We start from the raw sequence: 57,671 nt of genomic DNA, 5'->3' as shown, positions 1-57,671 counted from the left end.
GGCTTTGCAAATCTACGACCGATTGATTGGATTTGAAACGACCTATATCCAGACTGTCATGAAAGATTTGACTTCCTCTGAACTCTTTCAATTAGAAGCCATCCTCAATAAAATAGAAAATTCTCAATGAAATCAGTATAACATACATTAGTTGCATTTGCAACTTTAAAATTAAAATCTGACGAGGCTGGGACAAAAGTCCTTAACCTCGTCAGATTTTTATGAGTTTCTTGCAAGTCGCAGTGATTGAGTGGGTTCTATGTGGTTGATGAATCACCCTTTACAGCCCTACTCAACTGTGCGGGGGTGGGACGACAAAATCAAATTTCTCCGAAATTACCGATTTTTGTCCCACTCCCTTTTGATTATTTCGTTTCAAATCCTTCTGCAACTGCTTGCGCAAAATGTTCTTCAACGATTTCTGCACAGTGGTCACAAACAATTGCATGATAGCTACGTTCTTTGACTGTTTCATCTACCCGACGGCAGCGTTCACAAACTTGTCCCTCTGCATGCTCAACTGTAAAAGCTACATCCTCGAAAGCAACAGCATGCTCAGGAGCTGTTTCATCTGCGATTGTTAATTTAGAGACAATGAAAAGTTGCGCAACGTCGCTATTAACCGCTTCAAGTAGCATTCTCACGACTTCATTTGGATAAACAGTCAAGTGAGCTTCCAAGGATTTTCCAATCACTTTTTCGTTACGTGCTTCTTCCAAAGCTTTTTGAGCTTGACTGCGGAAGTTCATAAAGGCTGTCCAAGTATCTAACAGTTCTTCCTCATTAGGGAAAGTCAACGCATCTGGCAATTCTGCTAATTGAACAAATTCTTCTGGCTCATGATCTAAGTAAGACCAGATTTCCTCTGCTGTATGTGGAAGAATTGGGGTCAACAATTTTGTAATTTTTACTAAAATATCATAAAAGACGGTCTGCATTTGGCGACGTTCCAATGATTTAGCTGCTTCAATATAGACAACATCTTTTGCAAAATCAAGATAGAAAGCTGATAAATCAACTGTCACAAAGTTTACAAGCGCTTTGTAAATATCCAAAAATTCAAAATCTGCATATGCTTCACGAATCGTCTTGACAAGTTGGTTAAAGCGAACAGTCATGTACTTATCAACAGTGCGAAGGTCATCATAGGCAACAGCGTCTTCTTTTGGATTAAAATCAGAAGTATTAGCAATCAAGAAGCGCAAGGTGTTACGGATTTTTCGGTAGGTTTCAGACACTTGACCAAGAATATCCATAGAGATACGCACATCGTTGCTAGAATCCACACTCGTCACCCAAAGGCGCAAGATTTCAGCTCCAAATTGTCTTTCAACATCACTTGGAGCAATGGTGTTGCCGAGAGATTTCGACATCTTTTCCCCTTTGCCGTCCAAAGCAAAGCCTTGTGAAAGGATTTGTTTATAAGGAGCCACTCCATGATTTGCAACAGATGTGATGAGAGAGGAGTTAAACCAGCCACGATATTGGTCAGAACCTTCAAGATACAGGTCGGCAGGATAAGTCAATTCAGGACGATTGACCACTACACCATTCCAAGAAGAACCTGAATCAAACCATACGTCCATGATGTCTGTTTCTTTAGTGAACGTACCATTTGGTGACCCTGGATGAGTAAATCCTTCTGGCAACAAATCTTTCGCTTCTCGTTGCCACCAAATGATAGAGCCATGTTCCGCAAAGAGCTCAGCCACATGCTCAATTGTTTGCTCTGTCATAATCGGTGTGCCGTCCTCCGCATAGAAGATTGGAAGTGGCACTCCCCAAGCCCGCTGACGCGAAATGACCCAATCTCCACGGTCACGGATCATATTGTAAAGACGAACTTTACCCCATTCAGAGTGGAACTTCACTTTTTCAATCTCATCAAGAATTTCCTGACGGAATTTTGAAACTGAAGCAAACCATTGCGGTACTGCACGCCAAATAATTGGCTTTTTCGTCCGCCAGTCAAATGGATAAGAGTGAGAGATTTCTTCTTGCGCAAGGAGAAGTTGACCTAACTTTTCAATTACTGTAGGAACTACCTTGTCATAAAATTGCCCTGCAAAATCTGGACCAGCATTTTCCATCATGATACCACGTTCATTGACTGTAACGGCTACTTCTAAGCCATTTGCAATCCCAACATTGTAGTCGTCCTCACCAAAACCAGGAGCAGTATGGACAATTCCTGTACCGGAATCTAGTGTAACGTGGTCACCAAGAATCACCAATTCATCTACTTCCTCATCCCACGGGTGCTCTGTCACGATATGATTCAATTCAACACCGCGATGAGTTGCTAAGACCTCTACATCTTCCCAGCCGAATTTTTCAGACAAGCTATTGAGCAGATCAGAAGCAACGACAAATTTACGACTTTCCCCAGCTGGCTTTACCACAACATAATCAAAGTCCGCACCTACTGTCAAACCGCGAGAAGCCGTAATAGTAAATGGCGTTGTCGTCCAAACTACAATATAAGTATCTGTATCCAGCACATTTTTGCCGTCTTTCACCTTATTTGCATAGTAAAGAGAGGTTGAAATCAAATCATGATACTCAATTTCTGCCTCTGCAAGAGCTGATTCAGATGACCATGACCAATAAACTGGCTTCGCACCGCGGTAGATATAGCCTTTTTTCGCCATTTCTCCAAATACGCGAATCTGAGCAGCTTCATAATCCGGAGTCAACGTCACATATGGATGCTCCCAATCACCAGAAACACCTAAACGTTTGAAATCTTCTCGTTGTTTGTCTACTTGGCTGAGTGCGTAATCTCGACAAAGTTTTAAATACTCTGCCAAATCCATTTCTTTTCGCTTCACACCTTGCTTTGCCAGAACTTGCTCAATCGGAAGACCATGAGTATCCCAGCCTGGAATGTAAGGCGCATAATAGCCAGACATCGATTTTGAACGAACGATAATATCTTTAGAAATCTTGTTCATGGCATGCCCAACGTGAATATTTCCATTAGCATAAGGAGGGCCATCATGAAGTGTAAAGTGTGGTTTACCTTCATTCAATTCTTGACGGCGATGATACAACTTTGCATCTTCCCACTCTTTTTGCCAAAGAGGTTCTTTATTCGGCAAACCAGCACGCATTGGAAAAGCTGTTTTTCCAAGATTAAGTGTTTCTTTTAATTTCATAAGTTCTCCTTTTTCATATTAGTAACAAATTAAAATAAAAAAACCACAAATTCATCCAAAGGACGAAAATTCGTGGTACCACCTTCATTTAGATAAGAATAAGATTCCTATCCCTCTTACTCGTAACGTGAGTTAAGCGTTAAATCTTACTATTTTCAGATCTAAGTTTGCAAAATGATAATCCTAACAAAAGGGATTACAGGTCTCTCACCATCACCTGCTCGCTGCGAATATTTTGTTAGCATCTTGTTTTTACATTCTCTTATAAAATATCTACAGATTCTGTTGAAGTAGCTTCTGAATCATCTGTTGAAATCTCAGCATTTGTCAGATTTAATCCTAAGACAGACTCATCTAATGTTTCAAACGCTTGTGTTTCGGCTAATTCACGATTTGCTTCTTCAATGCGTCTTTGTAATTCTTCCATTTCTTCTGGAGAGAACTGACGCGTCACATCCACTTCATCTTCTTCTGGAGTCGTTACGACTTCACCCAAAGCAGACTGAACAACTTCTTTAAAGGCTTCATCACTAGTCTGCAAGTAAGTAGCTGTTGGGCGAAGAATATCTTCCCATTCTGAAGAATTCACAATGCTTAATTGACTTTCAATGGTTGATTTTAAACGTTGGTGGAAAACACGCGTTTTATTTTTCAACTCTTCTGTTTCAACAGCCACTTTCTTAGCATTATCAGTCGCTTGACGAAGAATTTCATTAGCCTTGTATTTTGCCTCATCCAACAAATGTTGGGCCTCTTGCTCAGCCTTATGAACAATGTTTTCAGAACGGTCATTTGCTGCTTGTTTTACACGTTCTGCCGTATCTTGTGCAATCAATACAGACTGGCTAAGGGAATCCTTCATCTCGTCAAAATAGGTCAAACGTTCTTCCAGATTTTTAATTTTTGACTCTTGTTCATGATTGACACGAACTAAATCTTCGTAATCTTGGACAATGATATCAAGAAATTCATCTACTTCATCAACATCATATCCTCTAAATTTGTGAGCAAAAGCTTTATCTTTAATTTCTAACGATGTAATAGCCATATTTTCTCCTTACTTACTAGACAATAATTCAACAGTTAACTTGTACTTCCCATTTTTTGAAAAGCCATTTTCTCTTAAAACTTTTACTCTCCCATATCCTCGTACACTAATTAAGTCATTCAATAACAAATGATGACTGGGATTATCCAGCATGGAATAGTTTACCTTAACTTGCTTTGTTGCTATCAGCCGAGCGGCAATGCTTCGTGACAAATGAAATGAGGCAGCTACCACTTTATCCAAACGCATACTAGAGACAAGCACATCTCTTAGCTTTGAATCAGTTTGAGCGATAATTTGTTGTGAAAAATCTACTTGCTTTAATTTCACAGGTGTCTTTGCTATCCTTGAGATATGATCGATGAAAAATTGAGTGAATTTCTTATCTACCATAATTTGTGCTCTACCTGAAGCTACAAGAATATCACCAAAAACTTTACGTTCAATCCCTAATTGATTCAATAACGTTCCCATTATTTGCGAATGAGTTAAATGGTGAAATTTATTCGCATAGCTAATTTCTAACAACTCCATTTCAAAATCACTTAATTGCAACTCATAGTAGAGAGGAGCAATAATGACTTTAGCAAATTCACTCGTATAATAATCCGAACTTGAAAATATTTGCAATTGTAAATGATTTCCAAGATTGCGTAAAACTTCAACTTGATATGGATTTACAAACGAAGTTACTTCAAAAGAATAAGAATCCTCAACTCGCTGCATCTTTTCTAAGCTTTTATCAACAAATTCACGATCTTCTTCTGTAAAATGTTGGTATAAATGTTTAATATTCTTCATGAATTTAAGCTAAAAGCAAAAGAGCATTCAAAATGATGCCAGAAACCAAATTCAAAAGAAAGATAACGATAAGAATCGTCCAATCAAGACCAGCAAATTGTAAATTGAAACGTTGAAATGGTTTCAAAACAGGCTCTACTATCCGTAAAATCAACTGACCAAGTGATGTTTGATAGGCACCCGGAAACCAAGATAAGAGAGCATACACCACTAAAATAAATGAATACACTCTTACCAAATTATAAAGTATGTTTACAATCCAAACCATGTTTTTATCTACGTTTCATATCAAAATCAAATTCGCCACTTTGCAAATCATCAGGCAATTTTAAATCCTCAATATTTACAATAACATTGATTGGTGTTAAAAGGTACATTGTACTCGCAACTTTTTTTATGTTCCCAGCAAGCACATAACGCGCACCATCCAAATAATCCAAACAACGACGAGCTTGCACTTCTGTCATATATTGAAAATCAATCAAAATGCTTTCATTAACAATTAACAAATCAACAATTTCAGTTGTTTCTTCATATTTTCTTGGATAACGAACATTGATTGTCACTTTGTCATCTGAAATTGTCCGATGTTGTGCCAATTCTTGCTGGCGCGCATGAAGACGAGTGATATTCTCATTTGCTCCTGACCTTGTAGAAGATTGTACAGAACTACTTGCTGTATGTACTGTTCTTTCTTTAGTAGGTGTTACAGATTGACTACTCGCACGTGGTGGTAGCTCAGGCGTTTGAACGCCAGCATCTTCACCATCTTCCGTAAAGTAATCAATGAATTTATCAAATCTATCTTTAAGAGACATAATACTTTCCTATTTAAAAAATGCGGTACCAATTCTGACAAAAGTCGAACCATTTGCAATAGCTATTGTATAATCACGGCTCATTCCCATACTTAAATCAGTAAAAGGCATATTAGGTAACTGTTTACGTTGTAATCTTTGCTGTAATTGATAGGCTTGTTGGAACATGACATTTAATTCCGCTTCATCTGCTTCAATTGGTGCCATTGTCATCAAACCTACAATCTGAATGTTTTCAAGTTTTTCTAGCTCAGGTAAAATCGTATCTATTTCCTCTACAGCAAAACCATGTTTACTAGCTTCTTTGGAAATATTTACTTGTAAAAAGCATTTAATGATATGTTCAGCTCTTTTGTTGATTTCTTGAGCTAATTTTACTGAATCTAAGGCATGGAAATAATCAACATAATTGATGACGTCTTTCACTTTCCGCCTTTGAAGTGTACCAATTAAGTGCCAAATTACACGTTCATCTTTCAGAGCCTGATATTTCTCTAGAAATTTATCAACTCGATTTTCACCGATATGATGAATTCCTGCTTTAACCAGCTCTTTAGCAGTAGAGCTGTCAACATATTTGGTGACAGCTATTACTTCTACTGAATTTTTTGAGCGATTAGCTTTTTGAGTAGCTTGTGCTACATTTTCTAAAACTTGATATGTATTCTTTGCTAAATCCATTTTATCGGTTTTTAAAGAATGGTGGTGTTTCTAATTCATCGTCATCAGAACTGGTGTCTTCATAACGTTCCACAGCTGGTGCGGCACTCGCATCTGTTGAGCGAACAATATTCTCACGACGCAAATCCCAATCACCAAATGCTGAAGCCTGTGGCGCTTCTGTCCGTTGACGACTTGGCTTTGGAACTTCAAGATTTTCAGTCAAATCAAAGTTACGGTCATAACCTTGGCTTCCTCTAGAATTACGATTTTCACGAGTTCCAGCTGCATAAGAATTTTGTTGAGCAACTGGACGAACACCACTTACTCGATCAATTTTTTCTTGACGAACACCCGTTGCAACAACTGTCACACGAATTTCATCTTTCATGCTATCATCAATAGAAGTACCTAACCAGATATTAACACCATGACCAGCTGCTTGATTGACAATTTCTGATGCTTCTTCTGCTTCAATCAAGGTCATATCAAGACCACCTGTAACGTTGATAATGACATCTTCAGCTCCATCAATCGTTGTTTCAAGAAGCGGTGAATAGATAGCCTTACGTGCAGCTTCAATAACACGTTCTTCGCCACTACCAATACCGATTCCCATAAGAGCATCACCTTTATTTGCCATAACGGTTTTTACATCGGCAAAGTCAAGGTTAATAAGTCCTGGGCTTGTAATCAAGTCCGTAATTCCTTGTACACCTTGACGAAGGACATTGTCTGCTTCGCTCAATGCTTCAAGAAGAGGAGTTTTCTTATCAACAATTTCAAGTAAATTATTGTTTGAAATGATAAGAAGTGTATCTACATGCTCACGAAGTTCATTGATTCCTTCAATCGCAAAGTTACCACGCTTACTTCCTTCAAAGCCAAACGGACGAGTAACAACTGCAACAGTTAAGGCACCAAGACCTTTTGCAATACGAGCAATAACTGTTGCAGCACCTGTACCAGAGCCACCGCCCATACCAGCAGTAATAAAGACCATATCAGCTCCCGTAAGAGCTTCCGTCAACACTTCTTCGCTTTCTTCAGCCGCTTTACGACCGATTTCAGGCTGTCCTCCAGCACCTAGACCGCGCGTCAACTTTGGTCCAAGCTGAATAACTGTTTCTGCTTTTGAGCCACTCAGAGCTTGCACATCTGTATTGGCAGCGATAAATTCAACGCCTGATACTCCTTCATCAATCATGCGGTTAATGGCATTACCACCACCACCACCGATACCAATAACTTTAATTACTGCTCCTTGTGCCGCAGCTGTATCAAATGAAAATGTCATAATGTATTACCTTCTCCTTTAATCAAACATATTACCAAGTAGATTTCGAACACGATCTGTCAATTTTTCTTTTGGTTGTTGAGATTGTGTCGGAAGTGGTTCGGGACGTTCAACTTCTTCTGCTGGTTCAGCAATCGGAGTCACAGTTGTTTGTTGCGGCTGAGTAAAGCGCTGCAACGGATTGAACGACTGACTTTGTTGAGTCGGACGAGAAAATTCAACCGGTTGATGACGCAGAAGTTCATCACCGTGAACGGCAGCTTGTGCTAAAACATCCACTTCAGATAGATTTCCAGCATATTCTGATAAGCTAATGACATGAGCAAAAGCTGGATTACGAATACCGATTTGATTTGGTACATATAGTTTAACAGGAACACCGAAAACTTCTTGCGCCAATTCCACCACACCTGGTAAAATTGCACCACCACCAATAATAACAAGTCCACCTGGAAGTTCTAATAAGTGTCTTCTTTCTAAATCTTGCTTGATTTGTTCAAAGATATGCTTAACACGTGCTGAAATAATTTCTGCTAAATAGCGCTCTGTTACTTCAACTGGCTCCACTTCTCCAATCACTTCCACTTGGAATGACTCATTGCTAGCAGCCGGTACATAAGCCTCTCCGTAATTAAACTTCAAACTTTCGGCAAGTTTTTTAGAAGTTTTTAAAACTTTTGAGATGTCTTTTGTGACGTATTCGCCACCTTCTTGATAGATATTAGTGAATTGCAATTCTTGGTTGCGGACAGAAGCAACTGTTGTCTGTCCTCCACCCATATCAATAACAGTTGCACCAAATTCACGTTCGCCTTCATTTAGAACAGATTTGGTCATAGCAAGCGGAGAGATGATAATATTTTCAACTTGAACTCCTGCACGCTCAACTGTTTTTCGTAAATTGTGAAGAATGGTACGTGGTCCTGTGTAGAGAAGTCCACGCATTTCTAAACGAATGCCCATCATTCCACGAGGATCACGAATTCCTTGGAAGCCATCTACAATGAACTCTTCAGGAATAAAAGTAATAACTTCTCGGTCTGGAGTCATACTTTTTGTCAAAGCAGATCTCACAACATTTTCAACATCTGCATCTGTGATTTCTTTTGTTTCGCTTGTTACAGGAATCATACCTTGCGTTGGCTCAATCTGCAACAAGTTAGCAGGCAAGCCAACATTCACCAGCTTAATGGAAATACCTGCTTTTTCCTCTGCTTGTGAAATTGCAGATTTTATAGCACTTGCTGCTGCTTCGATATCTACAATGATACCATCTTTTACGCCAGCACTTTTGGCATTACTAACCCCAATTACATTTAATTCATTGTTTACGTGTTCTGCTACCAAGACCTTAATGGAGCTTGTTCCGATATCTAATCCTGTAAAAAAGCCATCTCTAGCCATTAGACCATTCCTCTCTATCTACCAAGTTTCTCACTTATCAATTTAACTATCAAAAAAGTATAGTTATTCAAAGCATATTATAACATAAAAAAATAAAAATTGGGTAGATTTTCTGCATTATTTTAGCTATTTCTATAACTAAATATTCCTGCTTCCATATCCACAACGCTTGTTTCCGTCAATTGTGGTTTAATTTTTTCATAATAAGGCAATTTTTTAGCTACTTCTGACAAAGGAACTAGAATTTTATTTCCATCTGTCATAGTGATTGTCAGCAAATCTTCAGTCGCTTTACTCGGTGTATGCTGAACCGTTTGAATTTCTGATTTGATTGTATTAGAAATACCTGATAATTGTTGCACAAATTTCTTAAGCATTGCTTTATCTGAAAAATCAAGTGTTATATAACTTTTTGGCAACTGGGATTTTTTAACCGGAGTAGCAATTTCTTCTCCACTAGATAATACTGGGAAATACTGCTCCCCAGAATAATCATAAGCAACAACCGTGTATTCTGTTACTTTTATTTTAAATGTAATTGGAAATTGGTAACTTATCTCTGCTTTTTTCACCCATAGACTTGACAATTTAATATTTCTAGCATGTGCCTTTTGACTTAAATATGTCGTCAAGGTGTAAGCCTCTTTTTGAATACTAGAAGCATCCAGCACCTCTGTTTTTGAAAGCTGTTTATTGCCCGTTACCTCTATATTCTTTAATTTTGAATAGGGGCTTATAAAATAAATAGCTAAAATTAACAAAATAGAACTTAGAATCAATATTGGCAAAGCACGGTAGATATGGCGAGGAGCGATTTTTTCTCTTGTCTCTTTTGCTTCCCGCTTAGCTTGTTTGCGTTCTGCTTTCTTCTTTTTTCGCAAGGCTGCTTTATCAAGAAGAGGTTCATCTTGTTCTTCCTCAGAAGTTTCTGTCTCGGTAGGCTTTTCCGCTTCCTCTGACTCGTTCTCTTGAGTATCCGCTGTCACTTCTTCTGTATTTTCATCATTCTTTTCGACATTCTCTTTTTCAGAACTTGGCAAATGCTGCTTTTTTTGCTCTGCTAGTTCTTTCTCTTTTTCAGCTTCTTCTTGAGCCTTTTTTTCAAGGTATTCCTTGTTTCTTTTTTGCCACTCAGAAAGTTTTTCTGTTTCTTGCTCTTTCTGATCCTCTTGCTTCTTTTTTGTCATTTTCTTCCTTTGTCCATGTCATTTTTTAAAAGGTTATAAAATTCATCTAACGATTTTATTTCGTGGGACTGTTTCATGTTTTCTTCATAAAATTCTTTCTGTTCAAGCAACTCTGTTATCATTTTTTGAAGATTTTCCAAATTCAATTGAGACTCGTCTAATTTTTTAGCATAGCCTTTTTTTACAAAATAATCTGCATTTTCAATCTGGTCACCGCGACTTGCTTCGCGTCCCAAAGGGACAATTACATGAAGCTTTGCCATAGCCAACAATTCAAAAATAGTATTAGATCCGCCACGTGTAACAACGACATCTGCCAAGTCCATCAACGGTTGATAGAGGTCAGTCACATAGGCAATTCGGTACAGATGATTTGATAATTCGTCTAAGCTAGCATCGCCTGATAAATTGATAATATTGTAATGCTGAGTTAATTCTATTTTATTTGCCGTTACAAAATCATTAAAAACCTTTGCTCCTGCTGATCCACCAACAAACAGGAGTGTCGGAAGGTTTTCATCAAAATACTGCTGAATGGCTTGAATCTGATCATTTGGAGCAGTTATTTTTTCTCCTACCTTTGTTACAGCTCCCACATGCTCAATTTTTGTCAACGCATGGGCTTGTTCAAAAGTAGAATACATTTTTGTCGCACATTTGTAAGCAATTTTATTTGCTAGACCAATAGAGAGGTCTGATTCATGTACATAAACTGGAATCCCAGCTAAGCGAGCTGCAATGACAGGAGGAACTGATACAAAACCACCTTTAGAAAAGAGAGCTTGCGGACGAACCTTTAACATAATTCCTAAAGATTGCAAAATGCCCCAAGCCACTTTGAATACATCTAACATATTTTGCCAAGAAAAATAACGGCGTAATTTCCCCGTTGCTATAGAATGAAAAGTGATATCCAAACCTGACTTCTGGATTTCTTGGTATTCAATCCCATGCTTGTCACCAATATAGTGGACTTGCCAACCTGCTTCTAGGAATTTTGGAATGAGCAAAAGGTTTAGAGTCACATGACCAACCGTTCCTCCACCTGTAAATACAATCTTTTTCATCTTAACCCTTTAATTCTTCAAATGTTGCAATAAATTCATCGCCACGAACTTCAAAATTTGGATACATATCCCAGCTAGCATTTGCAGGACTGAGAAGAACAATATCACCTGCTTGAGCTTCAGCAAAAGCTTTTTGCGTCGCATCTTTCACATCAGCAGCATCCATATAACTAACACCTGCTTTATCTGCTGCTCTCTTGACACGTGCTGCAGATTCTCCAAGAATAACCATTTTCTTCACCCCTTGAATATCTGGCACCAATTCGTCAAATTCATTGCCACGGTCCAGTCCACCAGCAATCAAGATAACCTTGCTATTGTCAAAACCAGACAAAGCCTTTTGCGTTGCAAGAATATTTGTTGATTTACTATCGTTATAAAATTTAACATGGTTGATTTCACCGACATATTGAAGGCGGTGCTTAACGCCACCGAAACCTGCCAATGTTTCTTTGATGACTTGATTTTCAATGCCACGCAGTTTCGCAACTGCAATAGTTGCAAGGGCATTTTCAACATTATGGCTACCCGGAACGCCAAGCTCATCTGCTGCCATAACAGGCTCTCCACGGAAGGTCAACATGTTTCCCTCTAAGTAAGCGCCGTCTACCTTTTCTGTCGTTGAAAATGGTACAACGGTCGCTTGCGTCTTTGCAGCCAGCTCTTTCGCTAATGTTTGATTGAAATTCAATATGAGGAAGTCAGATTTGCTCATATTTTTTTGAATGTTCCATTTAGCAGCGACATAATTTTCAAAAGAGCCATGATAATCAATGTGAGTTGGCATCAGATTAGTAATCACTGCAATCTCTGGGTGAAAGGTTTCAATGCCCATGAGTTGGAAAGAAGACAACTCCATGACCAATGTATCATTTTGGGTTGCGGTTGTTGCAACTTGACTGGCTGGAAAGCCAATATTCCCAGAAAGCAGACCATTTTGACCACCTGCAGTCAAGACTTCCGCAATCATCGTTGTCGTTGTTGTTTTTCCATTAGAGCCCGTAATCCCAATAATTGGAGCATCTGAAATCAAATAGGCTAACTCCACTTCAGTGATGACTGGGATTTTCTTTTCCAAAGCTCTCGCTACCATAGGATTGTCGTAACGAATACCGGGATTTTTGACCATCAGTTCAAACTCTTCGTCCAAGAGTTCCAAAGGATGACCACCTGTTACCACTTTGATACCTTCCTCAAGAAGAGACTGAGCAGCAGGATTTTCCTCAAATGGCTTTCCGTCATTCACTGTAACAATCGCTCCCAACTTATCTAGTAAACGAGCAGCGGCTTCACCAGATTTGGCCAAGCCTAAAACTAACACTTTTTTATTTGCAAAATTTGTAATGTGCTTCATAATACGCCTCTTTTTTTATTCTTCCTATCTATTTTACCTTTTTTTCAGAAAATAAAAAAGCCTTTACGGCTTTTTATTCTTGTCTGTTACGAAGTTTTGAGCAAAACGATACTTTTTTATCTTTTTGTGATAATTTTGAAATATCACGTAGGGAAAAATATGCTACGCCTATCATAAAAATTCCTATGAAAAACTCAGACGGTAATTGAAAAATCTGAAATACTGCCAATCCTAGTAAAATGATAAAAGCGACTAGGGCAATCACTAAAACTACTACATTTAAAGTTCCTTTAATGCTCTGTGGAGCAGCAAAAATGTAAAATAACAGAATGAGAATTCCAAAAATCAAATAAAACATTTCTGCTCCTTTCTAGCCCATCCGCTTCTTTAATATATTAACAACTAAGCAAACCGTTCTTTCATTATTCAGCTGATTTTTTCTTTTTAGCAGCTTTGGCACGTTGGTTTTTATCAAGAATTTGTTTCCGCAAACGGATTGATTCAGGCGTCACTTCCATGTATTCGTCATCGTTCAAGAATTCAAGTGATTCTTCCAATGTCAAAATACGAGGCGTCTTAATAACCGCTGTTTGGTCTTTCGTTGCAGAACGAACATTGGTCATTTGTTTGGCTTTTGTAATGTTGACCGTCAAGTCATTTTCACGTGAATTTTCACCAATAATCATCCCTTCGTATACTTCTGTACCTGGATTGACAAAAATCGTTCCACGTTCCTCAATAGACATGATAGAGTATGTCGTTGCCTTTCCTGTATCAATTGACACAAGAGCTCCACGACGGCGTCCTCCAATCTCACCTGGAATCAATGGTAGGTATTGATCAAAAGTATGGTTCATAATCCCATAACCACGCGTCATAGAAAGGAATTCAGTTGAGTACCCAATCAATCCACGCGCAGGCACAAGGAAAATCAGACGTGTTTGTCCGTTTCCGGTAGCCACCATGTCTAACATTTCACCCTTGCGCTCAGAAAGACTTTGGATAACCGAACCTTGGTATTCTTCTGGGGTGTCAATTTGCACACGCTCAAATGGCTCGCATTGTATACCGTCAATTTCCTTGACGATAACCTCTGGGCGCGACACTTGTAACTCATAACCTTCACGGCGCATGGTTTCAATTAAGATTGATAAGTGTAATTCTCCACGACCTGATACAATCCATTTATCTGGCGAGTCAGTCGGATCCACACGAAGCGAAACATCCGTTTGCAATTCAGCCTGCAAGCGTTCTTCAACTTTCCGAGATGTTACCCATTTCCCTTCACGACCAGCAAATGGTGAATTGTTCACTAAGAAAGTCATTTGAAGTGTTGGTTCATCAATATGGAGAATCGGCAATGGTTCTACTGCATCTGTCGGAGTAATCGTTTCACCAACGAAGATATCTTCCATACCAGATACGGCAATCAAATCGCCCGCTTTGGCTTCGTCAATTTCACGACGCTCTAGCCCAAAGAAACCAAATAACTTGGTGACACGGAAATTTTTCGTTGTACCGTCTAATTTAGAAAGCGTCACTTGGTCTCCAACTTTCACAGTCCCGCGGAAAACACGACCAATCCCGATACGCCCCACAAAGTCATTGTAGTCCAAAAGAGAAACTTGGAATTGAAGGGGCTCATCTGAGTTATCAACTGGTGCTGGGATATGATCAATAATTGTATCAAAAAGTGGTGCCATAGTGTGTTCTTGGTCAGCTGGATCATCTGACATAGAAGATGTCCCATTAATAGCTGAAGCATAAACAACTGGGAAATCTAATTGGTCATCGTCAGCACCGAGTTCAATGAAAAGTTCCAAAACCTCGTCCACTACTTCTGCAGGACGTGCAGACGGTTTGTCGATTTTATTAACGACAACAATCGGCACCAAATCTTGCTCAAGAGCTTTTTTTAACACAAAACGAGTTTGTGGCATGGTTCCTTCATAAGCATCAACAACCAGAACAACCCCATCCACCATTTTCATGATCCGCTCAACTTCTCCACCGAAGTCCGCGTGTCCTGGAGTGTCCATGATATTGATACGAACACCGTTGTAAGCAACAGCTGTATTCTTAGCAAGAATGGTAATTCCGCGTTCTTTTTCAAGATCGTTGGAGTCCATTGCGCGTTCTTGCAACTCTTTTCGATCGTCCAAGGTATGTGATTGCTTCAATAATTCATCTACTAGCGTTGTTTTCCCGTGGTCAACGTGAGCGATAATAGCGATATTGCGAATATCTTCTCTTAATTTTGTCATTTTATCCTCTAAATCTTAAGTTTTATTTCTAACTGAACAATTATACCACAGATTAAGGCAAAAAACACGGTTAAACTGGGTGTAAATGTTTTCATTAGAAAATCAATGTCCTACAAATTTATTTACATTCTTTATTGCAAAATTATGATATGATAAGAAAAAACAAAGGAAACTGTATGCGTTTAGATATTCTACTAGCTCAAGCTCACATTAGCCGTAAAAAAATGAAGCAAGCTCTACTAAAAAAGAAAATCTTAGTAGATGACTGTCCCGCTCGAAAACTCAGTCAAAATGTTGATACAGGTTTGCAGACGATTACGCTAGAAGAACAACCTGTCCTTGGCAAGCCTCATCAGTATTTTATGATGAATAAACCCCTTGGCGTTGTGACAGCTAACTCCGATGCCAAATTCCAAACAGTTCTAGATCTCATCAGGCCTGAAGATTTCAGTGAAGATCTATATTCTGTTGGACGGCTCGATCGAGATACTTCTGGACTGCTGTTAATCACTGACAACGGTCCGCTTGGTTTTCTACTACTTCATCCTCAATATCATGTCACAAAAACATACGAGGTTGAAGTTAATGGTCTCCTAGATGACCAAGCAGTACAATCCTTTCAAAAGGGCATCGTTTTTCTTGACGGAACAATTTGTAAACCAGCCACTCTTACAATTCGTTCTTCTAGCTCAAACAAGAGCCGTGCTACTGTCACTATTTCTGAAGGAAAATTTCACCAAATCAAAAAGATGTTTTTAACTGTTGGCGTCAAAGTTACTTCTCTGAAACGAATTCATTTCGGAGATTTTGAATTAGAACCAAACTTAGCCACAGGAGAATACCGAGTATTGAACCAAGCAGAACTCGAAATAGTGAGGCACTATCTAGAAAAAAGCTATTAAAAGTGAGCAACCCGCTTGGATTACTCACTTTTGATTTTTCCTTTCCATCCATCTAGTCCTGTAGAGAGGATGTAAATATCTTGATAACCTTGTTTTTTTAATAGAATAGCTGCATTCATCACACGTTGTCCACGACTATTTTCGTACAGTAAAACAGCCTTGTCCTTACGAATCGCTCCTAAGCTTGTTTTTAATTGCTGTGACGGAATATTTCGTGCCCCTAAAATATGTTTACGACGAAAATCGGCTGGATCTCGTAAATCAATTAACTGACCTTGACGAATCATATCACCAAATTCTGCATTGTCTACTACCTTAGCCGCACGACGAACACGAATATAGTTAAAGCCCATCCAGCCTAACGTTCCAACAATAATTGCAAATAAAATCCAGTTTAACATGTTTTCTCCTCATTCTTCTTCAAATATTGTAATTCCAACTGATGTTCCTTTCGCAAGACCCGCTCAGCTTCTAGATAGTCCATTCTTTCTATCAAGCCCGCATCATAAATCCTCTCTAACTCAATTTTCATCATTTCAATATCATACAAGCGCTTACCCATATAGATAATAATGCCAAAACTTTTGAGGTATTGCTGCACATCATAAAGTGTTTTCATGAGGCTTATTTTACCAGAATTTTAGGAGTATTTCAAGGTTGAAAAGAACTCATTTTGTAAGTAAAACATTCTTCAAGTGCTCAAAAACAACAAAAAAGCCGCCGATTGGGCGACTCTTATAGGGAGATTATTATGAAAAAGAAAAGTTTAGGATTTTTATCAAATAAAGTTAGGAGGTCTTCATCTGATGATGTTAGTATAACGCCACCTCCTTAAACTTATCTTAAATTCTAAAAGATTTTAAAAATTTATTTTCTACTCTCAAAAATTTACTTACAAACCCGGAGTTTGACCGATTTCTGCTGTTAACATCCAGATATTCTTTTCAAGTTCTGCTTTTGCACCGACAAAAATATCGTTGGTCACATCATCCCCTTCTTCATCTGTTACATCCAGAGCTTCTTGGTAGAGGCCTACCAAGTAACGGAAGATTTCGATGACACGTTCCAAACTTTCTGCAACATTCTTACTGAATTTTCCTTCTTTTTCTTCAATATTGCTGTGTTGGATAAATTCACTCAAAGTTGAATACGGCGTTCCACCTAAAGTAATCAAACGTTCACTTACTTCATCCAAAGTCGTATCCAAGGTTTCCATGTACTCGTCCATCTTAGGATGCCAAACCATAAAACCAGCTCCACGCATGTACCAATGTACTTGGTGAAGAGCAATACGAGCAGTGTATAAATCTGCTACTGCTTGGTTCAATACCACTTTTGTTTTGGGAAGAGACTTACTGAAAGACTCAACACTTGAGAAAGTTGCAACATCTTTTGCTGCTTCATTTTTTAGATTAACCATTATCCTACCTCGCTTTTATTTAGAATGATTCTAATCTTTTTGATTATAATTTAATTATAATGTTTCTAAATAAGAAAGTCAAATGATTGAACTCAGAAATTTCTTTTATTAGAAAAGTTGCAATTTTTTAGAATTATTTGCGAATAAAAAAGTATGATTCATTTTTATTTTTTCTTGGTTGGAAGCATTGTGGCTTCCTTTTTAGGGCTGGTCGTTGATCGTTTCCCTGAACAGTCTATTCTCGTTCCTTCCAGTCATTGTAATGCTTGTGGACAGAAATTAGCACCTCGCGATTTAGTCCCTGTCCTTTCTCAGCTTATCAATCGACTGCGTTGTCGGTTTTGTCAGTCAAAAATTCCCATTCGCTACTTGATATTAGAGTTGGTAGGTAGTTTACTCTTTCTCGCAACTTCCTTAAGCTACTTAACTATCAGCCAACTTGTCTTGCTCATAATGGGAATTACACTAGCTCTTTATGATCAAAGAGAACAGGAATATCCTATCCTCATTTGGTTGTTCTTTCATCTTCTTCTCCTATTTTTGGTAGGTTTTAATCTTCTAATGATTAGTTTTTTAGCCCTTGGAATAGTAGCTTTTTTCTTTGACTTACGAATTGGCGCAGGAGACTTTCTTTTTCTATCTTCTTGTTCAACTGTTTTCAAGTTGACAGAGATTCTTTGGCTGATTCAAATTGCCAGCTTAGTGGGCTTATGTCTCTTTTGCTTCAAAAAAAGAAAAGACAGGATAGCTTTCGTTCCCTGTCTTTTGATTGGAGTGATTGTTCTGCTTTTATGCGAACTGTTGCTTCAATAAAATTAGAATAATGTCCTATCATGAGTCTGGGATGAATGTCTCCAGATTCAGCGGAGCCTCGAAACAAGAAAGCGATGATTACAATTTTCAAATTTTAGTTTTTTTACGTCATCTTCCCAGATTTCATATTTCTGTAGGTATTTGTACTCATGGGCGTCTATTTCACTCTTGATTTTTCGTGTTTCTTTTTTCTAAGTGATCAGCAATAGCGGCTACATCTTTATCACCACGCCCAGATACATTGACGATAATAATATTGTCCTTACTTAGCTGTGGCGCGCGTTTAACTGCTTCTGCAATAGCGTGGGAACTTTCAATGGCAGGACAGCCGCAAGCTTAGCCATAAGCGTTTTTACAGACCAGCCTTCCGCGCTCATTTAACCAATCAAGAGATTCTCCATCAGCTACTCAGCTATTCGGACCAACTCCGACAGCACTATGAGCTTTACCAGCTTCTGCTCTTTCACTTTCAGGAAAAGCAAGCTGATTATTTCTTTGACCTGATGGAGGAGGTTATTTCGGATGTTCACCCGATTTTTCAAACCGTCTTTCGGACTTTCCTGAAGGACAGAGACAAGATTACCAACGCCTTGGAACTACCCTACTCCAACGCCAAGCTGGAAGCAACCAACAATCTCATCAAGGTCATCAAGCGAAACGCTTTTGGATTCAGGAACTTTGACAACTTTAAGAAACGCATTCTCATCGCTTTGAACATCAAAAGAGAGAGAACGAATCTCGTCCTCTCTAAAGCTTAGCTGACATCAACCCACTACAGTTGACAAAGAGCCGAATGTAAACAACAAAATACCCCCACACAAAAACTGTGTGAGGGCGTATGAGTGCGGTGTCACCTCAGTTATGGGAAAAGTAGACCTTATCCGCATATCTCTATCTTGTCTATCAACAAGTTACACTGTAAGGTGTGCACACCGAATTTTTATTGTTTCAAATTCATATCATTTACATCAGCTCATTTCATAAATATCTACTGCTTGTTTACACCTAACACAATCTCTCTGGAAGCATCAATTTACTACTTTTCTGATGTTTGAGCATTATTATAGAGTTTTTCTACCATTCTATCAATAAAATAGTGAAAAAACCATGGAAAAGCATCCTAAATCCGAACAATGACTCTTATTTTTATTTAGAAGTCAGAAACTTATCTTTCCAATGGCTGACACAAGTTTTATACAATAGAAAAGCCAGATATCCGCCTAATGTATTTGTCCATAAATCATCTATTTCAAAAACACGATTGGCATCAATTAAAATATCTAACAAAATCTGCGTGCATTCGATAAAAAGGCTTATCACAAAGCTGACAGAGAGTACACGTTTGGTATTTCGCAAGTTCGGAAACAACCAGAGAAGCTGAAAAATTAGTGGGCTAAGCAGAAAAATATTCATTATATTTTGCACAAAAACCTTAATTAATTGAAAGAAAGAAGTAATTTGCCCAAGATTGACCAAAGAATTAAAAGGAATGAGAAGCACTACAATACGACCAAACTGCTGAATTCCTGGTGTTTCCATCCCTTCTTCTGTCACCTGAGGGAGAAAACACATTAGACATAATAATAAAATGTAGAAAATGCTTCCCCAAGTCAGAATTTTACGTCCTTTAACTGTTAATTCTCCATTGGATTGCAGCCACACTTTTAACCTAGGCATGTTTCGCAAGTGCCTTCTCCTTGTCTTTCTTCATCGTATTGGAGCGCAATTGACCGCAAGCTGCATCAATATCTGTACCATGCTCTTGACGAACAACACAGTTAATGCCATTCTTTTTCAGAGTATCGTAGAAAGCCATTACACGTTCTTTGGGACTGCGACTATATTGATCGTGCTCACTAACCGGATTGTAAGGAATCAAATTGACATACGATAGCTTTTTGATGTTTTTGAGCAATTCAGCTAATTCCAATGCCTGCTCTACTCCGTCATTGACTTCATTTAGCATGATATACTCAAAAGTAACCCTGCGGTTGGTTGTTTCAATATAATATTCAATCGCCGCAAACAGCTTTTCAATTGGAAAGGCACGATTGATTTTCATAATGCTAGAACGCAATTCATTATTGGGTGCATGAAGAGAAACAGCTAAATTAACCTGCACTCCTTCATTTGCAAAATCACGAATTTTATGTGCTAGACCGGAAGTGGAAACCGTAATGTGACGAGCTCCGATAGCCAGCCCTTTGTCATCATTGACAGTTCGCACAAACTTGAGAACATTGTCATAGTTATCAAAAGGCTCGCCAATCCCCATAACCACAATATGGCTGACGCGCTCACCTTGTCCACGCTCATCAAAATATTTTTGCACCAGCATAATCTGAGACATAATTTCCCCATTATTCAAGTCACGCTGCTTTTTAATCAGCCCGCTAGCACAAAAGGTACAGCCAATATTGCAACCCACCTGAGTGGTTACACAGACCGACAGACCATAGTGCTGACGCATGAGAACTGTTTCAATCAACATACCGTCTGGCAGTTCAAAAAGATACTTTACTGTGCCGTCAGCCGATTCCTGCACCACTCTTTGCTTTAGCGGATTGACAACAAATTCATCTTCTAACTTTGCTAATAAACCCTTTGAAATGTTTGTCATTTCTGTAAAAGACTGAACCCGTTTGCGATAAAGCCACTCCCAAATCTGAGTAGCTCGAAATTTCTTTTCTCCTTGACTTTCTACCCAGTCTATCAAATCCTGACGGGTCAAACTATAAATTGATGGTTTCATTTTCTTCCTCTCTGTTCCCATTCTCAATTTCCACTATTTTTGACGAATGACAAAATGGCGCTGGCTGCTTGTTTGTTGTTGCTTCGTTGAATTTTGCTTTCTTGCTCTTTGCTTTTGATTTTGTCGCTTACTGCGCTGGCGATTTTCTCGCTTGGGTTGCTCTTCTTTATAGGAGTGAGCTTGTTTAGAACGACGTGGCTTGTTATCACTTTCTTTCTTGTGATGTGATTTTTTATCAAACGATGCGCGACGCGGCTGTAAATTTTCCAAGACAAAATAAGCACAACCATAATTGCAGTATTCTAACAAATAATCTTCTAAGCGACTGATTTTTTCCTCGCTTTCATTTGCCTTGTCATCTTTATAAAATCCACGCAAACGTAGCTGCTCGTTCCCCCAGTCACCAACAATATAATCAAATTTTGTTAAAATATCGGAAAAACGCTGATTAAAAGCCGTTATATCAAAACCTTCCTTGAAATTATCTACCAAGTCAAATTCAATTGTCTCAGTCAAAATTTTGGTTCCTATTTGCCGAAACTCCGGTCCAGGAAATTTATTGTAATTGTATAATTCAGGTGCAATTTCTTTTCGCATAGTCATCCTTTATCATCTTATTTCTTGTATTAAACTTATTTTACCATAAAAAGAAGTGTTTTTGATAGTTGAAATAGAGAAAGAAAAAAGGAGCAAAGTCAAACTTCTATCATTAACTTGCTCTTTTATTGAACTATTTTTATGACTTCTTTGTGTTCTTGAGGTAATCAATGGCATCTTGTAAAGTTTTCACGGGTACAATTTTCATATTGGTCTTAATTTTTTTAGCAGTTTCCAAAGCGGTCTCATAGTTAGTTTTCGCTTTAGAATTAGCTTTTTTAGCTTCCTTAGTAACTGGATTATTTGGTGCAAAGAAAATTTCTGCACTATTTTTTGCTGCTGAAACAACTTTTTTGTCAATCCCACCAATGTCGCCAACTTTTCCTTCGCGGTCAATTGAGCCCGTCCCAGCAATATTTCTGCCGTCTCTCAATGTTGGATCTGCAATTTGCGTATAAATTGCCAAACTAAACATCAAGCCCGCACTTGGTCCACCAATACCGGCTGTTGAAAATTCAATTGGTGTGTTGCTTGTGACTTCTGTTCGGTCGATCAAGCTAATACCAATCCCGTTTTTCCCATTTTCAAGTTTGATGATTTTACCTGTAGCAGATTTCTTCTGACCGTCTTCTACATAGTTCACCTTGACTTTGCTGCCAATCTTTTGCGCTCCAACATAGTCTATCAATTCTTTTGAACTATTGAAAGTCTTGTCATTCACACCTGTCACAGTATCTGCAATATTTAAAATGCCTTTAAAAGTAGAATTCTTTGTGACTTGCAAGACGTAAACCCCTAGATATTTCAGAGTAATATCTTTGCCAGCTTTTTTCAACCCTTGGTATTTAGCTAGGTTTTGCGATGTTTCCATATAAAACTGATTGATCCGCATGTATTCTTTATCAGAAGTTCCGCCAGTCAACTCCTTCGCCGAATAAATATCTGTAAAAGGTGTCAACCAAGCATAAACCAAATGAGCAAAGGTCGCATGCTGAATCCCAACCGTTACAAAGTTGTAAGAACCTTTTTCCTTATCTTCTTTGTTGTCCACGCGCAATACCTGACGGACATCTGCTGCACCACCTGGCACCTCAATATAATAAGGCAAGGGAACTACAAAAGATAAGAAAAGCAAAATCAGCCCTGCTATTGCAATTATCGGCCATTTTTTAAATTTATTTCTTGGTTTTTCCATACTGTTTCTTTAACTCCTTTACGACACTTTCAGGCACATACTTTAAAATATCCTGCTCAAAGGAAATCAATTCACGAATTCTTGATGAGCTGAGATGCTGATAAGCTGGTTTGCTAATCAAAAAGATGGTATCCAATTCAGGTGCCAATTCATGATTAAAAAAGTTGAGATTCCCCTCATAATCCAAATCTTGACTATTCCGTAGTCCCCGTACAAAAGTTGTCACTCCTAGCTTTCTAGCTACTTCCACTGCCAATTCGTCATGAGAAGTAACAATTTTTACATTCTCCAAATGAGCTAGAGCAGCTGTCACCATTTTTTCTTTTGCTTCAATACTAAAAAAACTCTTTTTCTCAAGATTATAAAAAATACCAACATATAGGCAATCAAAGAGCTTACTAGCTCGTTCAATCAAGTCAATATGCCCCTTTGTAATCGGGTCAAAAGAGCCTGCAAATAATCCAATTTTATCTGACATAAACCGTCACCTTTGAAATTCCATATATTTTTTGCTTCCAGATGCCTAGTCCTGCGATTTCTTCTGGTAAATCCACCGACTTGTCTGTCTCACAAACAACCAGTACATCATCGCTCAGAAGCTCTCGTTCAACCAATTTTTCAATATCTGCAGCAATCTGTTCTTTTGCATAAGGTGGATCCAATAACACTAAATCAAACTGTCCTGTGACCAATTCAAGCGCTCGATTGGACTCCATTTTCAGAAGTTCAAATCGTTCTTTTTCCTTAGTCATGATGATATTTTGGCTGATAATCGTTTGCGCCCTGCGGTCTTTTTCAACCAAAACAGCCGAAGCCATGCCTCGCGAAATAGCTTCAATCGCTAAACTGCCACTTCCGGCATACAAATCCAACACTCGTCCTCCATCAAAATAAGGACCAATCATATTAAAGATAGCTCCCTTAACCTTGTCTGTCGTCGGTCTAGTTGTTTTGCCTTCTAACGTTTTAAGAGGACGCCCCCCATATTTCCCTGCAACAACTCTCATAAAGAATATTATAACAAAATCTCGAAAGAATGTATCAGTTTTTCTTCTGTGATAACTGTAAGTCAATTGTTTTTTTTGCTGTCCAACTTTTGAAATGCCGTTCAAACATGATGATTTTTCAATACAGTTTTTTGCAATTATCTTGAGCTGATTGCAGAGCAAATAAAAATCCCCTGATATAAATCAGAGGACTGATTGATTATCTTACTTCAAGCAAGCCAACGTCACCATCTTCACGACGATACAAAACATTGGTTGTGTTGTCTTCTACATCAGTATAGATGAAGAAGTCATGTCCCAATAAATCCATTTGAAGAAGAGCTTCTTCTAAGTCCATTGGTTTTAAATCAATTTGTTTTGAACGAACGACTTTTGCAGGTGCAACTTCCACTTCTTCAACGACAGCATCTGTAAATAACTGGCTAGTCGATTTTTTATTACGGTTTTTACGTTCAATTTTTGTTTTATTTTTACGAATTTGACGTTCAATTTTGTCTGTCACCAAATCAATCGAACCATACATATCTTGAGAAACATCTTCTGCACGAAGAGTGATCGAACCAAGTGGAATAGTTACTTCAACTTTGGCTGTTTTTTCACGATAGACTTTCAAGTTTACACGCGCATCCAATTCTTGATCAGCTTGGAAATATTTTTCGATTTTTTCAAGTTTAGAAACTACATAATCACGAAGAGCTTCCGTCACTTCTAGGTTCTCACCACGGATACTATATTTAATCATATAAGTACCTTCTTTCTAAGCATTTTTTGTTTTTCTTTATTTTATTATAACGCTTTCATTCTCTTTTTGCAAATTTTTTGTTATCTTGCCAATGAAAATGTCATAATTTCTTTCACTCCCGCTTCCACTAACATTTCCTTGGCTAATTGTAGGGTTGAGCCAGTTGTATAAATGTCATCTATCAAAAGAACTTTTGTCGGAACTTGAACATTGTCTTTTACTTTAAAACACTGCTGACTTTGCAATCGTTCCTCTCTCGTCTTGCTTGATTGAGCAATTGTATCATGCTTTTCTAAAACTTCCTTAAATGGCAACTTTGCGCCCTCAAGGAAAGCTGTTACTTGATTAAATCCTCTTGTCTGATACTTTTCGGCACTTACAGGAATGGGAACAAGCGCATAATCACGGTAAACTTTTAATTCCTTTTGCAAAACTTCAGCAAATACAGAATAAAGAGCATAATCTCCTTGAAATTTATATTGGCTGAAAAAGTCTTTCATGGCTTCGTTATATACAAAACAACTTTTATGACAAACTTCTTTTCCTTTTTCTATCCACACTTGGCAATCCATGCAGACTTCACTTGCCCCGTCACGATAACACTTCGGGCAATGCTGCCCTGAAATGCGTTGAAATTTTTCAAAACAAGTATCACAGGCTCTTGCTTTTGGCTTCGTCAAAGTCAATAAATCACAAAATGTTAGTTTTTCATCCAGTAGACTATCACATAAAACACATGAATTCATAAACCGGCCTCCTGATTCATCTCCTGAATTTCTTTAATCGCTTTTTCTATCGCCATAGTCGCACCGTCATGAAAAAAGATTAACTCGCCTGTCGGTCGATCCATACTGCGACCGACGCGTCCAGCGATTTGTACCAGAGCGCTGCGACTAAACAAACGGTGGTTAGCCTCCACCACAAAAACATCTACACAAGGAAAAGTTACACCACGTTCTAGAATTGTCGTTGTTACCAAAATCGTGATTTCTTTTTGACGAAATTTCTCTACAATTTCCAGTCGATTTTCAGTCGTCGAGGCTACAAAGCCAACTTTTTCATTAGGAAAAGTGCTTTGAAGAATCTCTGCTAATTCCTGCCCCTTTTTAATCTCAGAAGCAAAAATAAGAAGTGGAAAGCTGGTTTTTCTCTGCTTTTGAATAAACTGTCTTAACTTAGGAACTAGCTTCTTTTGACCAAGATATTTTTGAAAATCTGCCAACCAAATTTTTTGAGGAACAATCAAAGGATTCCCATGAAAACGTCTAGGTAGACTCAAACGAGTTAATTCTCCTTTAGCCACTTTTTTATCCAACTCATCTGTGGAAGTTGCTGTTAAGAAAATCTTCGTTCCCTCTACTTTAACTGCCTGATGAACCGCATGATAAAGCATCGGATTGTCCACGTAAGGAAAGGCATCTACTTCATCAACGATAAGAAGATCAAAGGCTTGATAAAATTTGAGAAGCTGATGCGTTGTAGCAATCACGAGAGGACTGCGGGAATATGCTTCTGATTCACCGTGCAGGAGTGAAATATCGCAAGTAAAATCTACTTTCAGTCTGCGATAAAGTTCTAAGCAGACATCAATTCTGGGGCTAGCCAAGCAGACGGCTCCACCTTGATTGATGACTTGTGCCACCACCTGATAGATCATTTCCGTCTTTCCGGCTCCTGTGACTGCGTGAACCAAGCTATCTTTGCGTTTGGTAACCGCCTCTACAAGTCCTTGAGAAACCTTAGCTTGAAATTCTGTCAACTTTCCTTGCCATTTCAAAACATTCGCTTTGGGAAATTCTTCCTGTGGAAAATAGTATAGTTCTTCATCACTCCTAACCCTTCCTAAGATCAAGCAAGACCTACAATAATAAGCACCAATTGGTAGTTGCTGTTTTTCTTTGTCAATGGCTTGTCCACAGCGATTACAGCTTAACTTTCCTTTCTCTTCTACCATTCCAGCTAAGCTTTGTGCTTGCAATTGCAATTCTGGTGACAATTGACTTTTTGTAAAAATACGACCTAAGCAATCTTGTAATTCCGTCATATCTATTTATTCGGAAAAACTTTGGCAAAATAAAAGTTTTTTTGTAAAATGAAGATATGGAATTTAGAACAATCAAAGAGGACGGTCAAGTCCAAGAAGAAATCAAAAAATCGCGCTTTATCTGTCATATCAAGCGTGTGACAACAGAGGACGAAGCACGAAATTTTATTCAGGCTGTCAAAAAAGAACACTACAAAGCTACTCATAACTGCTCTGCCTTTATTTTAGGAGAGCGGAGCGAAATGAAGCGAAGTAGCGATGATGGAGAACCAAGTGGGACTGCTGGTGTACCTATGTTAGGCGTTTTAGAAAATCACCAACTAACCAATGTCTGTGCTGTCGTGACGCGCTATTTTGGGGGCATCAAGTTAGGAGCAGGTGGACTCATTCGGGCTTATGCTGGCAGCGTTGCCCTAGCTATCAAAGAAATCGGAAGTGTCCACATAAAAGAACAACTTGGACTAAGGCTTACTTTTTCCTACAGTCAATATCAAGAATTGCCAAATTTTCTTAAAGCCAAACAGTTGCAAGAACAAGATACAGCTTTTACAGATCAAGTACAAACGACTATTTTCGTTGACAAAGACGATAAGGACAGCGTTATAGAAAGTTTGATTGAACTGTTCAATGGAAAAATTGACATTGTTGAGCAGGGATTGCGGAAAGTTGAGGTTCCCATTTCTTCATCCTAAATATTAAAAAAAGCTATCGACTTGATAGTTTTTTTATATTTTACAAAGACTCTTTTTCGTTTTATACTGATTGTATCAACAGAATTGAGGTATTATTTTATGGCACAAATTTATCATAACATTACAGAACTCATTGGAAATACTCCTATTGTGAAATTGAATAAGCTGGTTCCAGAAGGCGCTGCTGATGTCTATGTCAAGCTAGAAGCTTTCAATCCGGGGTCGTCTGTCAAAGACCGCATTGCTCTCAGCATGATTGAGACCGCTGAGCAAGAGGGCTTGATTCAGCCGGGTGCAACCATTGTCGAAGCAACCAGCGGAAATACTGGAATCGGTTTGTCTTGGGTCGGTGCTGCTAAAGGTTATAAGGTCGTTATTGTTATGCCAGAAACCATGAGTGTGGAGCGCCGCAAAATTATCCAAGCTTATGGCGCCGAATTGGTGCTCACTCCCGGAAGTGAGGGAATGAAAGGTGCGATTGCCAAAGCTGAAGAAATCGCCAAAGAACGTAACGGATGGCTACCACTACAGTTCAACAATCCAGCTAATCCTGAAGTACACGAAAGAACAACAGGAGCAGAAATTATCTCTGCTTTCGGTGAAAAAGGATTGGATGCCTTTGTCGGTGGAGTTGGCACAGGTGGTACAATTTCTGGCGTTTCTCACGCTCTCAAAAAAGTCAATCCAAATATACAAGTTTACGCAGTTGAAGCCGATGAGTCCGCTATCCTGTCCGGTGAAAATCCTGGACCCCACAAGATTCAAGGAATTTCAGCTGGTTTTATCCCAGAAACACTGGACACTCAAGCTTATGACGGTATTGTCCGTGTTACCTCTGATCAAGCACTTGACCTTGGACGCCGTGTCGGTGGACAAGAAGGCTTTCTTGTAGGGATTTCTTCTGCCGCAGCTATCTATGCTGCACTTGAAGTAGCCAAAAAACTAGGAACAGGTAAAAAAGTCCTAGCTCTTGCTCCAGATAACGGCGAGCGCTACCTCTCAACCGCTCTCTATAATTTTGAGGTTTAGAAATCAAGGCATATACACGTACAAACTTTAAATTTGGATTTGACAACAGTTTAAAAAGAACAGCTCAATAATAGAGCTGTTCTTTTTTGATGGGTGGGGATGGATTGTATGTTGGAAAATATCGGTAACTTTCTTATTTCAGGTACTCCACCTAAAATATATACACTAAGTAAGAACCTTTCTGACCTCGGATGTTGATGTAAGTTTTTATTAAAATCAGTAAGAAAATAGTCCTTTTGTAAATTCTTTTAAAGCGATCAACTTTTAGTTACTATCCTAAAATGTCAGAATTAAAAGAACTAGTGTACAGAAAAACTCACTTGTACTGAAAAAGTTTTTAAATAGAATAAGCTAACCTTTAAAATTAGCCTTTGTAACTAGATATTTTATTTCCTTTATAAGTAATTACAACGTTTTAGAAAGTATTTGTTTAATATCTGTACGTATCTTCTCAAAAATTATTGCTATTTCAATATCTATCTTGTCACCAGCAATCTCAACATGTTCATTTAAATATACTTCTAAATTTCTAAGCAGGAAATCACTAAAGTAATCCTCTTTAGCAAGTAAAATTAGATCATCAATATAATTTGTCATAATATTAGCATCAACTGATTTATCAAAAAGAGTACTATATTTTTCAAGAAGCGGAGTATTAGGCAGATTTCCTTTGAAATAATATCTGCGTTCCTTACTAAGCTCTGTACATTTAGTATACCAATAATCATTGAGATATTTTTTTATTACTTCTAATAACTCAATAATAATTTCATTTGAAAAATCTTTATTGTGTTCTCTTAAGTAAGTAATCGAGCTACCTAAAATCTCTCCAATACTATCCTTTTCAATGACTCCAAGTATTCCTAAATTTTTATTCCCTGTAAAAATTCTATCTGCTGCAATTGATCCTAAAATCTGAAACCTATATTGAGAAAATCGCTTCTTCGCAACTTTTTCCCAAGCCACACTATAGATATTTTGCTTGTATATCTCCGTGATCTCATCTTTAGGTTCGTAATTTTCTTTCTTCTCAATTAAATAATCTGAAAGATATGACCGTCCTAAACTTTTACTATAATTTAGATCTTCATTACCCTCAACCATACGATAATGAACCGTTATATCACCTGTGTAATATTGAAAATAGATCTCTTCGTTAAAATATGTTGTGCATTTCACTACTATCATTTCTAAATCTTTTAAAGAAAATTCATAAAGGTAATCGCCTGAGTTTTTCGTCCCTAAAATTTTAGACGTAACCTTAGCCTCTTCATCAGATAGTTTTCGTTCACAGACTAAAATATTTTCTAACGGGACATTATCTTCCATAAAAATTTTAATTTTTGCTTTTGCTGCAACATTATCTTTTTCAATTATAAAATAGGGGCGTACTGAAGCAAAACGCTTTTCTCTATTTTCGAGATACTCTTTTTCTTCACGATTATTCCTTCTTTGCTCATCCTCAAAACGTAGATTTTTTTCTTTCTCATTTTGACTATTGAAAATCAAGAAAGTTATAAGAATTGCCAAAGCTGACAGAACAACTCCATAGTAGTCCTTATTTGCTACAGATATAAAGTTATATATACTTGTAGCCAGAGGATTGTGATTTCTAAATAATGGTAAAAGAATAGCTGCTGCAATGACAAATAAATACAATAAAACTTTGAAACTCTTTTTAAACAATATCTACCCTCCTCTATTAATTTAAGTTCATTATACCAAAAAACACGACCTTTAGATCGTGAATTTCTATTATGACATTATAAAAAGGGACTTAGAATGGTAATCATATTTGCTGCAAATCCAGCTAACTCTGAAGTTGATCTCGCAACATTTTTCAAAAATTTTAGATTTTCATCAGATGGATCTTTTTCTGCTTCTAATTCTTCAAGGATCTGATTCAACACATTAAGTAATTGAGTATTATTTAATTCATCTGCATACATAAATCGCTCAGCTTTAATTTGTGCAATCGAATCACTATAAATTGTCACTTGATTAGCAGAAACTGTTACCTCACCAGCCGATACCCTAACTTGAGTGGGTTCTTTTAAATATGCTCTGGCATAATGGACACTTAAAAAACTATCGATTACTCCGCCGTCATAAAATCCATATCTTCCATTGACTACTTTATATTCGATATCATTAAAAGTGACTGTCTTTCCATGCTGACCAAAAATTAAATTGAAAGCGTCTAAAAACTCCTTCCCCCTTCTTCCTATAGGAAAATATGTATATTCAACCACAAACTGCCCATCTTCTGAGTAATATTGATTTTGATGTTTGTTTAAAATTTGATATGCAATATTTTCATCCATTTTCTAATCTCCTATAATCATTTTTATTCCATTATACCATAAAACACAGCCTTTCGACTGTGCTTATAAAATTCGCTAACCAAGTAATTTTCTAAGGGATTCCTCTGAGATGTTTTTATTAAATCTTTGCAAATCTAATCTCATAAAATTGATTAACTTTAAATATTCCAAATATTTTTGTTCATTACTTTCAGTAAAATTTATAGGTTCAATTTTTCCTGCTAATTCTACAATTTCTTTAGGAGCATAGAGAACTAATTCCTGTTTTGCAAGAATGTGTTTTTGTACTAACTGAATTTTAGTCTGCTTTTCTGGTGATAAAGTTGATAATGCGACTACTTCAAGATAATTTTTATAGACTCGTAATTTTTCATCGAACCTTTTTTGCCAAAAATATTGTAGAATTCCAAAAATTAGAGTAAATAATCCCAATAAGATTGTTATCAACTCAACTAAATTCTTCACTTACTACTCTCTCCTCCAACTTCTCCATCTCTTCAATCCGTTCTTTTGTCGCATCATACTTAGCTTGGTAGTCGGCTTGCTTTTGTCGTTCTTTGGCGACAACTTCTGGTTTGGCGTTAGCGACGAATTTTTCGTTGCTGAGTTTCTTGGCAACTATATCTAATTCTTTTTGCCATTTAGCAAGTTCTTTGTCAAGACGTGCCAATTCTTCTTCAACGTTAAGAAGGTCAGCAAGTGGCAAGAAGATTTCAGCACCTGTTATGATGCTGGACATAGCTAATTCTGGCGCCTCAATGTCAGAAGCAATTTCCAAATGCTCTGGATTGGTAAAACGCTTGATGTAGTTGACATTGGCATTGAAGAAACTTTCCAATTCTTTATCGCTGGTTTTCACCAGGATGGTGATTGGTTTGCTTGGAGCAACATTCACCTCGCTACGTGCGTTACGGACAGCACGGATAAGGTCTTTAAGACTTTCAACACCTTTATGCGCAGCTTCATTTTCAAACGTTGGGTTAACAATTGGGTAGGCTGCTGTTACAATTGAATCTTCAGAAATTTGTTCAAAGATTTCTTCCGTCACAAATGGCATGATTGGGTGAAGGAGACGAAGGATCTTGTCCAAAGTGTAAAGGAGAACAGAACGTGTGATGACTTTCTCTTCTTCGTTATCGCTGTATAGGACTTCCTTGGTCAACTCAACATACCAGTCCGCAAACTCATCCCAGATGAAGTTGTAAAGGATGTGACCTGCCACACCGAATTCAAATTTATCAAAGTTTTCAGTAACTTTGGCAATTGTTTCATTCAAGTTGTGAAGAATCCAGCGGTCAGTTACGTTACCAGCCGTACCAGCAACAACTTTTTCAACATTTGTACTAGCTTGGTCAAGCGTAAGGCCTTCATTGTTCATCAAAATGTAACGAGAGATATTCCAGATTTTGTTAATGAAGTTCCAGCTGGCGTCCATCTTTTCGTAAGAGAAACGAACGTCTTGACCTGGGGCAGAACCGTTTGACAAGAACCAACGAAGCGCATCAGCACCATATTTTTCGATAACGTCCATTGGATCAATACCGTTACCAAGTGATTTAGACATTTTACGTCCTTGTTCGTCACGGATAAGACCGTGGATAAGTACGTTTTCAAATGGACGACGTCCTGTGAATTCCAATGATTGGAAAATCATGCGTGATACCCAAAAGAAGATGATATCGTAACCAGTTACCAGTGTAGATGTTGGGAAGTAACGTTTGAAGTCTTCTGAGTCTGTGTCAGGCCAACCCATTGTGGAGAATGGCCATAGGGCTGAACTGAACCAAGTGTCAAGCACATCTTCATCTTGAGTCCATCCGTCACCTTCTGGAGCTTCTTCACCAACGTACATGTCACCTTCAACATTGTACCATGCTGGGATTTGATGCCCCCACCAGAGCTGACGAGAAATAACCCAGTCATGAACATTTTCCATCCATTGAAGGAAAGTATCGTTGAAACGTGGCGGGTAGAATTTCACTTCGTCATCTGTGTCTTGATTGGCAATAGCATTTTTAGCTAATTGATCCATTCTAACGAACCATTGTGTTGACAAACGTGGTTCAACCATAACACCCGTACGTTCTGAATGACCAACAGAGTGTGTCATTTTTTCAATATTAACAAGGGCACCGATTTCTTCCAATTTTTTAACAACGGCTTTGCGAGCTTCAAAGCGATCCATGCCAGCAAATTCACCAGCAAGGTCGTTCATCGTACCGTCATCATTCATGACATTAACTTGAGGAAGATTATGACGCTGACCAACAAGGAAGTCATTAGGGTCGTGAGCTGGAGTGATTTTAACCACACCAGTACCGAATTCAGGGTCAGCATGTTCATCAGCCACGATTGGAATAGGTTTATTGACAATTGGCAGGATAACATTTTTGCCAATCAAGTCTTTGTAGCGAGGATCTTCTGGATTGACAGCGACAGCCGTATCTCCAAACATAGTTTCAGGACGAGTTGTTGCCACCTCAAGAGCGCGTGATCCATCTTCCAACATGTAATTCATGTGGTAGAAAGCACCTTCGACATCTTTGTGGATAACTTCGATATCAGAAAGAGCTGTACGAGCTTTTGGATCCCAGTTGATGATAAATTCACCACGGTAAATCCAACCTTTTTTATAAAGTTCAACAAAGACTTTACGAACCGCTTTTGACAATCCTTCATCAAGGGTGAAACGTTCACGAGAGTAATCGACAGAAAGCCCCATTTTACCCCATTGCTCCTTGATAGTGGTAGCATACTCGTCTTTCCATTCCCAGACTTTATCTAAGAATTTTTCACGACCAAGGTCGTAGCGTGAGATACCATCTTCAGCAAGACGTGCTTCAACTTTTGCCTGTGTTGCAATCCCCGCATGGTCCATACCAGGAAGCCATAAAGTATCAAAACCTTGCATACGTTTTTGACGGATAATAATATCTTGCAAAGTCGTATCCCAAGCGTGACCAAGGTGGAGTTTCCCAGTTACGTTTGGTGGTGGAATCACGATAGAGTAAGGCTTAGCCTTCTTATCTCCAGACGGCTTGAAAACATCCTCATCTAACCATTTTTGATAACGCCCAGCCTCAACCTTAGCTGGGTTATATTTTGGTGAAAGTTGTTTCATTTCAATTCTCCTTTTTATTATAGTATTGTTCTATCCTTTTTATTGCATCTATATAATCTAATTCCAAATTTCTATACCCTGTTAAATATTTGTAAATGTAACAAAAAATAGGGGAAATTAATAGTAATATTAGTCTATTTGTTAAAAAATTTGCATGAATCCCAAATATTGTTGGTACATTTATAAGTTTATTCCCTAAAACAATGATATGAATAATGCAACATACATATGGCAACCAAAATTTTATGTATAAGCTTAATAGAATACGTAATTTACTCCCATTAATTTTATTAATATAAATTTTATCTAAGATGCTTTTTTGCTTAATTGTGAAGAGTATTAAGATAGGAAATAATAATATTAGGCCTAATTTTATTAAAATAATTAAATTTTCATATTTTATCCCTAACACATAATCACAAATATCAAAAGTTATAAAACTATATAAAATAAACAATATTGTTACAGCATTTAAAAAAATTAATATAACAGTGCTATAGTTATTTCTCACTTCAGACTTACTTCTCTCCCAATCATATTTCAAAAGTAATTCAATAAAAGCAGACAATTTATTATAATCAATATTCTGTTCCTCTTTGTTCAGCTCATTCCAAATATATCCATCCTTCATATAATAACTATATTGGCCTTTACAATCACAATTAATTCCATATGGATTTAATTGTGTCTTTAATTGCTCAATAGCACAAGATTTTTCCCTTTCTCTATCATCGTTTAAGTTAACTATTACAGATTTCAATAATTTTCGCCACTCTGAACGTTCCCTTGTTATAAAATCTAAATTATTCCTTTTGTTAGCTTGAACAAATGCAAATATCGTACTTATAATTGTACTTACTCCGACAGCACTTATAATAGATATTATCTGATCCATACTTAACTTCATTCTTTCTCCTCCCACTCACTCCTCAGCAATCCATAACGCAATAAATCACAACGTTGTCCTTGTGCATCTTTGCGGTCACGGACGCGAGATTCGAGGGTGAAGCCAAGTTTTTCAGCAATACGCTGGCTTGCTTTGTTGTATCCATAACATTCAATTTCGATTTTGTGGAGATTGAGTAGGGTAAATCCAACTTCCAACAGCGCACGCGCAGCTTCTGTCACGATCCCTTGCCCCCAATAATCTGGGTGAAGCAAATAGCCCATTTCAAGAACATCATCAGCATGGCGCTTATTAAAATCAATCGAGCCAATGACTTTATTTGTCCCTTTTAAGCAGATACCATAACCAGACGGTATTTTTTGCTCAATCCAGCGTTTGGGCATAATGTTTTCGAGATAATTTTCCTCTTCTTCCACGCTTTCCGCAGGTGGAAAACCAGCTGGCCAAGTCACTTCTGGTAAGCTCGCATAAGCAAATATCTCTTTAGCATCTGAGACTAGACGTTGGCGCAAATACAGCCGTTCTGTCTCAATATTAGGAAGTTTATTGTCTTCAATTTGACCTAAGATATTTATCATAATTCCTCTCCCCGTTCCGCTTATAAAAATTCGTCCCTGCCATACATGACAGGGACGAATCTCTCCGCGGTACCACCCAATTTCGGGCAGATGCCCGCAACTCTGATCTTCTTGTTTATCTTTTATTACATCGTTAGCTCGCTTAGGCGTACGCCAGTACAGCCCGTAACTCACTGCCTAGTCCTAAAAGTAAACAAAAAGACACCATTATTTCAATTTTAGCCTTAGCAACCAGTTTTGACATTTGTGCGGATTTCTCAGCAACACCGCTTTCTGTGACAAATGGGATTCAAAACACCTCTAATGCATTTAGTTTAACATGTTTTCTAGAGAAAATCAATAATTTCTCTGTCCAAAAAGTCCATCTGGTAGGTCATGAAATCCCTTGCCCTCTTGATAATTGGCAAATTTCCCCAATAGAAACTGATAGGCATCTAGGCGGCTCTCATAACGAATCGCAGCTTCTTTAGCGCGTTCATCTTTATCTTCCTCATAAACTTTCTGACTTTCTTCAAGAGCCATTTCGTTGATAGTCACCTGAGTTTTGACCCAAGCTTCAAAATCCTTTAAAAATTCCTGTTCGTACGTCATCATATTCCTTCTAATCTACTCCTCGGTAGAAATCTTCTTCAATATCACGGAAAGGCTGAATATCTTGGACATATTCCAGCACACCTTGAAATTCTCCTGCTTTATCTCTCACTGCTGCATACGTCACATGGACAAATTTTCCCCGCGACTCAGACTTGAACCACATAACAAACTTGTCTCGCTTACCTTCGCGCAATTCCTTAAAAATAAAGCGAACTTTCTCCAAAAACTTAGGCGGGTGGCACAGCTCGACATTGCGCCCCACTTGACTCGGCGTCCGTTTAAAAATCATCTCATCAGCTGGCACACTGTCATTGTAGTACTGGAAAATATCCTCCTTATTGACAAAGGTAATCTCCATCGGCAGATGATTCAAGATTAGATTTGCCTCTTCCACTGACAAATAGCCATGTCCAAAAGACTGTTGGGTCTGTCGATCAAAATTGTTTTCTGCCTTTTTCTTTTTTGGCTTAAAAGAAATGGTGACCTGCCCATCAGGTGTCTCAATGACCTGCTGAATAGTACCGTCTGACACAAGCTCCTCACTAGCTGCCGCTTCGCTTTCAGTCTTCTCAGCAGCCTCTTTTTCTGCCTCCGTGAATGATTGGCGAGCTGGCATCCATTTCTCAGCCGGCTTGATAATCGCATAGCCGTAAGCATCACTTTCTTCTGCAATTTTCAGCCAATCGTCCTGTGTGAAGGATTCCAGCAAAATCATAAGCAAGATGGATTCTTCCTTGAAAATCATCGCTTCAAACTCAGCCGCAAAATTTTCAAATGTTGCTCGAGCTTGCTCGATACCTAGGTTAGACAAATCTTCAGCAGCGGTCTTTGCTTCGCAAAAAAGCTCTCGAATCTGGTCGTCCACACCCCACATGACTTTGGGCGGTGAGTCATGACCGTATTTCTCCATAATCGGAAACATCAGCTCTTCCTTGCGCTGATAATGAATGTCAAATTGACCGACCAAGCCCAGCTGGCGCATCAGTCCCTTTTCCAACTCTGTCTTCATTTCTGCCTCATCTGTTTGAGCATAGGTATCAAGGAGGCGCCGAATCCGCAACAGAGCAGCTCTAAGAGCTAGATTTTCCTGCTTAAAAATTTGAACTGGATGCCCTGGATGATCTGTGTCAGCCACTTCTACATTTTTCACTGCTCCCTTAAAAAAATTCGCATGAACATTGCAAAGCGACATAACATCCTCAAAGGTCACACCCGTATCCGAGTTCATCAGTTCGTGCTCCATAAGACTGATCTCAATAGCCGAAACGCCTGTAAAATGCTTGTTAAACTGCTCTTGAACCTCTTCTGCTGTTGCACCATGATGCAAATCCAGCAAAATAGATTTCAAAATTTCAATTCGTTCATCTGCCATTAGTCTAGCCCCACGACTTCATAGCCATTTGCTTCCAATGTCATGACAATTTTATTCATAGGGGTTCCCTCTAACTTAGAGCCTTGCTTTAATGACACCTTGCGACCAACCGTATTGCGCATGATTGGATTGGCAAGCGGTTTAAAACCAAGCTCCACCAAAATTTCTAATACTTCTGGGTGCTTGTCAACTACTTCTGCCACAGGAATGGAGACATCAATGATATTGTCCATTTCTCACCTCATGATTCATTTTCTATCATTATAACATAAAAAATTAGTTACTCTCTAAGTAAAAGCAAAACTCTCTTTATCTTTAGTTGATTCCATTTTTCTGAATTAAGTATCTATAACTATTTTTAATATAGTATAAGTAATTATTATAATAAAACGATTCTTTATTTTTCACAATTAAAATAATTGATAAATCCTCTCTTCAAAGCAAAATATTTCACAAACAAAAGAAAAGTTATTAAATCACAGATTTGAAAACGCTTTTATAATCGTGATATAATAATTTTAAAAATAGGACTGAGGAGATAGTATGTCTATTACAACTTTATTAAACATTAAATATCCAATTTTTCAGGGTGCTATGGCGCAAATTTCTCACTATCCATTGGCTGCTGCTGTTTCAGAAGCAGGTGGCTTGGGGATTATCGCTTCAGGTGGCATGACTGGCGACCAATTACGCGACGAAATTCGTGAATTGCGCAAACTCACAGACAAACCATTCGCTGTTAACGTGATGCTGATGTTGAAAAACGTTGAAGAGCTTGTGAATGTTATCATCGAAGAAAAAGTTCCTGTTGTGACAACTGGTGCTGGCACCCCTAAATTCATTCTGCCCGCTCTCAAAGAAGCAGGTATCAAGGTTATTCCGGTCATTGCCAGCGTGAAACATGCTAAAAAAATGCAAGAATTAGGTGTTGACGCTGTTATCGCTGAAGGAGCTGAAGCGGGTGGTCATATCGGTAGCACCAATACTATGGCTTTGCTGCCACAGATTGCTGATGCGGTTGATATTCCCGTGATTGGTGCAGGGGGTATTGCAGACGGTCGTGGACTTGCTGCTGCTTTCGTTTTAGGCGCACAAGGAGTTCAACTCGGCACGGTATTTCTCGCGTCAGAAGAATGCCCAATCGCTGAAAGTTATAAAGAAGCCGTTCTCAAGGCAAATGATACAGATACAGCTGTCACAGGTAGGAGGGCGGGTGCCCCCGTTCGTTGTATTCGAAACGAAATGACAGATCATTATATAGAACTTGAAAATAAAGGTACCAGCCGTGAGGAACTGGAAGAGATTACTATTGGAGCTCTCTCAAAAGCTGTATATGACGGAGATACTAAAAGCGGATCCATGATGTGCGGTCAAATTGCTGGTATGATAAAAGAAATCCGACCATGCAAAGAAATCATTGAAACAATTGTCTCAGATGCACAAAAAGTATTGGAAAATACAGAGATTTCCTTGTAAAATAAAAAAACTTGTAGAGATTGTTTTCTACAAGTTTTTCTATTGCTGAAGTAGTTGAAAATATTTGCGTTTCATTTTATTACTCAACTTCTGTCGCCTATTTATCATCTGCTTCAAACTAGACTCACTCATGAACAAGTCATTCTATCCCATTTACCAAACGCTATAAAATATCAATAGTATTGCTAAAGGATACCTTCTTTGCAATTTTTACATCCTGATCCTTTGAACTTTCGTTGTTAGGAGGCGCCTTGCATATTATTCTAACATACAGTAAAAGTGCTTCATATCATTTTCCGTCATTTTCAGCACGTTCTTGTCCCCACCAGTAAGGCATGAGTTCTCCCAAAGTAATCGTTTCTCGTTTTTCAAAATCCAACATAAACTCCAGATGACGATTTTCAGGATTCAACTCCATTAGAAATTCTCTACACGCCCCACAAGGCATACCAGAACCTCCGCCATAAGGCGGTTTATCACGAAAAGCCAATACTCGTTTCATTTTTGTCTGTCCAGAATACTGATACATATTAAAAGCTGCTGCCCTTTCAGCGCAGAGATGAAAAACACCACAGGTTCCTTCAAAGCAAAAGCCGGTATAAATCTTTCCATCCTCTGCTTCAATAGCTGCTACAACATGATTAGCGTACACAAAGGGCGATACCTCATGCGGATCATAGAGCTTCTTGGCTTCTTCATACATTTTTTTCCAAATATCCATTCTAATCCTCTTTCTTTACCAACTTCACTACAGCCTCGGTCCTGGCTGTGTGTGGAAACATATCCACAGATTGAATATAATGAACATCGTAAACCTTGCTCAATTGCACCAAATCTCTAGCTAGAGTAGAGACATTACAGGAGACATAAACCATTTTCTTCGGTGCATAGCGAACAATCGTTTCAAGCAGTTTTTCATCCAAACCAGTCCGTGGCGGATCCACAATCAAGGCATCTGCTCGATAGCCTTCCTTATACCAGCGAGGAATAATACTTTCAGCAGTCCCAGCCTCATAATAAGCATTGTCAAACCCCATTTTCTTGGCATTTCGCTTAGCATCCTCAATAGCTTCTGGTATAATATCCATGCCGCGAAGAGATTTCACTTTTTTAGCAAAAGCAAAGCCAATCGTTCCCACGCCACAATAAGCATCAATCAAACAATCCTCTGAATCGACATCCAGAGCCTTAACTGCTTCATTGTAAAGCACCTCTGTTTGCTCTGGATTGAGCTGGTAAAAAGCTCTAGGCGATAAGGAAAACTCGTAATCCAAAACACCTTCCTGAATGGTCTCTTTTCCCCAGATGATCTCCGTCTTGTCTCCATAGATTTCACTTGATTTTGTCGTATGGTAATTGACCGCTACTGTTTCTAACTCTGGAAATTCTGCTGTCAAATCGCGAATGACCGGAGAAAAGTCCAACTTCTTTCCCGTGACAAAAATCATCTGCACCTGACCTGTTTTCCGAGCTCGGCGAATCATAACTGTCCGAACGCCGGCATTTTTTCGCTCATCATAAATAGGAAAATTGTACTTCCCCAAAAGGAGAGCCACTTTATTGATGATTTTCTGCGTTACCTTATCCTGAACCAAACAGTTTTTCAAAGAAATCAGATAATGAGAATTCTGCGCATAAAGACCCGCTTTTACATCTCCCTTAAATTTCCGTGTTTGAAACTGCAACTTCGCTCGATAATATTGAGGTTCTTGCATACCAATCGTTGGACGAATCTCGTAGTTTTTATAACCTTGAGGTGCAAATTTTTTCAAAGCCTGTCGCAGCAAATCAGCCTTAAATTCTAACTGTTTGTCATAATGCAAGTGCATAATCTGGCAGCCCCCGCATTTTTCATAAATCTCACAAGGAGGCTCTACTCGATACTTGGAGCGTTTGTTAATCGTCAACAGTTTTGCTTCGACAAAATTACGCTTAACCGTCGTGATTTGACAAAAAATATCCTCACCTTTTAAAGCACCTGGCACAAAGACCAATGTCTTTTTATAAAATCCAATCCCTTCCCCGTTGATTCCCATTTTTTTGATTTTCAAGGGGATTTTTTGTTTTACTTTCAGATTCATAAGCCTATCTTACCATATTTTGAGGTATAATAGAATCATGAAAATTACAAAAATTGAAAAGAAAAAGCGGCTTTATCTCTTAGAGCTGGACGAAACGGAAAAACTGTATGTCACCGAAGATACCATTGTTCATTTTATGTTGTCAAAAGGTATGAACATTACTGAGCAAGATCTGAAAGAAATCCAAGAATATGCTCAATTTTCTTATGGAAAAAATCTGGCACTGTATCATCTTTCTTTCAAGCAGCGTACTGTAAAGGAAGTCAATGATTATTTGCGCAAGCACGACATGGAAGAGGAAACGATTGTTCACGTTATTGACAACTTAAAAAAAGACAACTGGCTAGATGATGCCAAATATACTCATTCATTTATCCATTCCAATCTTCTCTCAGGAGACAAAGGTGCGTATGCGCTCAAGCAAAAGTTAATGCAAAAAGGAATTGCTGCTTCTATCATTGATGATGAGTTGCATCAACATGATTTTACAAACCTAGCAGAAACAGTTGCTCAAAAATTACTCAAAAAATATCAAGGGAAGCTCCCGACAAAAGCACTTCACGATAAAATCTTACAACAGCTCATCAATAAAGGCTTTTCCTATGAAGAAGCAAAAATAGCTTATCAAAGCCTTACCATAGAAAACGATGACGAAAAACAACAAGAATTGCTTTACAAAGAATTAGACAAACAATACCGCAAGTATTCCAAAAAATACGACGGCTATGATTTAAAGCAACGCCTTACTCAAGCACTCGCACGCAAAGGCTTTGATTTTTCTGATATTGCGAGCGCTCTCAAAGAATATCTATAAAAAATGTAAGGTTTATTTATGTTTTTTCATGAAAATATGTTACAATAAAAGCGATAACCTGATAAATTGTAGAAAGTTGGTAGATTATGAAGCTTCCAAAAGAAGGCGACTTTATTACAATTCAAAGTTATAAGCATAATGGAAGTCTGCACCGCACTTGGCGCGACACCATGGTACTAAAAACAACTGAAAACGCCATTATTGGTGTCAACGACCATACCTTGGTCACAGAAAGTGACGGGCGGCGTTGGGTGACACGTGAGCCAGCTATTGTCTATTTTCATAAAAAATATTGGTTTAACATTATCGCTATGATCCGCGAAAATGGGATTTCCTACTATTGTAATCTAGCCAGCCCCTATTATCTTGATGCAGAAGCATTAAAATACATAGATTATGATTTAGACGTCAAAGTCTTCACCAATGGTGAAAAGCGATTGCTGGATGTAGATGAATACGAGCGCCACAAACGGCAGATGAGCTACTCCAATGATTTAGATTACATTCTCAAAGAAAATGTAAAAATCTTAGTAGACTGGATTAATAATGAGCGTGGACCTTTTTCACAGGCCTATGTCAATATTTGGTACAAACGTTATGTAGAGCTAAAGAATCGCTAAAGTTGTCAAGGGACCTCTGGTCCTTTTTGATTTTCAAAGAACAATTTCTTGCAATTCAAGCTTATTTTATGTATCATATAGAAAATACTTTGATGAATGAGCACAGAAAGGAAGAAACAATGGCTTTTACAAATACACGTGGACGTTATGCCAGCTTTGGCGTTGTAACAAGTTTGCCAGATGACATTATTGATTCTTTCTGGTACATCATTGATAATTTTTTAAAAGGTGTGTTTGAATTAGATGAACTTCTTCGATTCGAACTCATCAACCATCAAGGAAAATTAACATTTCGATTTTCCGAAGCAAGTCTGTCAACTACTGTCTCTTTTGATTTTAATGACGCTTTCGATCCATTTTTTCCACGAGAAATCTTTGTGACTGACAATAATGGCAAAGAAACCATCATGCTGCCAGATGAATATGCTTTAATGTGATAGTGGTTTGAACAAAGAATACAGAATTGATATCCACCTGAAAATGTATGAGAATAAATAACCCCCTCAATAAGATACAATGCTCTCTTATTGAGGGGGTCTTTTATATGAAAATATCACAATTCTTGTCATTTGGTTTCTTCTTTTGATTGATTCAGAAAATCCATTGCTTCCTTGGTCCAAGTCGGCAAATTTTTAGCGAGCGGTGCAAAACCAATCTTGTAACGGTCATTTGAAAAGCGATGGCGTTTAGGTAAATGATGCTTCTCTTCTTCCAGAGTTCTCATTGACAAACTAGCCTTGCCTGAAAATTCATCATAGTCCATCACTTGCACCAAGACCTGATCGTCAACATGCAGAATTTCATGGATATTTTCGATATAGCCTGTCCGAATTTCTGAGATATGAATCAATCCCATGGCACCCGTTTCTAGTTCCACAAAAGCACCATAAGGCTGAATACCAGTAATTCGGCCTTTTAGTTTTTCACCAATTTTCATCTCAATCCTCAATTTCAATGGTTTCAATCACGACATCCTCAAGCGGTTTATCCATTGCACCAGTTTCAACTGCCGCAATCTTATCTAACACTTGATAAGAAGCCTCGTCTAGCAATTGACCAAACACAGTATGCCGGCGATCCAAATGCGGCGTTCCACCTTTGCTTGCATAGATTTCAGCAATCGGTGCTGGCCAACCACCTCGTTCTAGTTCCTTTTGGGCATAAGGAATCTTGCTATTTTGCACGATGAAAAATTGACTGCCATTTGTATTTGGACCTGCATTGGCCATTGAAAGTGCTCCACGGATATTATACAATTCTGGTGAAAATTCATCTTCAAACTTTTCTCCATAAATAGATTCGCCACCCATACCCGTACCAGTTGGATCACCACCTTGAATCATGAAGTCCTTGATAATCCGGTGAAAAATGATTCCATCATAGTAGCCATTCTTTGACAAAGCGATAAAATTAGCCACTGTCTTCGGTGCCTGTTCTGGAAATAATTGAAATTTCAAATCACCGTGGTTGGTTTTAATAGTCGCTTTCGGTCCTTCTGCTGTTTCCATCGTTACTTGTGGAAAATGCAATTCTTTTTCTACCATTCCTAACTCCTCTAAGGCATAAAAAATGCCGTCTTCTTCTACTGTTTTTGTCACAAAATCAGCCTTTGCTTTGATCTTTTCGTGGGAAATGCCCATAGCAATACTGATACCTGCATAATCAAACAATTCTAAATCATTAAGCTCGTCTCCGAAAACCATGACATTTTCAGGTTTCAATCCTAGATATTCTGTAACTGCTGCAACTCCAGATGCTTTTGAACCATTTGTTAGAACTACATCTGATGAATGCGGATGCCAGCGAACCAAGCGCAGATGTTCTCCCAAGTCTTTTGGTAATTGCAAACTATCTCCGATATCTTCAAATGTCCACATCTGATAAACATTGTGGTCTTGATAAAAATCCGGCTGAATAGGTAAATCAGGATACACAATATCAATCGCTTCATTGATGAGAGGTGTCCGTGTCGAAAGAGCGGCTTGATGGCTACCGACAAGTCCAAAGTCAATTCCAATTTTCTTCGTCCACGCAATGTATGCCTCCACCATTTCCTTGGGAATGGCATGCTGGACAACTACATTTCCTCTTTTATCCTCTACATAGGAACCATTCAAAGTGACAAAGAAATCCGGCTGCAATGCTTTCCGCTCTGGCACTACACCAAAAATCCCTCTCCCTGAAGCAATTCCTGTCAAAATTCTTTTTTCTTTTAGCTGTTTAAACACCGTTTTGATAGAGTCCGGAATATAGCCAGTATCTTTCACTCGCAACGTATCATCAATATCGAAAAAGACGATTTTGATTTTCTTGGCTTTATACTTTAATTTTGCGTCCATAATCTCCCTCTAGCAATTATTCTGTTTTCTATTATACCACTAAATGTCATCTTGTGGGACAAGGTGATGTTGGAAAGCATAAACAACAGCTTGTGTACGGTCACTCACCTCTAGCTTTGATAAGATATTGGACACATGTGTTTTCACTGTCTTTAAAGAAATAAATAATTCATCTGCTATGCGTTGATTTTCATAACCTTTTGCCAGTAGTCCTAAAATATCTCGCTCACGCGCAGTCAAATCTTCGTGCAATTCAATATGATTTCGATGATATTCTACTTTTTGGCTGACCTCTGTTTCAATAGCAAGTTCACCCTTGGCTACTTTTCGGACCGCTCGTAAAATATCATCAGCACTAGAAGTTTTTAGCATATATCCTTTAGCACCCGCATCTAAAACTGGATAAATTTTTTCATTATCCAAATAAGAAGTCAAAATGAGAATTTTAGCTTCAGGCCATTCTTTTAAAATGGCAAGCGTCGCTTCAATCCCATTCATTTCAGGCATGACAATGTCCATCATAATCACATCTGGGTGCAACTCCAAAGCTTTTTCAACTCCTTCGCGACCATTTGAAGCTTCTGCCACTACATCCACATCGTCTTGTAAATCCAAATAACCTTTCAAGCCAAGTCTTACCATTTCATGGTCATCTACTAATAAAATCTGCATCCTAAGCTCCTTTCAATAATGGCACACGAATGTCAATTGCCACTCCCTGCTTCGGAGCGGTTAAAATCTGCATTGTTCCTGCCATGTCATTTACTCTTTCTTCCATATTTTTCAAACCATAGCTCAATTCATCAGATGAGGTATGCTCAAAGCCAATCCCATCATCTGTCATTTTCAACTGCAATTCATTCCGAGTTTGATACAAATAAACATCTAAATGATTCGCATTGGCGTGACGGAGCGTATTACTGATAATTTCCTGAGCAATTCTAAAAATATGCTCCTCAATCTGTTTCGGTAATTTTTGAACATCATGGTGAAAACTCACCTCAATATCGCTTTTATCTGATAGCTCTTTCAAGATGAGGTTCAGCCCTTCAACTAAGCTCTTCCCCTCCAACTCTGTCGGTCTCAAATGTAGAAGCAAGATACGCAAATCCCTTTGGGCAGTATTTAAAATTCCTGATACGCCTGTCAATTGTTTTGATAAGCTATCCGTATCTAAGTTCTCCACTTGACATGTCACACCTGACAAAATTATATTAGCAGCAAAAAGCTCTTGACTGACCGTATCATGTAAGTCACGCGCAATTCGCTTGCGCTCTTTCTCAATAATCGTCTCCTCATTTTGCAGGGCACGGTTCTCTGACTTTTGCAGATTTTCTGTCAAATGAGTCAATTTCTCTGAAACCTGCCGAAAAGAGGCATCAATTTCAGGCTGATGAATTTCTTGCAATTCTCGACCTTCTAAAACATTTTTCAAGTTTGTCTGAATGGCCGACAAAGTGACCATTTGAATCACTTTAACACCTAAAATCATCAGCATCGTCAGAGATAAAGTCAGCACAATTACAAAGAAACTGAACTTTTCCAACCGCTCTACATTACTAAAAATCAGTTGCCAGTCAAAATTAAATAGACTAAAAATATAATGAATAATGATTCCTAAAATGAGTAGGGAATAAAAGCTAATCAAAAGATAGTAGACTTTTTTCATTTGCGAACCACCTCAACATTCCCTACAAACGTTGACAGGACAATTTTGACGCTTTTATGTGCTCGCTTGAAGTCCGGTGTCGTTAGGCTGATACTTTCATTTCGCAATTCATAGACAGGTTGATCTAAAAACTGCAATTCACCATATAGATTATTCACTTTCAGGCTGACTGCCACATCAACTGGCACAATGATTTTTGTGTTACCGAAAAATTTACGAAAAATAATCACATTGTCATGGTTTGTGATAATGACTTGTTCCAAATGAATCGTATCTTTCCCCATGAGACGGAAAAGATTGATGTCATCAAATCGACAGGTATCCGATGAACCAAAATGATGAAGATTTCCCAACCATTGATTTTTTTCACGTTTTTGTTCTACTGCATCATCAAAGATGAGAGTTGTCACTCCATTTTCTTTATAAATATAAGGATAAGCCACAATCATGCCATAAATGACCGCAAAGAGCAAGGCAGCAATAACATAAGGATTGAGCATGATAATGAAAAAAAGCAGTATGGTAGAGGTTACTAGCAGAAAATTTCCTCTTTGTTTTCCAAAATAATAATAGAGCAATAGCAAGAAGAGCACCAAAAAAAGAATAACACGCGAAAAATGACCAGACAAAATGGTCACTAATGCAAATGTCAGTAGAATAGATTCAACAAAGATAAAAAATTGGATCTTTCTCATAGCCTCGATACCTTTCTTACTCTATTGTATCAAAAACTTACAAAAATTCCTCCAGCTAAGGTATGAAAAGAAGGTAGTGAACTGAAAGAAAATATTTTCAAGTTCTAGTTTGTAGTCCTAGAAGTTAACATTTTTAATTACAATATACTGGATAAACTTGATTGAGCAGAAGCAATGTTTACCAATGATGTAAAACGAGTGCAAAAAAAGAGGGAGGGAAAATCGATTTAACAAAACTACGATTTTATCCTCTCTCTTTTTTAATTACTTGCACTAGCACTTGTGTCTGGTGTTTTTGAGCTGCTTCCATCATTACCACTAGTTGACGAACTACTAGAGGATGGGCTAGTTTTACCTGAGCTACTATCAGATTGTGAACTACTTTCAGATGTTGAAGAATCTTCGGTTTTTGGCTCATATACATATAAGACAATGCGATCACTCTTCAAATTCAAAGACTGACCAGCTTCTGGGTTTTGTCTGATAATCGTATTTGCCTGTGTACCCGCTGGAGCTGTTGTAACCGTACGTTTTTCAATATTCGCACCTTGAATACCAATCACTTCCGTCAAATTATTATAAGCAAATTCATAGGTTGAGCCGATATAGCTTGGCATCGTGACACTTGAAACGGACTTCGCTACTTTTAACGTAATACGTGTCTTTGAAGTCAAATCATAAGAGCTGCCTGCTGCTGGTGTTTGATCAACAACTGTTCCTGCCGCATACTCACTACTTTCAACTTCTTCTGTTTTAATTAAGCCTTTTGAAACCTTGTATTTTTGTACCAGATTGTTGATAGCATCTGCTCTTTTCTGACCTTTATAATCTTCCATAATAAAAGTTTTAGTCCCTTTTGAGACAATCAGATCCACCGTACTGCCCTCACGACGTTGCGTTCCCGCTTCTGGATTGGTGCGAATAACTGAATCTTTTTTAACAGAATCACTGTATTCGTCTTTTTCCTTGCCAACTTTCAAACCTGCAGTTTCGATTGCAGAACGTGCTTGGGCAATAGTTTTTCCAGTAACATCTGGGATTTTTACATTTGACGGACTCAAATAGACTAAAGCCACCAGAGCTACGATGACTAAAACCACCGCTGATAACAAAACTTTATAGCGCGTTCTTAAACGGCGCTTCTTTTTTGCTTTTGGCGTAGGCGTAGGCGTACTACTGACTACTTCTTTTGTAGGAGCAGGTGTTGACTTCGTCGCAGAAGTCAAGGTATTTTGTGATACTTTCGGCAGTGTCTTTGTGTCTGCTTTAGCAGTGTCATCAAAAACTAGCTTTTTCTCATTTCGACGGTCAGCAGATAAACAGCTTGATAAATCCACATACATTTCTGCAACTGACTGATAACGATCCGTCAATTTTTTTGCCGTTGCCTTGATGACTACATTTTCCAATGCTTGTGGAACGTTTGGATTTTCAGCAATAATGGACGGTAGGGGCTTTTGGAAATGTTGTAGGGCAATCGTAACAGCACTATCTCCATCATAAGGGATGTGTCCTGTCAGCATTTCATAGAAAATAATCCCCATGGCATAAATATCGCTCTGAACGGTCGCTTTTGAACCACGCGCTTGTTCTGGTGATAGATAATGTACAGATCCCAACATAGAGTTGGTTTGCGTTAAGCTCGTTTCTGCAAAAGCTACTGCAATCCCAAAGTCTGTTACTTTTGCATCGCCATCTGGAGTTAAAAGGACATTTTGAGGTTTTAAATCACGGTGAACAATCCCATGCGTATGCGCCAAACGCATCGCCAAAAGGATTTGTCCCATTATTCGCACCGCTTCTTCATTGGACAAAGGAGCATGCTCTTTGATATAGCGTTTCAAGTCAAGTCCAGCCACATACTCCATTGCTAGATATTGCTGGCCTTCTTCTTCTCCAATGTCGGTAATCCGGACAATATGAGGATGATCCAAATCTGCCATGGCTCGCGCCTCTCTTTGAAAACGTGCTACAGCAATCGGATCTGTCTGGTAATTGGTTCTTAGAACCTTAACCGCGACTTCTTCCCCGTCTAAAATCAAGTCTTTCGCCAAGTAGACATCTGCCATGCCTCCTCGACCAATTTGTTTGATGATTCTATATCGTCCGGCAAATATCTTGCCGACTTGAATCATTCTGCATCCTCCTTATGATAATGAATCAGGGCAACTGTAATATTGTCCAAACCACCTGCATTATTTGCAAAGCGAATCAAGGTTTCCGCTTTTTCTGAAAGAGCAATATCACTTGTCATAATATCATAAATTTCACTTTCTGAAATCATATTGGACAAACCATCGCTATTCAAAATAATGTAATCATCATCTTCTAAGCTAATCATGCCAACATCAGGCTGCACTTCGCCTCTTTGACCGATTGATTGTGTGATGATGTTGCGTTGTGGGTGACGTTCTGCTTCCTCAGGCGTAATTTGTCCTGCTTTGAGCAATTCATTCACCAAGGAATGGTCGCTTGTCAATTGCTTGTAACTGTCACCACGCACCAAACCAATACGAGAATCCCCTACATGAGCATAAATTGCTTGATTGCCAATAATTGCTAAGGCTTCAAGCGTCGTTCCCATGCCTTTATATTCTTCATCTTGACCAAATTGGTGAACTTTTTGATTTTCTGTTTCGAGATGTTCTGCGAACCACTCACGGACACCATTAATAGAATCAATTTGAGTATCCACCCAAGCGGCACCGAGGTCTGTTACTGCCATTTCACTAGCAATATTACCGGCACGGTGACCTCCCATACCATCTGCTAAAAGAATCATTGTCATACCAGCACGATTAACAAATTGATTGGCATAATCTTGATTATTTGTACGCTTCTGACCAACATCTGTTAATAATGAAATTTCCATACTGTCAGTTTCCTCCTTTAGGATATTCGTTTGAATTGACTGATGAAAAATCCGTCACTTCCATATAATTCTGGCGTAATTAAAATACAGCCATCTTTTAGAATATCCTGTCTATTATGTTCTAGTTTTACCTGTTTAAAATCTGGATGAGCTGTTAAAAACTGCTCAACAACTTGAAAATTTTCTTGCGAAACAATCGTACAGGTACTGTAAGTTATTATACCACCTTTTCGCAAGCTTTGACAAACACTATCCAGTATCTCAAGCTGAATTTTTTGCAACGAGGCAAAATCTGCATTTTCTTTATTGTATTTAATATCTGGTTTCCGTCGGATCAGGCCAATTCCTGAACATGGTGCATCGACTAAAATTTTATCAAAGGCATCTGCCCCAAAAGTTTCAAAAACCTTTCTCGCATCTAGCTTTTTCGTAATCACTTTATCTGCCACACCTAAGCGCTGTGCATTTTCTTTTATCAGAGCCAACTTATGCTCATAGAGATCTAATGCCGTGACCTGCCCTGTCGTTAAGTAAGAAGCAATGTGCATGGTTTTGCCACCCGGCGCACTGCATGCATCTAGCACTTTTTCATCGCCGCGCAATTCAAGACTTGGCGCAACCAATTGGCTAGACTCGTCTTGAATAGTAATAGCTCCTTCTTCAAACAAGGCATGCCCTGCAAAATGACCGTGGTTTTTCACCAGCGCACTCGGAGCTAATAGCGAATCTTCTGCCTGCAACACTTGTTTCAACTCTTCTTTACGGCTTAAATCCCCCACTCGAACACTGGCTTTATTCCGAAGAAATAAACTCTCAAAAATGGCTAGAGCTCGTTTTTCACCGTACTCTTCAATCAGCACTTTAACCAGCCAAACTGGTAGAGAATACTGAATGGAATAGCGTTTGTTTTTACGTTTAATACTGCCTATATCTGCCACACCGTCCCGCAATAATCCTCGCAGTACTGCATTGGCGAACTTTTCGCTTCCCTTTTTTCGCACCTTTGCCAACTCTACCGCTTCATTGACGACCGCATGCGCCGGAATTTTATCAAGATACAGTATCTGATACAAGCTCATCAGTAAGAGAAAATAAAGCCAAGAATCTAACTTATCTCGATCTTCAATAACATGAGACAAATACCATTCTAAAGTGATTTTACGTGCAACGGTACCATATACGATTTCTGTTACAAGTCCTTTGTCTGCAGAACTTAAAGGCACTTCTAGCAAAGCCTGATTGAGAGCGATATTGGAATAAGCTCCTTCTGAAAAAACTGCTTCTAAAACTGCAAGAGCCGTTTGCCGCGCTGTTTTTGTTTTATTGACCAAAGAAATCACCTACTGATAATTGCCGTCCCAGACCATTCAGAAAATCAACGATAGTCATTTTGGGCTTTCCAGCTGGCTGTACTGTTTTCAGAGAAAGTGCACCCTCACCAGCTGCTACAATCAATTCTTTTTTCCCAATAGCAAGAATTTCTCCTGGTTGACCAGCTCCTTCTACTGGAGTGGCTTCGTAAATTTTAAAACGGTCTCCATTTAAAAGCGTATGCGCGACTGGCCATGGATACATGCCTCGAATCTGATTAAAAAGTTGTCGATTGGTCTTGGTCCAGTCAATTCTCTCCTCTTCTGGTGAAATATTTGGTGAAAAAGTAACTTGATTTTTGTCTTGCGGAACAGGCTTTATATCCCCAGACAAATAGCTCGGCAAAGTGTCCAGCAACAAATCGCGTCCTACAAGTGCTAACTTTTCAAACATCGTCCCAACATTGTCTGTTTCCTCAATAGGAATCGCTCGATGCGCAATCATATCCCCCGCATCCATCTCTTTAACCATTTCCATAATAGTCACACCGGCTTCTTTGTCACCGTTGATAATGGCGTAGTGAATGGGAGCTCCTCCGCGGTATTTGGGTAATAGAGAAGCATGCACATTAACGGCAAAACAAACTGAATCTAGCAATTTGCTTGGTAGAAATTGACCGAAAGCTGCTGTGACGATACCATCAGCGTTTAAATTCATCAAACTATCTAATTCAGCACTTTTAGACAATTTCTCTGGCTGATAGACGGGTAAGCCATAGTCTAAAGCCAGTTCTTTAACAGGCGTCATACGGATTTCTTTTTTGCGCCCTACTGCACGATCTGGCTGGGTTACAACTGCCAAAATCTCGTACTGCTTGCTTTCCAATAATCCTTTAAGCACCGTTGCAGAAAAATCTGGCGTTCCCATAAAAATAATGTTTGTCATGGTTTCCTCATATTCTTTTTTACTATTATATCAGAAGAAGTCGTGTATTTCTTTAAAAAAGGCTACATAAAACTTTGTGGCTCATGATCAATACTCAAGCGTAAGTCTTTATTGACCTTTTCTTGCGTCCAATCCAAAATCTGATTCAACACATCTTGCAAGTGTTCTTCAAAACGGTATTTAATAATCAATTGATAGTGATAGAGGTTGTGAGTGCGGGCAATCGGCTTAGGAGTTGGTCCCAATATCTGAACCTTATCTGACAAGCCAGAACGTATCATATTCAAGACTTCGTATGACTTTTTGACGACCTCTGCTTCTATTTTATGAGACAAGGTAAGACCCACCGTAAAATAATAAGGTGGATAGGCCAACTGCTTTCTGATACTCATTTCATAAGCATAAAAGCCCTCATAATCCTGATTTTTCGCAAAAGTAATCGCATAATGCTTCGGATTGTAACTTTGAATAATCACATGACCTTCCTTTTCAGCTCGTCCTGCACGCCCAGCAACCTGAGTTAAGAGTTGAAAGGTGCGCTCAGATGAACGAAAATCTGGCAAATTCAAAGCCGTGTCTGCATTGAGCACTCCAACGAGAGTGACATTCGGGAAATCCAGCCCCTTTGCAATCATCTGCGTTCCCAGTAAAATATCTGCACGCCCTTCCCCAAATTCTTTTAAGATTTGTTCGTGACTGCCCTTTTTACGAGTGGTATCAACATCCATTCTCAAAATTCGAGCTTGCGGAAAGGCTTCTGCTAATTCACCGTAGGCTTTTTGTGTCCCAGTTCCATAGTATCGAATGCTCCGACTGGAGCAATTCGGACAAGTATGAGGAATCCCTTTTGAGAAACCACAATAGTGACAATTCATACTTTTCGTATCCATATGCAAGGTCAAGGAAATATCGCAGTTTGGACAGGTATCAACCGTTCCGCATTCACGACACATGACAAAACTAGAATAGCCCCGTCGGTTCAACATCAAAACAACCTGTTCTTTCTTATCTAGTCGATCTTGGATTGCCTCTAACAGAACCGGAGTGAAATTACTAGCCTCATTTTGCCCAATATAATCACGAAAATCCACAATTTCCACTTCAGGAATCTGAGCTTGCGGCTTGGCTCGCTTGGTCAATTGCAAAAAGTGATACACACCTTTGCCAGCCCGCGCTCTGCTTTCTAAACTCGGCGTCGCCGACCCCAACACCAGAACGGCTTGATTGTACTTTGCACGTAGTAAAGCGACATCTCGTGCATGATAGCGTGGATTGGAGTCTTGCTTGTAACTCGCTTCATGCTCTTCATCAATGATAATTGCACCAATATTTTTTAACGGAGCAAAAATGGCAGAACGGGCGCCAACAACAACTTGCGCTTCTCCTCGCTCAACTTTGCGCCATTCATCATACTTTTCTCCATTTGAAAGGCCTGAGTGAAGAATGGCAACTTTCTTTCCAAAACGCGCAACAAAACGATTGGTAACTTGTGGTGTCAAGGAAATTTCAGGCACTAACATAATGGCTGTCTTGCCACGGCTGAGCGCCTCTTGAATGACCTGCAAATAAACCTCTGTCTTACCGCTACCTGTCACTCCTTCTAGTAGAAATGGCTTACCACCATGCCCGATTTGCTGCGTGATAGCTTGAACCGCAACTCCTTGCTCTTCATTTAGCACCAGTGCAGAATCCGTTGCAACATTTTCAAAATAAGCCTCAGAACGACTAACTTCTTTTTCGATGATTTGTACAGCCTCTTGCTCCACAAAATAATGAATGACCTCTCTTGAAAAATGCTCTTTCAAATCCGCCAAACGGTACATGTCAGTCTGACCTTGCAAAACGTCTCGCAAGGCTTGCTTTTTTTTCGCCCGTTGGGGAATGACTAGCTGCTCCAAAATTCCTTGATTAACTTGATACCATTTTTCTGTTTTAATATGCTTTTGATCTATCGCTTGGTATTCTACCTGAATCGCCCCTTGCCGTGTCAAACGCATTACCTTAGCTTGCAGCTCTTTATCAAGCGATGAGAAATGTTGCTGCTCTGCATTGCCAAAAATAAGCAGTCGATCTTGTTCATTCAAAGAAGGTTGCGCATGGAGAATCTTATCATAGCTAGAATTCAAAAATCCCGGCAACATAGCTTTTAAAATTGAAATTTTGTAAGAAAAGACAGATTTTCTCAATTCTTCTGCCAACCACAGTTGCTCCTCATTTAAAACTGGCGTAAAGTCCAAAACCTCTACAATCTCTTTCAATTCTGGTGTCGTTTCTTCTGTCAGCTCTACGGCAATCCCTTGAATCAAGCGATTGGCTTTCCCAAAAGGCACATGCACACGCATACCAACTTCTAGCATAGTTGAAAATTCTTTCGGAACCGCATAACTGTAAGGTTTATCGGTCTGCATTAAAGGGACATCCACAATGACTTTTGCAAGTTGCACATTCTCACCACCTCTCATTTCTCATTAAAAGAAAAAATAAGATTGAGCTGACCCAACCTTAAATCTTTTCACCCTCTTCTTTTTCCTTGGCAATTTGTTCTTTAATTTTACGTTCTTCTTCTTCTTTGCGTAAGCGTTCTTCTTCAGCACGTCGACGAACTGCTTCCCGCTTGCCCTCAGGATCTGGGTGAATCCCGACATTGCCAGATTCGATTTCTTCTAAAGCACGAAGTGTTGATTTGACGGACTTAAACTCTTGAGTCGGAGCTGCTCCTTCTTCCAATTCATGAGCACGTTTTGCTTCAAGAATTACCAAGGAGTATTTTGAAGGCACCTTATCAAGCAAGGTGTCAATTGAAGGTTTTAACATCATAATTCTTTACCTAATTTCTAAATTCTTATCTAACTGAAAGTTGTTCTGACAGCATATCTTGATAGTGACCGATGACACGTTCCACGCGGAAATGCTCTGCTTCAATAACGCGCTTGACACGTTCCGCTGCTAACGGAACTTCATCATTGACAATGGCATAGTCATATTCGCGCATGAGAGCAATTTCTTCTCTTGCTTTGGCAATGCGTTTGGCAATTACTTCAGCACTATCTGTTCCACGTCCCACTAAGCGATCTTGTAATTCTGCCAAATCAGGTGGCGTCAAAAAGATAAAGACAGCATCCGGCACTTTTTTCTTCACCTGAAGCGCCCCTTGAACTTCAATCTCAAGGAAAACATCAATCCCTTTATCCAAAGTTTCATTCACATAGGTCAAAGGAGTTCCATAGTAGTTGCCAACATACTCTGCATACTCTAACATCTGACCTTGCCGAATCAACTCCTCAAACTCTTCGCGCGTACGGAAAAAATAGTCAACCCCGTCCACTTCACCAGGACGTTGAGCACGAGTTGTCATGGACACAGAGTATTGAAACTGATTATCCGAGCTTTCAAAAATCTCACGTCGAACCGTTCCCTTCCCCACACCTGAGGGACCAGAAAAAACGATTAACAAGCCACGATCCGCCATCATATCTCCTTCATTGTCTTTCTATCTAGTGTAACAAAAAAGCAGTATTTTTTCAACTGCTTTTTCGCATAGATATGTGCTTGTTTTTGAAAATCAATATAGGTATCATTTGCTTACAGGGAGCTGCACATCATAGATGAGTAGCTCATGTTAAGCAAGGTCTATTTGGCATAATCTACAGCACGCATTTCCCGAATGACCGTTACTTTGATATTTCCTGGATATTCGAGGTTGTTTTCAATCTTTTCACGCACATCATGAGCCAAGATAGTAATCTTATCGTCTTTGATTTGACCAGGATTGACCATAATCCGAATCTCACGACCTGCTTGTAAGGCAAAACTATTTTTCACACCTTCAAAACTATTGGCAATTTCTTCCAAATCTTGCAGGCGCTTGATATAGCTTTCAAGGGATTCGCTACGAGCACCTGGACGAGCCGCACTAAGCGCATCGGCTGCTGCAACAATAACTGCAATCACACTTTCAGGTTCTACATCACCATGATGACTGGCAATTGTATTGACCACAATTGGATGTTCCTTATACTTACGAGCCAATTCTGTCCCAATTTCCACATGGCTACCTTCCACTTCACGGTCAATAGCCTTTCCAATATCGTGAAGGAAGCCTGCACGGCGAGCTAAGTTAGCATTTTCACCGAGTTCACTTGCAATGACACCAGACAACTTAGCAACTTCAACAGAATGACGCAATACATTTTGCCCATATGACGTACGGAATTGCAAGCGTCCCATAATCTTCATCAAATCCGGATGTAAGTTTGGTGCACCGATTTCATAAGCCGCTGCTTCACCATATTCACGAATCTTATGGTCAATTTCCAGACGATTCTTCTCCACTAATTCTTCAATGCGAGCTGGGTGGATACGACCGTCTTTCAGCAGGGCTTCCATTGTCATGCGTGCAATTTCACGTCGAATAGGATCAAAACCAGATAAAGTCACCACTTCTGGTGTGTCATCAATAATGACATCAATACCCGTTAAACTTTCAAAGGTTCGAATATTCCGACCTTCACGTCCAATAATGCGACCTTTCATCGTATCATCCGGCAGATGAACTGTTGAATTGGTTTGCTCCGCAACATAGTCACCTGCAATCCGTTGCATGGCTTGGACTAAAATATCCTTTGCCATTTTATCAGAACGTTCTTTGACTTCTTGCTCTGCTTCACGAATACGCGTCGCAATTTCCTTTGATAACTTATCCTCAGTCTGAGTGAGAATGATATCTCTGGCTTCAGTTTGTGAAAGTGAAGCAACACGCTCTAATTCTGCTTCTTTGTGCTGCTCCAACTCTGTCAGTTTGTTTTCACGCGCCTCAAGGTTTTTGTTTCTATCAGAAATACTTTGTTCTTTCTGCTCGAGTGTTTTTTCTTTGTTGGTCAAATTGTCATCTTTACGATCAAGACTTGTCGCACGTTCTGTCAAACGACTTTCCAATTGCTTCAATTCTTGACGATCAGATTTAAATTCTGCCTCAACTTCTTCTCGATATTTTCTGGCTTCTTCTTTTGCCTCTAACAGTGCTTCTTTTTTAAGGGATTTACTTTCGCGCTTCACTTCTTTTAATAACAAATCCGCTTCGCGCTCAGCTTGTCCACGTAAATTAGTTGCTTCTTGTTCAGCATTTAAAAGAGTAAGTTCCGCAGCTTCTTTCGCAGATTTCATGCGAACTGTGATACTTACATATCCAATGACTAAACCAATGATGACGGCAAAAACACCTGCAAAAATCATTTCCATGTTTTTACCTCAAATTATTGATATTGAATTGTAAAATTCTTAATTATTTTATCATAAAAATCGATTTTTCACAAACTAAATTCTTATAAATACGTGACTGTTTTCACATTCTTTTTCGCGAATCCTTTTTCCTGTCTGGATTTGGTAAGCAGAATTTTTTTCTTTGCTAGAGCAAAATATGGTATAATTTATTAAAAGTAAAAGGAGTTCTATTTATGGTCAAAGAAGTCATTGTTGAAAGTTTTGAGTTGGATCACACGATTGTCAAAGCCCCCTACGTACGCTTGATTGGCGAAGAGGCGGGACCTAAAGGGGATATCATTTCCAACTTTGATGTTCGTCTGGTACAGCCTAATGAAGATGCCATTCCGACCGCTGGACTTCATACGATTGAACATCTGCTAGCTAAGCTCATCCGCACTCGGATTGACGGTATGATTGACTGCTCACCTTTTGGCTGTCGT

Annotated in this window: 57 protein-coding genes and 6 pseudogenes (2 of these 63 running past the window's edge); 11 read left to right on the top strand and 52 right to left on the bottom strand. The window is 38.8% G+C overall.

The window, feature by feature from the left end; genetic code table 11:
- Positions 1-130 carry the 3' end of a MarR family winged helix-turn-helix transcriptional regulator gene (locus SanJ4206_RS02285; RefSeq protein WP_003028354.1) on the top strand. It extends 284 nt beyond the left edge of the window, so the window shows 130 of its 414 coding nt (coding positions 285-414); the start codon falls outside the window, past its left edge; it ends in the stop codon at positions 128-130.
- 235 nt (positions 131-365) lie between these two features.
- On the opposite strand, the gene ileS is transcribed toward SanJ4206_RS02285, so the two are convergent.
- The 15 genes and pseudogenes from ileS to typA form a co-directional block, all read right to left on the bottom strand.
- Positions 366-3,158, bottom strand: coding sequence for an isoleucine--tRNA ligase (gene ileS, locus SanJ4206_RS02280; RefSeq protein ID WP_003028355.1), 2,793 nt, complete (start codon positions 3,156-3,158; stop codon positions 366-368).
- 262 nt (positions 3,159-3,420) lie between these two features.
- Complete coding sequence (locus tag SanJ4206_RS02275; RefSeq protein WP_003028356.1) at positions 3,421-4,206, bottom strand: DivIVA domain-containing protein; 786 nt, start codon at positions 4,204-4,206, stop codon at positions 3,421-3,423.
- A 9-nt stretch (positions 4,207-4,215) separates the two neighbouring features.
- The gene (locus SanJ4206_RS02270; protein ID WP_003028357.1) at positions 4,216-5,007 is read right to left on the bottom strand and encodes a YlmH family RNA-binding protein; all 792 of its coding nucleotides are present in this window, start codon (positions 5,005-5,007) and stop codon (positions 4,216-4,218) included.
- A 4-nt stretch (positions 5,008-5,011) separates the two neighbouring features.
- Positions 5,012-5,275 carry a YggT family protein gene (locus tag SanJ4206_RS02265; RefSeq protein ID WP_003028359.1) on the bottom strand — a complete coding sequence of 88 codons (264 nt, stop codon included), beginning with the start codon at positions 5,273-5,275 and terminating at the stop codon, positions 5,012-5,014.
- Positions 5,276-5,279: 4 nt separating this feature from the next.
- Positions 5,280-5,645 (bottom strand): annotated as a pseudogene (locus SanJ4206_RS02260) (cell division protein SepF); the annotation flags it as partial.
- A 96-nt stretch (positions 5,646-5,741) separates the two neighbouring features.
- Positions 5,742-5,825 (bottom strand): annotated as a pseudogene (locus tag SanJ4206_RS10085) (cell division protein SepF); the annotation flags it as partial.
- Between the two features lie 9 nt (positions 5,826-5,834).
- Complete coding sequence (locus tag SanJ4206_RS02255) at positions 5,835-6,506, bottom strand: YggS family pyridoxal phosphate-dependent enzyme (RefSeq protein WP_003028361.1); 672 nt, start codon at positions 6,504-6,506, stop codon at positions 5,835-5,837.
- 1 nt (position 6,507) lies between these two features.
- On the bottom strand, positions 6,508-7,782 hold the full coding sequence (gene ftsZ / locus SanJ4206_RS02250; protein ID WP_157622019.1) for a cell division protein FtsZ: 1,275 nt from the start codon (positions 7,780-7,782) through the stop codon (positions 6,508-6,510).
- An 18-nt stretch (positions 7,783-7,800) separates the two neighbouring features.
- Positions 7,801-8,001, bottom strand: a pseudogene (locus tag SanJ4206_RS10080) (cell division protein FtsA C-terminal domain-containing protein); the annotation flags it as partial.
- A pseudogene (gene ftsA / locus SanJ4206_RS02245) lies at positions 7,980-9,186 on the bottom strand (cell division protein FtsA); the annotation flags it as partial. The pseudogenes SanJ4206_RS10080 and ftsA, both read right to left, overlap by 22 nt.
- A gap of 122 nt (positions 9,187-9,308) precedes the next feature.
- Entirely contained in the window at positions 9,309-10,373 is a 1,065-nt protein-coding gene (locus SanJ4206_RS02240; protein ID WP_003028363.1) for a cell division protein FtsQ/DivIB, read from the bottom strand.
- A complete protein-coding gene (locus SanJ4206_RS02235; RefSeq protein ID WP_003028364.1) occupies positions 10,370-11,440 on the bottom strand; it encodes a UDP-N-acetylglucosamine--N-acetylmuramyl-(pentapeptide) pyrophosphoryl-undecaprenol N-acetylglucosamine transferase in 1,071 nt (356 codons plus the stop codon). The genes SanJ4206_RS02240 and SanJ4206_RS02235 overlap by 4 nt, the downstream gene beginning before the upstream one ends.
- 1 nt (position 11,441) lies before the next feature.
- Positions 11,442-12,794 (bottom strand): UDP-N-acetylmuramoyl-L-alanine--D-glutamate ligase, encoded by a 1,353-nt coding sequence (murD, locus tag SanJ4206_RS02230; protein WP_003028365.1) that lies wholly within the window; start codon positions 12,792-12,794, stop codon positions 11,442-11,444.
- 73 nt (positions 12,795-12,867) lie between these two features.
- Positions 12,868-13,152, bottom strand: a complete 285-nt coding sequence (locus SanJ4206_RS02225; RefSeq protein ID WP_003028366.1) for a DUF3165 family protein — start codon at positions 13,150-13,152, stop codon at positions 12,868-12,870.
- Between the two features lie 64 nt (positions 13,153-13,216).
- Positions 13,217-15,058: a translational GTPase TypA gene (typA, locus tag SanJ4206_RS02220; RefSeq protein WP_022525294.1), complete on the bottom strand. Its 1,842-nt coding sequence runs from the start codon at positions 15,056-15,058 to the stop codon at positions 13,217-13,219.
- Positions 15,059-15,234: 176 nt separating this feature from the next.
- On the opposite strand from typA, the gene SanJ4206_RS02215 reads away from it, so the two are divergent.
- Complete coding sequence (locus SanJ4206_RS02215; protein ID WP_022525295.1) at positions 15,235-15,960, top strand: 16S rRNA pseudouridine(516) synthase; 726 nt, start codon at positions 15,235-15,237, stop codon at positions 15,958-15,960.
- A 20-nt stretch (positions 15,961-15,980) separates the two neighbouring features.
- Here the strand turns inward: SanJ4206_RS02215 and SanJ4206_RS02210 are convergent, their stop codons facing one another.
- The 3 genes from SanJ4206_RS02210 to SanJ4206_RS02200 form a co-directional block, all read right to left on the bottom strand.
- Entirely contained in the window at positions 15,981-16,361 is a 381-nt protein-coding gene (locus SanJ4206_RS02210) for a rhodanese-like domain-containing protein (RefSeq protein ID WP_003028370.1), read from the bottom strand.
- Positions 16,355-16,579 (bottom strand): YqgQ family protein, encoded by a 225-nt coding sequence (locus SanJ4206_RS02205; protein ID WP_003025724.1) that lies wholly within the window; start codon positions 16,577-16,579, stop codon positions 16,355-16,357. Before SanJ4206_RS02205 ends, SanJ4206_RS02210 begins: the two co-directional genes overlap by 7 nt.
- Positions 16,580-16,852: 273 nt before the next feature.
- Positions 16,853-17,380: a Dps family protein gene (locus tag SanJ4206_RS02200; protein ID WP_003028371.1), complete on the bottom strand. Its 528-nt coding sequence runs from the start codon at positions 17,378-17,380 to the stop codon at positions 16,853-16,855.
- A 153-nt stretch (positions 17,381-17,533) separates the two neighbouring features.
- On the opposite strand from SanJ4206_RS02200, the gene SanJ4206_RS02195 reads away from it, so the two are divergent.
- Positions 17,534-18,193: a prepilin peptidase gene (locus tag SanJ4206_RS02195; RefSeq protein WP_037593429.1), complete on the top strand. Its 660-nt coding sequence runs from the start codon at positions 17,534-17,536 to the stop codon at positions 18,191-18,193.
- 162 nt (positions 18,194-18,355) lie between these two features.
- On the opposite strand, the pseudogene SanJ4206_RS02190 reads toward SanJ4206_RS02195, so the two are convergent.
- Positions 18,356-18,517, bottom strand: a pseudogene (locus SanJ4206_RS02190) (tryptophan synthase subunit beta); the annotation flags it as partial.
- Here SanJ4206_RS02190 and SanJ4206_RS02185 point away from each other — a divergent pair.
- Positions 18,514-18,951 (top strand): annotated as a pseudogene (locus tag SanJ4206_RS02185) (ISL3 family transposase); the annotation flags it as partial. The pseudogenes SanJ4206_RS02190 and SanJ4206_RS02185 sit on opposite strands and share 4 nt — an antisense overlap.
- 388 nt (positions 18,952-19,339) lie before the next feature.
- Here the strand turns inward: SanJ4206_RS02185 and SanJ4206_RS02180 are convergent.
- The 9 genes from SanJ4206_RS02180 to SanJ4206_RS02140 form a co-directional block, all read right to left on the bottom strand.
- Positions 19,340-19,870, bottom strand: a complete 531-nt coding sequence (locus SanJ4206_RS02180) for a VanZ family protein (RefSeq protein WP_003028375.1) — start codon at positions 19,868-19,870, stop codon at positions 19,340-19,342.
- The gene (gene rlmN / locus SanJ4206_RS02175; protein WP_022525296.1) at positions 19,863-20,945 is read right to left on the bottom strand and encodes a dual-specificity RNA methyltransferase RlmN; all 1,083 of its coding nucleotides are present in this window, start codon (positions 20,943-20,945) and stop codon (positions 19,863-19,865) included. The genes SanJ4206_RS02180 and rlmN overlap by 8 nt, the downstream gene beginning before the upstream one ends.
- A 33-nt stretch (positions 20,946-20,978) precedes the next feature.
- The gene (locus SanJ4206_RS02170) at positions 20,979-21,542 is read right to left on the bottom strand and encodes a YutD family protein (RefSeq protein ID WP_003043206.1); all 564 of its coding nucleotides are present in this window, start codon (positions 21,540-21,542) and stop codon (positions 20,979-20,981) included.
- Between the two features lie 139 nt (positions 21,543-21,681).
- Entirely contained in the window at positions 21,682-22,737 is a 1,056-nt protein-coding gene (locus SanJ4206_RS02165; protein WP_003028378.1) for a SepM family pheromone-processing serine protease, read from the bottom strand.
- On the bottom strand, positions 22,718-23,215 hold the full coding sequence (coaD, locus tag SanJ4206_RS02160) for a pantetheine-phosphate adenylyltransferase (protein WP_003028379.1): 498 nt from the start codon (positions 23,213-23,215) through the stop codon (positions 22,718-22,720). The genes SanJ4206_RS02165 and coaD overlap by 20 nt, the downstream gene beginning before the upstream one ends.
- Entirely contained in the window at positions 23,205-23,753 is a 549-nt protein-coding gene (gene rsmD / locus SanJ4206_RS02155) for a 16S rRNA (guanine(966)-N(2))-methyltransferase RsmD (protein ID WP_176601969.1), read from the bottom strand. Before rsmD ends, coaD begins: the two co-directional genes overlap by 11 nt.
- A 190-nt stretch (positions 23,754-23,943) precedes the next feature.
- Complete coding sequence (gene hpf / locus SanJ4206_RS02150; protein WP_003028381.1) at positions 23,944-24,486, bottom strand: ribosome hibernation-promoting factor, HPF/YfiA family; 543 nt, start codon at positions 24,484-24,486, stop codon at positions 23,944-23,946.
- Positions 24,487-24,566: 80 nt separating this feature from the next.
- A complete protein-coding gene (locus SanJ4206_RS02145) occupies positions 24,567-25,232 on the bottom strand; it encodes a ComF family protein (RefSeq protein ID WP_003028382.1) in 666 nt (221 codons plus the stop codon).
- The gene (locus SanJ4206_RS02140; protein WP_003028383.1) at positions 25,229-26,530 is read right to left on the bottom strand and encodes an ATP-dependent helicase ComFA; all 1,302 of its coding nucleotides are present in this window, start codon (positions 26,528-26,530) and stop codon (positions 25,229-25,231) included. The genes SanJ4206_RS02145 and SanJ4206_RS02140 overlap by 4 nt, the downstream gene beginning before the upstream one ends.
- Positions 26,531-26,586: 56 nt before the next feature.
- Between SanJ4206_RS02140 and SanJ4206_RS02135 the strand changes: the two genes are divergently transcribed.
- Positions 26,587-27,222 carry a YigZ family protein gene (locus SanJ4206_RS02135; RefSeq protein ID WP_003028384.1) on the top strand — a complete coding sequence of 212 codons (636 nt, stop codon included), beginning with the start codon at positions 26,587-26,589 and terminating at the stop codon, positions 27,220-27,222.
- Positions 27,223-27,321: 99 nt separating this feature from the next.
- Positions 27,322-28,251, top strand: coding sequence for a cysteine synthase A (cysK, locus tag SanJ4206_RS02130; RefSeq protein WP_003028385.1), 930 nt, complete (start codon positions 27,322-27,324; stop codon positions 28,249-28,251).
- 405 nt (positions 28,252-28,656) lie between these two features.
- Here the strand turns inward: cysK and SanJ4206_RS02125 are convergent, their stop codons facing one another.
- From SanJ4206_RS02125 to SanJ4206_RS02085, 9 genes are all read right to left on the bottom strand, one after another.
- The gene (locus SanJ4206_RS02125; RefSeq protein WP_003028386.1) at positions 28,657-29,937 is read right to left on the bottom strand and encodes a hypothetical protein; all 1,281 of its coding nucleotides are present in this window, start codon (positions 29,935-29,937) and stop codon (positions 28,657-28,659) included.
- A 77-nt stretch (positions 29,938-30,014) separates the two neighbouring features.
- On the bottom strand, positions 30,015-30,575 hold the full coding sequence (locus SanJ4206_RS02120; protein WP_022525299.1) for a hypothetical protein: 561 nt from the start codon (positions 30,573-30,575) through the stop codon (positions 30,015-30,017).
- 75 nt (positions 30,576-30,650) lie between these two features.
- Complete coding sequence (locus tag SanJ4206_RS02115; protein ID WP_003028388.1) at positions 30,651-31,040, bottom strand: hypothetical protein; 390 nt, start codon at positions 31,038-31,040, stop codon at positions 30,651-30,653.
- Positions 31,024-33,696, bottom strand: a complete 2,673-nt coding sequence (locus SanJ4206_RS02110; RefSeq protein ID WP_157622018.1) for a valine--tRNA ligase — start codon at positions 33,694-33,696, stop codon at positions 31,024-31,026. Before SanJ4206_RS02110 ends, SanJ4206_RS02115 begins: the two co-directional genes overlap by 17 nt.
- A gap of 1 nt (position 33,697) precedes the next feature.
- Positions 33,698-34,603 carry a hypothetical protein gene (locus SanJ4206_RS02105; protein WP_003028390.1) on the bottom strand — a complete coding sequence of 302 codons (906 nt, stop codon included), beginning with the start codon at positions 34,601-34,603 and terminating at the stop codon, positions 33,698-33,700.
- Positions 34,600-35,181, bottom strand: coding sequence for a GNAT family N-acetyltransferase (locus SanJ4206_RS02100; protein ID WP_022525300.1), 582 nt, complete (start codon positions 35,179-35,181; stop codon positions 34,600-34,602). The genes SanJ4206_RS02105 and SanJ4206_RS02100 overlap by 4 nt, the downstream gene beginning before the upstream one ends.
- Positions 35,182-35,517: 336 nt before the next feature.
- Positions 35,518-35,772, bottom strand: a complete 255-nt coding sequence (locus SanJ4206_RS02095) for a DUF1912 family protein (RefSeq protein ID WP_022525301.1) — start codon at positions 35,770-35,772, stop codon at positions 35,518-35,520.
- Between the two features lie 10 nt (positions 35,773-35,782).
- On the bottom strand, positions 35,783-37,147 hold the full coding sequence (locus SanJ4206_RS02090; protein ID WP_003028394.1) for a DUF438 domain-containing protein: 1,365 nt from the start codon (positions 37,145-37,147) through the stop codon (positions 35,783-35,785).
- Positions 37,147-37,380 carry a DUF1858 domain-containing protein gene (locus tag SanJ4206_RS02085; RefSeq protein WP_003028395.1) on the bottom strand — a complete coding sequence of 78 codons (234 nt, stop codon included), beginning with the start codon at positions 37,378-37,380 and terminating at the stop codon, positions 37,147-37,149. Before SanJ4206_RS02085 ends, SanJ4206_RS02090 begins: the two co-directional genes overlap by 1 nt.
- 310 nt (positions 37,381-37,690) lie before the next feature.
- Between SanJ4206_RS02085 and SanJ4206_RS02080 the strand changes: the two genes are divergently transcribed.
- Entirely contained in the window at positions 37,691-38,623 is a 933-nt protein-coding gene (locus SanJ4206_RS02080) for a nitronate monooxygenase (RefSeq protein ID WP_003028397.1), read from the top strand.
- A gap of 289 nt (positions 38,624-38,912) precedes the next feature.
- Here the strand turns inward: SanJ4206_RS02080 and SanJ4206_RS02075 are convergent, their stop codons facing one another.
- Together SanJ4206_RS02075 and rlmD are read right to left on the bottom strand one after the other, a co-directional pair.
- Positions 38,913-39,344 (bottom strand): cytidine deaminase family protein, encoded by a 432-nt coding sequence (locus SanJ4206_RS02075; RefSeq protein WP_003028398.1) that lies wholly within the window; start codon positions 39,342-39,344, stop codon positions 38,913-38,915.
- 1 nt (position 39,345) lies between these two features.
- Complete coding sequence (rlmD, locus tag SanJ4206_RS02070; protein ID WP_003028399.1) at positions 39,346-40,704, bottom strand: 23S rRNA (uracil(1939)-C(5))-methyltransferase RlmD; 1,359 nt, start codon at positions 40,702-40,704, stop codon at positions 39,346-39,348.
- A 37-nt stretch (positions 40,705-40,741) separates the two neighbouring features.
- Here rlmD and recX point away from each other — a divergent pair, with 37 nt between their 5' ends.
- The 3 genes from recX to SanJ4206_RS02055 all read left to right on the top strand — a co-directional run bounded on the left by recX (position 40,742) and on the right by SanJ4206_RS02055 (position 42,575).
- Positions 40,742-41,518: a recombination regulator RecX gene (gene recX / locus SanJ4206_RS02065; protein WP_003028400.1), complete on the top strand. Its 777-nt coding sequence runs from the start codon at positions 40,742-40,744 to the stop codon at positions 41,516-41,518.
- 86 nt (positions 41,519-41,604) lie between these two features.
- Positions 41,605-42,138 (top strand): nucleoside tri-diphosphate phosphatase, encoded by a 534-nt coding sequence (ntdP, locus tag SanJ4206_RS02060; protein ID WP_003028401.1) that lies wholly within the window; start codon positions 41,605-41,607, stop codon positions 42,136-42,138.
- A gap of 119 nt (positions 42,139-42,257) precedes the next feature.
- A complete protein-coding gene (locus SanJ4206_RS02055) occupies positions 42,258-42,575 on the top strand; it encodes a DUF960 domain-containing protein (protein WP_003043378.1) in 318 nt (105 codons plus the stop codon).
- Positions 42,576-42,703: 128 nt separating this feature from the next.
- Here SanJ4206_RS02055 and SanJ4206_RS02050 read toward each other — a convergent pair whose 3' ends face one another.
- The 13 genes from SanJ4206_RS02050 to SanJ4206_RS01990 form a co-directional block, all read right to left on the bottom strand.
- Positions 42,704-43,075 carry a S1 RNA-binding domain-containing protein gene (locus SanJ4206_RS02050; protein WP_003028404.1) on the bottom strand — a complete coding sequence of 124 codons (372 nt, stop codon included), beginning with the start codon at positions 43,073-43,075 and terminating at the stop codon, positions 42,704-42,706.
- A gap of 1 nt (position 43,076) precedes the next feature.
- Positions 43,077-44,477: a bifunctional Cof-type HAD-IIB family hydrolase/peptidylprolyl isomerase gene (locus SanJ4206_RS02045; RefSeq protein ID WP_003028405.1), complete on the bottom strand. Its 1,401-nt coding sequence runs from the start codon at positions 44,475-44,477 to the stop codon at positions 43,077-43,079.
- A gap of 39 nt (positions 44,478-44,516) precedes the next feature.
- On the bottom strand, positions 44,517-45,149 hold the full coding sequence (locus SanJ4206_RS02040; RefSeq protein ID WP_003028406.1) for a response regulator transcription factor: 633 nt from the start codon (positions 45,147-45,149) through the stop codon (positions 44,517-44,519).
- 1 nt (position 45,150) lies between these two features.
- Positions 45,151-46,146: an envelope stress sensor histidine kinase LiaS gene (locus tag SanJ4206_RS02035; RefSeq protein ID WP_003028408.1), complete on the bottom strand. Its 996-nt coding sequence runs from the start codon at positions 46,144-46,146 to the stop codon at positions 45,151-45,153.
- A complete protein-coding gene (gene liaF, locus SanJ4206_RS02030; RefSeq protein ID WP_003028409.1) occupies positions 46,143-46,841 on the bottom strand; it encodes a cell wall-active antibiotics response protein LiaF in 699 nt (232 codons plus the stop codon). Before liaF ends, SanJ4206_RS02035 begins: the two co-directional genes overlap by 4 nt.
- Positions 46,842-47,101: 260 nt before the next feature.
- Entirely contained in the window at positions 47,102-48,976 is a 1,875-nt protein-coding gene (gene pknB, locus SanJ4206_RS02025) for a Stk1 family PASTA domain-containing Ser/Thr kinase (protein WP_003028410.1), read from the bottom strand.
- Positions 48,973-49,713: a Stp1/IreP family PP2C-type Ser/Thr phosphatase gene (locus SanJ4206_RS02020; RefSeq protein WP_022525304.1), complete on the bottom strand. Its 741-nt coding sequence runs from the start codon at positions 49,711-49,713 to the stop codon at positions 48,973-48,975. The genes pknB and SanJ4206_RS02020 overlap by 4 nt, the downstream gene beginning before the upstream one ends.
- A 17-nt stretch (positions 49,714-49,730) precedes the next feature.
- Complete coding sequence (gene rsmB, locus SanJ4206_RS02015; RefSeq protein WP_022525305.1) at positions 49,731-51,044, bottom strand: 16S rRNA (cytosine(967)-C(5))-methyltransferase RsmB; 1,314 nt, start codon at positions 51,042-51,044, stop codon at positions 49,731-49,733.
- Entirely contained in the window at positions 51,034-51,969 is a 936-nt protein-coding gene (gene fmt, locus SanJ4206_RS02010; RefSeq protein ID WP_003028413.1) for a methionyl-tRNA formyltransferase, read from the bottom strand. Before fmt ends, rsmB begins: the two co-directional genes overlap by 11 nt.
- A 62-nt stretch (positions 51,970-52,031) precedes the next feature.
- A complete protein-coding gene (locus tag SanJ4206_RS02005; protein WP_037582605.1) occupies positions 52,032-54,413 on the bottom strand; it encodes a primosomal protein N' in 2,382 nt (793 codons plus the stop codon).
- A gap of 58 nt (positions 54,414-54,471) precedes the next feature.
- Positions 54,472-54,786 (bottom strand): DNA-directed RNA polymerase subunit omega, encoded by a 315-nt coding sequence (rpoZ, locus tag SanJ4206_RS02000; protein WP_003028415.1) that lies wholly within the window; start codon positions 54,784-54,786, stop codon positions 54,472-54,474.
- Between the two features lie 25 nt (positions 54,787-54,811).
- On the bottom strand, positions 54,812-55,438 hold the full coding sequence (gmk, locus tag SanJ4206_RS01995; RefSeq protein ID WP_003043430.1) for a guanylate kinase: 627 nt from the start codon (positions 55,436-55,438) through the stop codon (positions 54,812-54,814).
- Positions 55,439-55,599: 161 nt separating this feature from the next.
- Entirely contained in the window at positions 55,600-57,207 is a 1,608-nt protein-coding gene (locus SanJ4206_RS01990) for a ribonuclease Y (RefSeq protein ID WP_003025825.1), read from the bottom strand.
- Positions 57,208-57,422: 215 nt separating this feature from the next.
- On the opposite strand from SanJ4206_RS01990, the gene SanJ4206_RS01985 reads away from it, so the two are divergent.
- Positions 57,423-57,671, top strand: the 5' portion of a protein-coding gene (locus SanJ4206_RS01985) for an S-ribosylhomocysteine lyase (protein ID WP_003028416.1). The gene runs 234 nt beyond the window's last position; the window shows 249 of its 483 coding nt (coding positions 1-249); it begins with the start codon at positions 57,423-57,425; its stop codon lies off the right edge, out of view.

Origin of the sequence: Streptococcus anginosus (assembly GCF_001697145.1) — a bacterium.
Lineage (GTDB): Bacteria > Bacillota > Bacilli > Lactobacillales > Streptococcaceae > Streptococcus > Streptococcus hominis.
This window is presented reverse-complemented; position numbering and strand designations above follow the sequence as displayed.

Coding starts and splice junctions, on each gene's coding strand:
- ileS (WP_003028355.1), bottom strand. CDS start 3,158: ATGAAATTAAAAGAAACACTTAATCTTGGAAAAACAGCTTTTCCAATG.
- SanJ4206_RS02275 (WP_003028356.1), bottom strand. CDS start 4,206: ATGGCTATTACATCGTTAGAAATTAAAGATAAAGCTTTTGCTCACAAA.
- SanJ4206_RS02270 (WP_003028357.1), bottom strand. CDS start 5,007: ATGAAGAATATTAAACATTTATACCAACATTTTACAGAAGAAGATCGT.
- SanJ4206_RS02265 (WP_003028359.1), bottom strand. CDS start 5,275: ATGGTTTGGATTGTAAACATACTTTATAATTTGGTAAGAGTGTATTCA.
- SanJ4206_RS02255 (WP_003028361.1), bottom strand. CDS start 6,506: ATGGATTTAGCAAAGAATACATATCAAGTTTTAGAAAATGTAGCACAA.
- ftsZ (WP_157622019.1), bottom strand. CDS start 7,782: ATGACATTTTCATTTGATACAGCTGCGGCACAAGGAGCAGTAATTAAA.
- SanJ4206_RS02240 (WP_003028363.1), bottom strand. CDS start 10,373: ATGACAAAAAAGAAGCAAGAGGATCAGAAAGAGCAAGAAACAGAAAAA.
- SanJ4206_RS02235 (WP_003028364.1), bottom strand. CDS start 11,440: ATGAAAAAGATTGTATTTACAGGTGGAGGAACGGTTGGTCATGTGACT.
- murD (WP_003028365.1), bottom strand. CDS start 12,794: ATGAAGCACATTACAAATTTTGCAAATAAAAAAGTGTTAGTTTTAGGC.
- SanJ4206_RS02225 (WP_003028366.1), bottom strand. CDS start 13,152: ATGTTTTATTTGATTTTTGGAATTCTCATTCTGTTATTTTACATTTTT.
- typA (WP_022525294.1), bottom strand. CDS start 15,058: ATGACAAAATTAAGAGAAGATATTCGCAATATCGCTATTATCGCTCAC.
- SanJ4206_RS02215 (WP_022525295.1), top strand. CDS start 15,235: ATGCGTTTAGATATTCTACTAGCTCAAGCTCACATTAGCCGTAAAAAA.
- SanJ4206_RS02210 (WP_003028370.1), bottom strand. CDS start 16,361: ATGTTAAACTGGATTTTATTTGCAATTATTGTTGGAACGTTAGGCTGG.
- SanJ4206_RS02205 (WP_003025724.1), bottom strand. CDS start 16,579: ATGAAAACACTTTATGATGTGCAGCAATACCTCAAAAGTTTTGGCATT.
- SanJ4206_RS02200 (WP_003028371.1), bottom strand. CDS start 17,380: ATGGTTAATCTAAAAAATGAAGCAGCAAAAGATGTTGCAACTTTCTCA.
- SanJ4206_RS02195 (WP_037593429.1), top strand. CDS start 17,534: ATGATTCATTTTTATTTTTTCTTGGTTGGAAGCATTGTGGCTTCCTTT.
- SanJ4206_RS02180 (WP_003028375.1), bottom strand. CDS start 19,870: ATGCCTAGGTTAAAAGTGTGGCTGCAATCCAATGGAGAATTAACAGTT.
- rlmN (WP_022525296.1), bottom strand. CDS start 20,945: ATGAAACCATCAATTTATAGTTTGACCCGTCAGGATTTGATAGACTGG.
- SanJ4206_RS02170 (WP_003043206.1), bottom strand. CDS start 21,542: ATGCGAAAAGAAATTGCACCTGAATTATACAATTACAATAAATTTCCT.
- SanJ4206_RS02165 (WP_003028378.1), bottom strand. CDS start 22,737: ATGGAAAAACCAAGAAATAAATTTAAAAAATGGCCGATAATTGCAATA.
- coaD (WP_003028379.1), bottom strand. CDS start 23,215: ATGTCAGATAAAATTGGATTATTTGCAGGCTCTTTTGACCCGATTACA.
- hpf (WP_003028381.1), bottom strand. CDS start 24,486: ATGATTAAATATAGTATCCGTGGTGAGAACCTAGAAGTGACGGAAGCT.
- SanJ4206_RS02145 (WP_003028382.1), bottom strand. CDS start 25,232: ATGAATTCATGTGTTTTATGTGATAGTCTACTGGATGAAAAACTAACA.
- SanJ4206_RS02140 (WP_003028383.1), bottom strand. CDS start 26,530: ATGACGGAATTACAAGATTGCTTAGGTCGTATTTTTACAAAAAGTCAA.
- SanJ4206_RS02135 (WP_003028384.1), top strand. CDS start 26,587: ATGGAATTTAGAACAATCAAAGAGGACGGTCAAGTCCAAGAAGAAATC.
- cysK (WP_003028385.1), top strand. CDS start 27,322: ATGGCACAAATTTATCATAACATTACAGAACTCATTGGAAATACTCCT.
- SanJ4206_RS02120 (WP_022525299.1), bottom strand. CDS start 30,575: ATGGATGAAAATATTGCATATCAAATTTTAAACAAACATCAAAATCAA.
- SanJ4206_RS02110 (WP_157622018.1), bottom strand. CDS start 33,696: ATGAAACAACTTTCACCAAAATATAACCCAGCTAAGGTTGAGGCTGGG.
- SanJ4206_RS02105 (WP_003028390.1), bottom strand. CDS start 34,603: ATGAAGTTAAGTATGGATCAGATAATATCTATTATAAGTGCTGTCGGA.
- SanJ4206_RS02100 (WP_022525300.1), bottom strand. CDS start 35,181: ATGATAAATATCTTAGGTCAAATTGAAGACAATAAACTTCCTAATATT.
- SanJ4206_RS02095 (WP_022525301.1), bottom strand. CDS start 35,772: ATGACGTACGAACAGGAATTTTTAAAGGATTTTGAAGCTTGGGTCAAA.
- SanJ4206_RS02090 (WP_003028394.1), bottom strand. CDS start 37,147: ATGGCAGATGAACGAATTGAAATTTTGAAATCTATTTTGCTGGATTTG.
- SanJ4206_RS02085 (WP_003028395.1), bottom strand. CDS start 37,380: ATGGACAATATCATTGATGTCTCCATTCCTGTGGCAGAAGTAGTTGAC.
- SanJ4206_RS02080 (WP_003028397.1), top strand. CDS start 37,691: ATGTCTATTACAACTTTATTAAACATTAAATATCCAATTTTTCAGGGT.
- SanJ4206_RS02075 (WP_003028398.1), bottom strand. CDS start 39,344: ATGGATATTTGGAAAAAAATGTATGAAGAAGCCAAGAAGCTCTATGAT.
- rlmD (WP_003028399.1), bottom strand. CDS start 40,704: ATGAATCTGAAAGTAAAACAAAAAATCCCCTTGAAAATCAAAAAAATG.
- recX (WP_003028400.1), top strand. CDS start 40,742: ATGAAAATTACAAAAATTGAAAAGAAAAAGCGGCTTTATCTCTTAGAG.
- ntdP (WP_003028401.1), top strand. CDS start 41,605: ATGAAGCTTCCAAAAGAAGGCGACTTTATTACAATTCAAAGTTATAAG.
- SanJ4206_RS02055 (WP_003043378.1), top strand. CDS start 42,258: ATGGCTTTTACAAATACACGTGGACGTTATGCCAGCTTTGGCGTTGTA.
- SanJ4206_RS02050 (WP_003028404.1), bottom strand. CDS start 43,075: ATGAAAATTGGTGAAAAACTAAAAGGCCGAATTACTGGTATTCAGCCT.
- SanJ4206_RS02045 (WP_003028405.1), bottom strand. CDS start 44,477: ATGGACGCAAAATTAAAGTATAAAGCCAAGAAAATCAAAATCGTCTTT.
- SanJ4206_RS02040 (WP_003028406.1), bottom strand. CDS start 45,149: ATGCAGATTTTATTAGTAGATGACCATGAAATGGTAAGACTTGGCTTG.
- SanJ4206_RS02035 (WP_003028408.1), bottom strand. CDS start 46,146: ATGAAAAAAGTCTACTATCTTTTGATTAGCTTTTATTCCCTACTCATT.
- liaF (WP_003028409.1), bottom strand. CDS start 46,841: ATGAGAAAGATCCAATTTTTTATCTTTGTTGAATCTATTCTACTGACA.
- pknB (WP_003028410.1), bottom strand. CDS start 48,976: ATGATTCAAGTCGGCAAGATATTTGCCGGACGATATAGAATCATCAAA.
- SanJ4206_RS02020 (WP_022525304.1), bottom strand. CDS start 49,713: ATGGAAATTTCATTATTAACAGATGTTGGTCAGAAGCGTACAAATAAT.
- fmt (WP_003028413.1), bottom strand. CDS start 51,969: ATGACAAACATTATTTTTATGGGAACGCCAGATTTTTCTGCAACGGTG.
- rpoZ (WP_003028415.1), bottom strand. CDS start 54,786: ATGATGTTAAAACCTTCAATTGACACCTTGCTTGATAAGGTGCCTTCA.
- gmk (WP_003043430.1), bottom strand. CDS start 55,438: ATGGCGGATCGTGGCTTGTTAATCGTTTTTTCTGGTCCCTCAGGTGTG.
- SanJ4206_RS01990 (WP_003025825.1), bottom strand. CDS start 57,207: ATGGAAATGATTTTTGCAGGTGTTTTTGCCGTCATCATTGGTTTAGTC.